The following is a 57,671-nucleotide window of genomic DNA, read 5'->3' as shown; positions in this document are numbered from 1 at the left end:
CTTTTTGTCCGTAGGGTGTTTGTTTGATTTTGAAAGAGAGTAACTCCTGTTCGTATAAACTTTGTAAAAACTGATTGACAAAAAAGGCATTGCCTTGTGTTTTTTCATAAATCAACTTAGCAAGTGGCTCTGTGTATTCCAAAGAACTGCCAAGCGTATCTACTAACAATTCGTTGATATTGGCTTGGGTAAGTGGAAGAATTTGTAACTCGTTGATTGGTACTTGTGCTTTTCTGATTTCTTCTATTCCCATCATGAAAGGGTGCGAAGGCGAAACCTCTTGGCTTCGATAAGCACAAATAAGTAGCAAATAATTGACTTGCTTTTCTTTTAACAGAAGTTCCAATAAGTTCAAAGAAGCAATGTCTGCCCATTGCAAATCATCTAAAAATACCACCAGGGGATGTGCAGGCTGAGCAATAATTTTGACAAAATGTTGGATTACATGATTGAAGCGGCTTTGTGCTTCTGCGGCTTCCAAATCTGCTAATGCCGACTGTTCCCCTATAATTAGTTCTAACTTAGGAATCAAATCAGTCAGCAATTTGGCATTCTCCCCTACTGCGTCTAATATTTTCTGCCTCCAATCTGCCAAAGCTTCCGCCGTTTCAGTAAGCAAAAGGCTAACAAAATCCTCAAAAGCCTGAATCCAAGCCTTATAAGGAATATTTTTCTGAAACTGCTCAAACTTGCCCTCGATAAACCAACCTCTTTTAGCAGTTAAAGCTGGGTGTATTTCATGGATAAGCTGTGATTTTCCCGTTCCCGACGCTCCGCTCACCAACAGTATTTCTGTACTCCCCTCACTTACTCTTTCGTAGGTCAAAAGTAACTCGGCGATTTCTTTTTCCCTTCCATACAATTTTTGTGGAATTTGGAATTTAGCAGAGAAATCTTTTTGACCAAGTTGGAAATCGGCGGGGAGGTCTGCATTAGTTTCTATGGATTTAAGGACTATCTCTAAGTCATTTCTCAGTCCTAAGGCTGATTGATAACGAGCCTCTGTGCTTTTGGCTAAAAGTTTTTGTATGATTTGGGCTACTACTTCTGGAATTTGTATATCCAAATCATTCGCTTTGGGTGGTGTTTTAGCGATGTGGCAATGCACTAATTCTATAGGGTCATCTACTTCAAAAGGCAATCTTCCTGTAAGCATCTCAAAAAAAGTAATTCCCAAAGAGTACAAGTCGCTCCTGTGGTCCACTGTACGATTCATTCTTCCAGTTTGCTCTGGAGAAATATATGCCAGCGTTCCCTCTAACTTGCTTGGGTTGCCTAAGTGCTGAGCTTTGAGGCTCATCTTGGTCGAGATTCCAAAGTCTATAATTTTTACCTCATTGGTTTGTGGGTTATAAATGATATTATTCGAGTTAATATCTTTGTGTATGATATTGTACTGATGAATCTGAGCAAGTGTATCAGCAATTTGGATAGCTACCTTTAAAAAAGTAGCGATAGAGTTTCTACTGCTTGCGAAAAACTCTTTAACAGTTATGCCCTGCACATACTCTAACAGTATGGCAGGATAGCCATTGACGTTTTCTTTCCGAATAGCCTTCCGTACTCCACTTACCTCATGGAGTAACTGAGTCATCATCAACTCATTACTAAGTTGGTTATTTTCTAAGGCATGCGCCTGATTACTCTTAAGTACCTTTATGAGGCAAGGTTTTGTACTCTCAGAGGCTACCTGAAAATACAGAGCAGAATAATTCCCATCGTACAGCAATTGGCTACTTATCGGAAGCATAAGTGTAAATCACTTTGACTTTTTTTATAAAAAAAAATAGCTATATCAAAATAATAAGACAAGATATTTATCTAAGGTATAGGTAAATTTATTTTCCTTTCACGAGTTCTACGAATATATCGTGCATGGTTGGAAGTTCCTCCTTAAATGAAATTATATTGGCATATCGCATAATTTCATTGATGAGTTCGTTATTAGTCCCATGTAAAATTTTGACTCGACTTACAAAGTTACCATTTTCATTTGGTTTTGACTCTATCAATCTGAACTGATTTGATACTTGCGTAAGTTTCTCCACAGTTTCTACTAAAAAAGTATGTGTTTTATAATCTTCTTTGATAAGTCTTTTTTTACCTTCCAATATTTTTTGAGCTTTATTAATCAAAGTAATCTCGTCGCAGAGTTCCTCTACTGTTTCCATACGATGCGTAGAGAAGATAATCGTACTGCCTTTTTTTCTTAGTGCTAAAATTTCATCTCTAATAATATTTTCATTTACAGGGTCTAAGCCTGAAAAAGGTTCGTCTAAAATAATCAGATCTGGCTGATGCAAGACAGTGGCAATAAACTGCACCTTTTGCTGCATACCTTTGGAGAGGTCTTCTACGTTTTTATTCCACCAACTTTCAATATCCAACCGTCTGAGCCAGTCTCTAATCCGATTTTTCGCTTCTGCCAGCCCTACCCCTTTCAAGCGGGCTAAGTATAGCAACTGTTCTCCTACTTTCATTTTGCGATATAGTCCTCTCTCCTCAGGCATATAACCTATGTCTTGGATATGCTTTGGGGTAAGCGGCTCGCCGTGCATAAGTATTTCTCCACTGTCGGCAGCAGTAATCTGAGTAATAATCCGAATTAGGGAAGTTTTACCTGCGCCGTTAGGTCCGAGTAAACCATAAATGCTTCCCTTAGATACATTGATGCTTACATTATTCAATGCGGTATGATTTGCATATTGCTTTACCACATTTTTAACTTGCAAAATATTCACAAAGGTTATTCGTTAGCGTTTAAGTAATTAATAGGCAAAAATACTTAATTTCAAATTTAAGAAAACTATTCAAATCATCGTAATTTTTAGCCTTTTTTTCCAAATTACTGCTATTTTTTTCAAAAGGTGTGTATTTTTGTAGGTCAATTTTTTGCTTAGAACTTTGAGTGCTATTCTCTATTTTGATAAACCTACAATCCATGAAAAATACAATTTTACTTTTTTCTTTCTCATTATGCTTACTGGCTTGCCAAACTGAAGAAAACGCAGAGAAAAAGATAGAAGATGCTTTACTTAGACTTTCTCCCAAAGAATTGGATTTCCAAAGAAAGAACGATTCTTTGATGTTAGTAGTGGCTAATTACTTGGATTCTATTAGTATCTTACAAAATGATTTGAACGAGGAGAAAAGGAAAAAAGTGAGGAACGTAGGCATTACAGAAATGCGTAGGAAACTCATGGAGATGGAAGCTCTCTTAGGACGTACTCAAGAGCAGGTGAACTTATTGGAAGAAAAATTGGTCGTTCAGCAAAATCGTCAGACTACCAACGAAGCCCAATCTGCTGAAACTAATATCCAAAGCCCTCCTATTCCTACTACTAAACTCAACAACTTGGGATTAAAAAAACTAATAGAGCAACTCAAAGTGCAACTCAGAATGAAAGAGCAGGAGATAGCTCTTCTAAGACAGGAGTTAGGAGAACTGAAGATTACAGTAAACATGCTACAAACAGAAACTGCTCATAAAGAGCAAATTATCTCTGTTAAAAGTCAAGAATTAGAAAGTACCCAAGAGCAACTCAGGCAAGCAGAAGTACGCGCTCAAAAGATAGAGGAAGAAAAAGCCCAAGCCCAAGTCAATGAACTGATTGCGAAGGCAAAAATAGAAGAGCAAACAGGCGACAAAACCTCTGGGCTATTCAATGGAAAAAAGAAAAAACAACATTACAAAGAAGCGATTGATTTTTATAAGAAAGCTATTGACATCTGTGAAAAACACAATTTTGATACAAAAGGGCTTCTTGCTCAAATTGAAATGCTGAATAGAAAGGTAAATTGAGGAATATAAAAAAGTATAAAAACGCGATAGCTAAAAAGTAAAAGCTAACTGTCCATTTTTGCTTATTTCTGGCTCATCTAAATTAGACACAGAAAGCCCTAATAGTCTAATACTTACCTCTTGGTCAGTAATAGCATGAATGAGCAGTTCCTCTGCCAACCTATAAATAATTTCTCTGTTGGTAAGTTTATGAGATACAGTTCTGCTACGTGTAATCTGCTCAAAATCAGCAAATTTTATTTTCAAGGTCAAAGTTCTGCCATAAACATTACTCTTTCGCAACCTATCTACAAAAAGGTCTGCAAGCTCGCTAAGTGCCTCGAACATTTCTCTCAAATTGTCCAAGTCTTTATGAAAAGTATGCTCTATGCCCAAAGACTTTCGGGTGCGGTCAGGGCTGACCTGTCTTTCATCTATGCCTCTCACTATATCATAATACATTCCCCCATATTTGCCAAACTGTTTTAAAAGAACATTTTTCTCTATTTTTTTCAAGTCTGCTCCCTTATATATGCCCATCTTTTGCATTTTCTCAGCAGTAACTTTGCCAATGCCATAAAACTTTTCTATGGGCAGTTCCTCTAAAAACTTTTCTGCCTTATCTGGAGTGATTACCGTCAACCCGTCAGGTTTTTGCATATCTGAGGCTACTTTCGCTAAAAACTTGTTGTAAGATACGCCTGCCGAAGCTGTAAGAAAAGTTTGTGCTTTAATTTTTTCTTTGATTTCTTTGGCTATTAAGGTCGCAGAAGGATTATTGAACTTATTGTCAGTAATATCCAAGTAGGCTTCGTCAAGCGAAAGTGGCTCTACTAAGTCAGTATATTCGTAAAAAATAGCCCTAATTTGCTTAGAAACAGAGGCATATACATCAAATCTTGGCTTGGCAAAAATCAGGTGTGGACACTTTCGCAGCGCAATTTTAGATGACATCGCTGATTTGACTCCATATCGACGCGCCTCATAGCTTGCAGCGGCTACTACTCCTCGCTCTCCCGCTCCGCCTACTGCCAAAGGTTTTCCTCTATATTGTGGAAAATCTCTCTGCTCCACGGAAGCAAAAAATGCGTCCATATCTATATGAATGATTTTGCGAAGCATCACTTATGATAGATTCTTAGTTTAAATTTTACCGAATAATAAACCAATTTAAAAAATAAATTCGCAAATTTTGTATATTTTCTCGCATAGATTTTGTCCTTTGTAAGCTAATTTTCCCAATAATTGAACTATGAAAAAATTACATTTTTGTTTTGTTTTTGTACTGTTTAGCATATTGGCTCTTATTGATAGTGCCTTCGCACAAATAGAGTTCAAAAAGGTAACTCATCAATTTGGTGAAGTGCTGGAGTCAGGGGGCGAAGTAAGCATAGACTTTGAATACACCAATGGTTTCAAACCTACCAAAATAGTCATGGTGCAACCCTCTTGTGGCTGTACTACGCCTGACTGGTCAAAAGAAACTATCAATCCTCAGGAAAAAGGCAAGATTACTGTGAAGTTTGCCCCTAAAGGTCGCTGGGGCGAGTTCAGCAAGACAGTTACGGTGATGACAGACCACAACCAGGTATTTTGGCTAAAAATAGAAGGAGAGGTAGTAGAAAAAAAGAGTAAAAAAGAAGGTAGCGGAGAGTAAAAAAAGGGGATAAAAAATTAATTTATGCTTATATATTGCACAATTCAAAGATTTTATTTAAAATTCACATCGAGAACATAAAACTTATGAATTGGCTTCTAATTTTATAGCATAAAATATGGTAATCAACGAAACTGAACCCCTCTTGATAGAAACTGCTTGGGAAGTTTGCAACCAAGTGGGAGGTATTTATACCGTGATTCGCAGCAAAGTCCCAGCAACAGTAGATAAGTGGGGGAGCAGATACTGCCTACTCGGTCCTTATATGTCCCCTAATGTCTTGGCTGAATTTGAGCCTTCCGATGACTATAGCCACCCTCTTGGCAAAGCCGTACTCAAAATGCGCCAAGCAGGTTTTGAGGTGCATTATGGTTCATGGTTAGTAACAGGGAAACCTTTGGTGGCTCTTTTTAATCCTTTTAGCGTTTACAATAGGCTTGGACATATCAAATATGAACTTTGGGAACATCATGGCATTGGTACGCCCAATGACGTAGATTTGATAGACCAAGTAGTCGCTTTTGGCTATTTGGTCAAAGAGTTTTTCCGATTTTTAGCTGACGGCGAAACCACCCAACAGCCTTTAATAGCACACTTTCACGAATGGATGGCAGGAACTCCTATACCCGAGATGCGAAAAATGGGACTACCAGTGCAAATCGTTTTTACTACTCATGCTACACTTTTAGGACGTTACTTGGCAATGAATGACCCCAATTTTTACAACCATCTGCCTTTTTACGATTGGGTCAAAGAATCCAAACATTTTAATATAGAACCTTCGGTAGCCATAGAAAGAGCTGCCGCACACGGCTCTCATGTATTTACCACCGTAAGTGAGGTTACAGACCAAGAATGTACTTACCTCTTAGGACGCAAGTGCGACCTGATTCTTCCTAATGGACTCAACATTGAACGCTTTGTTGCTTTGCATGAGTTTCAGAATCTCCACAAAGAATACAAAGAGCAAATCAATCAGTTTGTCATGGGGCATTTTTTCCATAATTATAAATTTGATTTAGACAAAACGCTGTATTTTTTTACCTCAGGAAGATATGAGTTTAAAAATAAAGGTTTTGACCTGACTCTGGAGGCTTTGGCAAGGCTCAACGGGTTAATGCGACTATATAATATAGATAAAACTGTGGTGATGTTTTTTGTTACTAAAAGACCTTACTATAGTATCAATCCTAATGCCTTGCAATCCAGAGCTTTATTAGAAGAAATTAGACAAACCTGTGAGGCAATTACCAAGCAAGTAGGCGAAAGAATGTTTTATGAGGTAGATGCAGGAGTCGCTCCCAAACTTCCTGCGTTAAACGATTTTATAGATGATTATTGGAAATTGCGTTTGCGTAGAGCAGTACAGTCGTGGCGTACTTCGCAACTTCCTATAGTCGTTACTCATAATTTGGTAGATGATGCCAAAGATGAAATTTTGAACTTCCTTAGGGCGGCACACTTGGTAAATAATGCCTATGATAAAGTAAAAATTGTCTATCACCCCGATTTTATTACTACTTCCAGTCCTCTTTTTGGCATGGACTACGGGCAGTTTGTTCGCGGTTGCCACTTAGGGGTCTTCCCAAGTTACTATGAGCCTTGGGGCTATACACCTTTGGAATGCAATGCAAGTGGCGTACCTTCTATCACCAGCGATTTGTCTGGCTTTGGCGATTATGTACTTAAAAATATTCCCGACCACCAAAATAAAGGAATGTATGTAGTCAAACGCCATAATAAGAGTTTTGATGAAGCAGCTAATGAACTCACAGAACAAATGTTTGCTTTCGTGCAGCAATCAAGGCGCGAGAGAATCAGCCAAAGGAACAGAACCGAAGCTGCCTCAGTAGAATTTGACTGGAAAAATTTGAGTATCTACTATGACAGAGCCTACCGCTTAGCCATGGACAGGAGATAATTTTTTAAGCATAAGCAAGCAAAATAAGGACAGCTATGCTATGTAAGGGGAAGCCTCTTTATTTTGCTTCTTGTTTGCTTTCAACAGTTTTTTCATTTTTTTCATCAAAAACTTTTGGTAAATAGAGCGAATAGACTGATAAGTATTAGCTAAATACTTGTCTGCCTTATAAAGTTTGCCCCATGCGATTGCAGAAATATCTTCTTCTATTTGTGGTTTTAAATTAGTATCATCGACACATTCCATTTCAAACCACACTGTTTTTTTCAAAATATCTTGTCCTCCTTGTAGATACGTATGCCAAGTAGTTCCTATTTTACTTTTTATTACCGTACTTACCCCACATTCTTCTGCTACCTCTCGAACCGCCGCAGTTTCTTCTTCTTCTCCTTTATCTATCTTCCCTTTGGGAAAATCCCATTTCCCTAAGCGTTTAATAAACAATATTTTATCTTTTTTAGTAACTATGCCCCCCGCCGCTTTAATGACTTTGAAATGACTTTTGAAGTCCTGAACAACCTTATCATAGTCTATTACTTCAAAGTGATATTGCCTGCTAAGAGGTGTGATAGCACTCTTAATCTGCTCATAAACCCTAATGATTTCGCTTGCGGTGCTTGCCTTAGCATATACTCCCTCGCTAAACTCCAAAGGCTCATCAAAAATATTGATTAATACTTCGTTAGTAAATATTTGCATGGTGAGGTAAAAATTTTTCTTTTCTAAAAATTAGTGGTCAAAAGCCCCATTATAGTTAGCGATGATGTGCTCAACCGCTATAGACATGGCTTTTTTAGAAGAAAAACTCCCACTTGGAATATTTTTAATTACATTATTATTCTTTTGGAATTTCTGCCAATGTGTACCTACTAAATTGTAAGTAACTGTTCCAGCTTGTAAATCAAAAATACAATCTATGTAGGAAGCGGGATTGGGTTTCCATTCATACTCAGACTTTTTCTCGGCAAATCTGACTTTGACGGTATATTTATCATTAGTCTTATTGGTACTCATAGAAGTTACAAAGGCTGTGTGGTGTCCACCAATGTCTTTGCCTGTAATAGGTTTCTTAATCGTTACATCGTAGAGGTCTGCTCTTCTTAGGTCTTTGGTTATCTGATAAATATAGTTTACTTTTGCCCATGTATAGTTTGTAACAATTTCAGTTTCATCAGTGTTTACAAAAGAAATATTAGGTCTTAAACCTCCGCTATTATCTTCTTTTGTATCAGTCTTGCTTTCTACCACTTTTGCCTCCTCTTTTTTATTTTCTTGCTTAGTGGTATTACTTGTAGTTGTCTTTTTGGCACAGCCCCAGCAGACAATCACACAAACTAATAGGAAACTTATGTTTTTCATGATATTCCAAATTTTAGTCCTATGATTTTTTTAAGCAAAAATAATAATTTGCTATTTATAAAAACGTATAAGGTCAGCAAAACCTTATACGTTTATTTAAGGTTAATTTTTCGCAATCTCTAAGTTTACTCTTTTCCCTTTGATAGTGTTGTTGTCCATGATTTTAATTACTCTACGGACTTCGCTATCAGGCACTTCTACAAAAGAAAACTTTTCCAATATCTCTATTTCTCCTATCATTTTGCCTTTGATGCCTGTTTCTCCTGCGATTGCTCCTAAGATGTCGCCTTTGCTGATGCGTTGCTTTTTACCAATATTGATAAATAAGCGAGTCATTTTTGGCATATTATTGAACTGACTTACCTCTGCCACATTACTTTCCAATTCTTCTAACTGACGCATCTCTCCTAAGTTCATGCGTACCAATGCCGCCGCAATCTGTTGGATTTCAACTCCTTCTTTGGTCAGCTCATTGATGACGGGAAGGAACTTTTCTAATTCTCCTTTGGCGATTTCCTCTTTTAGCTTTCCTGCAAAGCGTTGTTGGCGAACAGTTTGTATTTCCTTTGCACTTGGGATATTGCCTTTCTCAATCGTAGATTTAGTATAACGCTCTATTTCTTTTATTTTGCTGATTTCACGCGGAGTAATCAAAGAAAAAGACATTCCACTTTTTCCTGCTCTGCCTGTTCTTCCTATTCTGTGTACGTAATATTCGTTGTCCATAGGAATATCAAAGTTGAAAACTGCATCTACATTGCTTACATCTATGCCTCTTGCCGCTACGTCAGTAGCAACTAAGATATTTACGGTGCTATTTCTGAACTTTGCCATGACGTTGGTGCGCTGAGATTGCTTCAAATCTCCATGAATCCCCTCTGCTTCTAAGCCTTTCTGCTGGAGCTGGGCAACTAATTCATCTACTTGCTTTTTTGTATTGCAAAATACCAACATCAGTTTCAAGTCGTGCAGTTCTATCAATCTTGCCATGACCTCGATTTTCTGATTGCCTTTGACCACAAAATAGTATTGAGCGATAGAATTAGAAGTTACCTCATTTTTAGCTACTTTGATATTGACGGGATTGTTCAGGTATTTTTTGGTCAAGGCTAAAATGGGGGGGGACATAGTTGCAGAAAACAATAGTGTCTGTCTTTCTTCTGGCAACTGCTCAAAAATATGCTCTATGTCTTCCACAAAGCCCATATTGAGCATCTCATCTGCCTCGTCAAGCACGACAGTATCAATATTTTCTGTACTAAAAGAATTTCTCCCCAAGTGGTCTATCATACGTCCCGGTGTACCTACGATTACCTGCACCCCTCTACGCAACTCTCTCAACTGACGCTCCATAGAATCGCCCCCATAGATAGCTACGATGTGCAAGCCTTTGATGTGTTTAGCAAATTTTTTCAATTCCTCTGCCACTTGTACTGCCAACTCTCTGGTTGGACAAAGCACCATTGCTTGCGGTTTTTTGAGTGTAGGGTCTATTTTTTCTAATAAGGGCAAGCCAAAAGCAGCTGTTTTTCCTGTGCCTGTCTGTGCCTGCCCAAGCACATCGCGTCCTGCAAGAGCGGCGGGGATAGCTTGTGATTGAATAGGTGTTGCCGAAATAAAGCCCATTTCGCTTACGGCAGACATGATTTCGCTTGATAAGCCAAGCTCCTCAAAGGTTAAATTTTCCATGAATGATGTGTCAGTGCTTTTAGTTTATCTAAATTCACGAGCAATAAGCCTTCCTTATATCATGATACCTTTATACAAAGCTTGCTAACCCCTGTTAGCATCAATATTGGCTAAAAGGAAACGCCTATTCGAGGAAACCCAATCAAAACCTAAGCACTAATTTTTGATTTTTTTAAAATAAGAAATTATTAAACTGGCAAATGAGTGAAGGAAGATTCTCGGAGATAATATTTTTTTCACTTCTACCGAGCCAAAAGGTATAAATTGCTGATACAACAGCATACAAAAGTGAGGGAATATTATCGTTGATATTTTTGACAAGTACATTATATTTAATTGATTTTCAAAAATATCCGGCTACCATTTCTATTTGCAGGTGCAAAGTTCTACAAATAAAACGACAAAACCAATATTTGGCAGATATATTTTAAAGACATAACAAAAGGTTAATGTAGCTTATGCTCTTTACCCCTATAAATTTAATTAAAAAAATCGTATTTTTGGCGATTCACCTTGAAAATCAGCAATTTTTAAAATACGCATCCATAAAAAAAACTATTTTTAAGTGTCTGTTAATCAAGTTATTTCTCTTTTTAAATAAAACCTCTTTTGCCCAAAGTGGCAAAATCGTTTATCCTCATCGAGTTTTCTGGTACAAGTTTGAAATCAATCAATTAGACAAAAATAATCGCTTTGGGGTGGGTTTAGATTTCGTATATAGACGCAAAAACGCTCTCAATCAAGGTAATATGTTCCAAGAACGCTTGCGAGAGAGTATTTGCCCCTGGTTTCACTATCAGTTTTCTTCTTATGCTCGTTTTTCTCTTTCTCCCATTGGCTACATGAATACGCATGAATACACTGGGAAAATAGAGGACTTTCAAAGACGACCTTACCACGAATGGCGTACTACTTTTTGTTCTTTCACCACATTAAACAATTGGGAGGGTAAATTATGCACACTTGGCGATACAGGTACGAACTGCGCTGGCAATACAACCCTAACGAAGATAACTACCTCTATTTCAATAGGTTTTGCTTCCGTTATCGCATCAGAATAGGCATCAATAAGGCAGATTTTTACGCCAATAATATTCTCTATGTAGCGATTTCTAATGAAATTGGTTAAATATCGACAAAAATGTAACCTACAATACTTTTAACCAAAACCGACTTTATGTAGGCATTGGCTATCGCTTTTTGAATGCTGCGCGCATAGAAATTCGCTACGTAAATAGGTTCAGAACCAGAGGAGCAGCAGGCATAGAGTTTGACCATGGGCAGGGACTGATGATAGAGGCTTATATAGACCAAATCAGCCTTTTGGGTGTGCGAAAGGGCAAAGCACAACCTGTGAGATTTAGCGATTAGTCAAAAAAATAAAACCAGAAAAATATGTTTGAAAAAATAAAAAAACCAATAGACAGGCATCGTTTCAGCATCATAATATTATTGGTTATCATCTGTCTTGGACTGAGTATCTCAAGCCTGATGCTATACAATTCTTACTCAGCCCTTCTCCAAGATTGGATACAGCTAAAAAATGAGCAAGAGAAAAATAGAGTTGATTTAGCATATTTGAGCAAAAAATCAGAAGCTGATGAAGACTTTATAGAAGGGAATTTTGAGCAAGCCTTGCAAAAATACCAAGCACTCTAAGGAGTATCCAAACTCAAAAATACTTATAGAAAAAAGGCAGGAGGCGCACCAAACTACCCAAGAAAAAGTAGAAAGCCATCATGCTTTGCTTGCTCACTTTAAAAAAGAATTAGCCAATTATCAGAGTTTTATTAGGGTGAATCAGCAAAAAATATGGGAAATGGCAGTATCTCAAAAAATACAAGAAGAGGCAAACCAGCATTTTATTGATTCTTTGCAAATTGCACTCCACCAGATGAACAATGAACTAAAAATAGCAGATAGCCTCATTAATATTCCTGTTCCTCAAAAAGAAGTATTGCGATTCAAAAACTCCAAAGGCAAGCAAGTCATTTATTTAGGAGAGGTCGCTAATGGAAAAGCAAACGGACAAGGTATCGGAATTTTAGAAACAGGTGCGATTTACGAAGGCAGTTGGAAAAATAATTTTAGAGAAGGGAAAGGAATTTACCAATGGGCTGATGGAGAAAAATACGAAGGAGAGTTTGTCAAAGATGAGCGAAATGCCTTTGGCATCTATTTTTGGAAAAATGGAGAAAGGTATGAGGGCTATTGGAGAAATGATAAAAGACACGGAAAAGGAAAGGTACTCGATAAAAATGGAAAGGAGAAACTCAATGGAGAGTGGAAAGATGACCAGATAATAAGATGAAACTCTTGATACAAAATTTTATTTCATTTATTTTTTGTATTTTTACATGAAAAACATACACCCATGCTCATAGCCAATCCTATATACGATGTAGTTTTTAAGTACCTCATGGAGGACAGCAAGGTGGCTAAACTCCTGCTTTCTGCTATTATTGGGCAAGAAATCTTGGAGTTGGATTTCCTGCCCCAAGAAATTTCTGGAGAATTGGATTTGGTAAGAAGAACAAAAGAGGAGTTTATTCCCCAACTTACCGTCTATCGCTTGGATTTCTCTGCCAAAGTACAAACAGAAGAAGGAGAACAAGTCATCATCATAGAAATTCAGAAAGCAAAACTGCTCAACGACATCATGCGTTTTCGCAAGTACTTAGGCAAGCAATACCAAAATCCTGACTATTTTTTCATCAAGAAAACCCAAAGTGGCAAGGAGATAAAGGTAGGGTTTCCTATCGTAAGTATTTATTTTTTAGGAGAAAGACTGGACAAACTGCAAGGCATTCCTATTGTCATGGTCAATAATGAGGCAATAGATTTGTATTCAGGTAAAAAGATAGAGCATAGAGAAGATTTTGTAGAAAGTCTTACCCACAAGAGTTACATTATCAGTATCCCAGATTTGAGTGAGAAAAAACGCAATGAATTGGAAGTCCTCTTGAGTATTTTTGACCAAAGTAGCATAGATGCAAGTCATCATATCTTGAATGTGAGCGAAGAGGATTTTCCTGAGAAATACCGAGCCGTTATCAGGCGTTTGCAGAAGGCGGCAAGCGAGCAGGTGGTAAGAAACAAAATGCAATTGGAAGATGACTTTTTGTCGGAATTGGAAGACTATGAACGTATGATAGAGGAAGCGAAGAAGGAAGTAGAAAAAGCTACACAAAAAGCAGAAGAAGAAAGAAGGCAAAAAGAGGAAGAAAGAAGGCAAAAAGAGGAAATTTGGCAGAAAATGAGGCAGGTCATAGAAAAATGCCACGCCAAAGGAATGAGTGTTGAGGAAACAAGTGAACTCACCGGTCTTTCTTTGGAAGAGGTAATGACTATTTTCAACTCCTTCAAGTAGGTTTATTTTTTAGCATAATACTCATTATCAATTAAATATCTGATTTAACAAGCCAGCTAATCTAACACCTCCTTGTAATAATTTAAGTTTTAAGTCTTCATCAAAATCGTATGCATAGCGATACCCTAAGTTATCGTTATTTTTAGCAGAATTATATACTTTTTGAGCTAAGATTCTTGACTCCTCTACCCAAACTCTATGGTCTGTGCTTTGCCACAGGCGAATCTGCTCTTGAGTAGGAAAGTTGATGGCTTCTGCAAGTTCGGTATAGCTCAAATTAAGATGGTCTATGAGGTCTGAGTCCCATAACCTATGCAAATTGCTGTCCCTCCCAAACCATCTTATCCTAATTCTGTTTCCTCCCAAATCCTCAGCCTTACCTGCATGTAGAGGTTGGTGAAGGTCGCCAATGAGATGCACCAAAAAACGAAGTGCAAATCTCTTTTTTTCTATGCTTAAATTAGGGGCTTTCAAATCCCTTATCATTCTGTCTGTGGCTTCTATCACATCTCCCTGTGGATTCTTTTGCATCTGCTCATAGGTCTGTCCATCGGGAATATTGACATAGTGCCACGCAGAAGTCTGAGCATTGAGTATAGAGTCTGATTTGATGAAATCTGCCCATGTGCTTGACATTGCCAGCGATTCATTGCCAAGAATTTGCTTGACCATTCTGCGTGCTTTCTTGCTCAAATGCTTATCTGCAATATATCCAATGACTCGATGCCCTGTATCTCCCCAATAAGGTTTAACGTTTTTGGCATTGGCTACTGAAATATGTAAAGTCAAAAAAATTAGTAACGCAAAAAATTGCAATAGATATTTCATGGTAAGTATCATTCTATTTTTTAGTTGTATGATTGTTTTTATTTTCTATATCCATCTATAGCTTTTCTTACACTTCCATATTTTTCTAAAAGTTGAGAGGCTTGTTCATAAGGAATCTCTAATGCTTCCATGACCATACGCGTACCTCTATCTACTAACTTGTTGTTAGAGAGCTGCATATCTACCATGCGGTTGCCTTTGACACGTCCTAACTGTACCATTACACTGGTAGAAATCATATTTAGTACCAGTTTTTGAGCAGTCCCCGACTTCATACGTGTACTACCTGTTACAAACTCAGGTCCTACAATAACCTCAACAGGAAACTCTACAGACTCGGCTAACTTGGTGGCTGGATTGCAAGTAATACACCCTGTAAGTAAGCCATTTTTGCGGGCATCTCTCACGCCTCCAATTACATAAGGAGTACGCCCTGAGGCGGCTATGCCTATTACAGTATCGTCTTCATTGACCAAATGTTCCTGCAAATCTTTCCATGCTTGCATTTCATCATCTTCGGCAAACTCTACTGCTTTGCGAATGGCTGTATCTCCACCAGCTATAATGCCTACTACCAAGCCATGAGGTACACCATAGGTTGGTGGACATTCTGAGGCATCAACTATTCCCAACCGCCCACTTGTTCCTGCTCCTATGTAAAAAAGCCTCCCTCCTCTTTTCATTCGCGCCACTATTGCTGTTACTAATTTTTCTATTTGGGGAATAGCTTTTTCTACTGCTATAGGTACTTTTTTATCCTCATTGTTAATATTTGTCAGCAAATCTAAGACTGACATTTTTTCTAAATCTTCGTAGTAAGAACTTGACTCTGTGATAGACATAGCATCAATGTTTTGATTTGAATAGATATACTATTTTCCTTGGGGTTTTAACAGTATTTTTTTCCTAAAGACTGAATCTGGTAAAGCACTAATATTCAGAGGTAAAGATACAATACTATCTTGGGCAAAAGGCTTTTTCCAAATAATATTTTTTAAATTTTTCTGGTAGTAGGTCAAAATTTCTTTGCTATCTTCCCCTGCTTGTTTCATTTTTTGTAAATGCTCATCGGAAAGTTGATTAAACTCTTGCGGGATTAAGTTTCTCATCGTCAAAGGATAGTTTTTTGCTTCTGCTAAAAAAGCAGGAAAAATTTTAAATTGCATTTTTTCGTCAAGTTTGCCTTTAAAAACCCAAGTAGGGACATACTCAACAGAAATAATTTTTATTTTATTGTCTTTGAGATTTTTAGCTAACCGTACAGTAAGCATTACGCCCGCATCAGTATAGCGTTTGTATTGGGCAGAGATAAAATTGCCCAAAGAATAGGCAAGCAGACAACTGTCCAAAGAAGCTCCTGCCCCTGTCTTTAGGAAAGTAATCGGTTGCAGGACATGGGGATGCTCACCAAAAATAATGTCTGCTCCCAAACTTGCTATATAGCTTCCTATTTTCTTTTGATACTCATTAGGAAAATGTTGGTACTCTGCCCCCCAATGCAAATTTATCAGTATTAACTCTGCTCCTTTGGCTCTGGCTTGTTTAATATCTTTGGCGATGAGTGCAGAATCAATATGATTGACCAAGAATTTTTTACTTTCTGGAACGGTAATATTAGAGAACTGAGTGTAAGCCAAAATACCTATTTTAAAGCCCTTGATGTCGAAAACTCTGACAGAGTCTCTGTCTTTTTGAGAATAAAAAGTTCCGATTGCAGGTATATTTCGCGCTTTCAACTCATCTAAAGTTCGTAAAACTCCATTGTCTCCTTGGTCGTAGGAGTGGTTATTGGTAGTAAATAAGGCATCAAAACCAACTCTTTTAAGTGCATCTGCATACTCATTGGGGGTATTGAATTGAGGATAGCCTGAAAAATGCTTGGTTGTGCCTGCTAAAACAGTTTCTAAGTTGGCAATAGTAAAGTCTGCATCGCTTAAATAATCTTTAACTAAATCAAATACAGGCAGGAAATTATAAGTATCATCTTCATTTTTAGCGTAATGGTATTGGCTACTATGACACATCAAATCACCTACAGTAGTGATAGACAGATAAATAAGACTATCCTTGGTTTTTTCTTTTTCCCTTGGGGCTTTCCTATATGGAGTAGGTTCAAAAATCAGGTAAAAAAATAAAATCAGGCTTACAATAGGTAAGGTAGTACGCATCAAGTCAGCAAACATTAAGTTATCTCGTTTATTGTTTTGGTTTCTGGTTATTTTGTGCAAAAGTAATCATAAAATCCTACCTTTCCTAAAAAAATCAAACCCTCAATGTTTTAAGAACATTAAGGGTTTAAGCATCGATTAATTAAAATAAAACTGCTAAAAAATCTTACATTTTCTTTGGCAATACTACCTTGCTAATGATATGAACTACACCATTGCTTGCAGGAGCATCAGCAGTAGTAACTTCTGCCCCGTTAATCATTACTTTACCGTCTTTGATAGATACAGTTAGCTCTTCACCTTGCAAGGTCTTTACTTTCTGACCATCTTTCAAATCAGAAGACTTTACTGCACCCGCTACTACGTGATACTTCAACACATTCTGCAACTTAGACTTGTTCTCTGGCTTCAAAAGCATATCTACATCTTTTTGAATTGTAGCAAAAGCCTTATTAGTAGGGGCAAACACAGTATAGGCATCACTACCTTTAAATACATCTACCAACTCAGCTGCTTGCAAGGCTGATACAAGTGTGCTTAAATCGCTGATTTTCATAGCTTCCTCTGCAATAGTTTTTGGCAATGCCGCTAAAGAATCAGCCACTCTTTTTGCAGCAGCCTCTGCTTTTGCCATAGAATCAGCTACTCTGATAGAGTCTTGGCGTGCTTTTTCTTGGGCTTCTTTTTCGCCTTTTCCGCAACCTGTAAATGCTACCGCAAATACAGTAACTGTAAATAATACTGCTAAAAATCTCATAGTTTTTCTAATGTTTTGATAGGTTAATTAATATTTGTGATGAATGCAAAATTAGTTAATAAAAGAACAGAAAAAAATTAGAATTGTTTAAAAGATTTTAACTTCATATTTGCTTAATAATTCATTAATAATCAATTTTTTAAGTATATATATAATACAAAAACGCATGGCAAAGTTAGAAATAGGAAACTTGAAAACAAATAAATTTTCTTTTTTTTATATAACCGCAAAAAATCCATTTTGTGGCAAACTTTATCTTACTTATTTTGTAAATTTAGGATTTTTAACACCATGTTGAATCTTTTTTGCGTTAAAATAAAAATGCCTTTCTTTTTTCTGAAACAAAGAAAAATTAGTTTACTTTTTATTAGGTTCTGTTATCAATTATGGGGTATCAATGATTAGAAATAACTCATTAATTATGAAAAATATAAAAACGATTTTGTGGTATTTTTGCTTGCTCTTATTTTGGGTAGTAGGGGCTACTTCTGCTAAAGCTCAAGTAGCTAAACTAACCAATGAAGCTACTTTCCTTCAGGATATTAAAGCCGCACTCTCAAAGTCGGCAAGTCGCAGGGCAAACGAAACAGAAAGCAAGTTCGAGGCAACTTGGGGGAAGCTCTCTCCTGAGCAACAGAAAAAAGTATTTGAGATAAGTAAAGCTATCTCTATCAAAGCCTTAGACCCTCTCGTGCATTTGGAGAACTTTTATGGCTGTATTACTGCTTTGGTGGACATCAAGCGGGTGAGTTCGGAGGAAGTGAGCAAGTTTATAGAAACCGCAGGAAAAACGGCAGAGCGTTATAATTACAGTGTGTATATACTTTCAAGATTTTTCACCAACTCTCGCTCATTCTTAGAGGAAGACTTACTCTATAAATCACCTTCCTACAATTTGAGGGTTTCAAAAAATGCCAAATTTACTTTTGAGTATGTAAATGCCGCTACCGAATTGCTCAAAGAAGACATTGCCATAGCCGCTTCGGAAGATACTGTAGCAGTAGAGGCTCCTTCCTCAGAGTTTGATACTTCTGGCTTCTACACCGCAGACGAGGCACTCAAAGGTTTTGAAACCGGACCTGTAGCTGAGCCACCAGTCTTATTAAGCAAGTATATTTTTGAAAAGCCTATTCAAAGACCTGTAACAGGACCCGTTATTAAGTTTGAAAATATTGATTTAGAGATGCTCTCCCTGTACGACACCTTGAAAATCAAAGGGACTACGGGCAAGGTCGAGCTTGCAGCTTATACTTTTCATGGCACGGGAGGTACAGCGGATTGGGAAGGAGAGGGGATTTCGCCTACCGATGCGTTTTGTGAGTTGGACAACTATGAGTTCAATACAAGACTTCCCGAACTCAAGGCATTGTATTGCAAACTTACCTACAAATCAAAAATTGAAGGCACAGTATTAGGGGACTTTGAGTACAAAAGTGAAAGAGTAGCTAAAAGGGAATATGTACGCTATCCTAAATTTACCTCCTATTACGCTGATGCTATAGTAAAAAATATAGCCAAAGAGGTAACTTACAAAGGAGGATGTAGCTTAGTAGGCAGGCGTTTTTCAAGTGTAAATTTGAGTAATTTGCCTTCTAAAATTACAATTAGTCGGAACGGTCAGAAAAAGTTTGAGGCAAGCTCAAGGCAGGAGTTTTTCTTTTCTGATTCTTTGATTCTCAACCCACTTGCCCAAATAAAAATTTTTATGCACAATAACGACAGCCTTTTTATAGAGCATAATGGGGCGCAACTTCGCTATAACTTAAATACAGGGCTGTTGAGAGCAAGGAAAGAAAAACACGAATATCGCTATGCTCCTTTTTTTGACTCCTATCACCGCATGGAAATTTTTGCAGACTACGTAGAGTGGAACGTAACCCAAGACAGCATGACGATTGCGATGCTTACAGGCAATATCCCTGACTCTGCCAAAGTTTCTATGACCGAAGACCCCAATAAGAAAGCCAAACTTAAAGGCTTGCAAGCTATAGACGAAGAGGAGGCAAAAAAACAAGCCGAAAAGGAGGCAAATAAAAGCGAAAAACAAAAAGAAAAAGAGGCAGAAAAAGCAAGGAAAGAAGCCGAAAAACAAAAAGAAAAGCGAGGATTTAATCCTGATGTAATGGAAGTTTCTAACCGCCCACAAGAGGATTACGCATTGTCCAAAAACCCCAAAGCCATCGCCAAAGGAATGACAGGTAGCGGCGATGTAGTCAAAAACTATGCAGAGGATATTTCTATGGACAAAATCAAAGCAGAGGTTCGTTCTATGGACTATTTCAATGAGTATGAATACATTAGACTCAAAGGATTGAATGATTATCACCCTTTGGCGGCAGCTTTGGCATACTCTAAGCAAATCAAATCTACTAAATTTACTATGTCAGGTTTAGCCAACTTTGTCAAGCGTAAACCCGAGCATATTCGTTCCTCAATGAAAAGTTTACAAAGATTAGGTTATGTTACTTTTGACGGCTACACGAGTTTTAGCGATTCGGTAAGACTTACCCGCAAAGGAGTGCTTTACGCCAATGCGTACAATGGGGCTTTGGACTATGATAAATTAGAACTTTTCTCACTTTCAGAGGGCGCGCATACCAATATGAAGTTGGACTTGAATACCAATGATTTGATAGTCAATGATGTGCCTATTTTCCCGCTGCGCCGCCGCCCTAACCTAAGTTTAGAAGACGATGCTAACGATACCTTGCCCAAAGACCGCTTAGACGTTTGGGCGAAACCAAAGAGTAAAAAGGTGATAATCAAGCAAAATCGTAGATTGGTTTTTGATGGAGAAATACAAACCGTAGGGCAGGCAAACTATCGCGCCAAAGGCTTAACTTTTGATTATGATACTTTCCAAGTAGCCATGAAAGAGGCAGAAATTGGTTTTATCGAGAGAGATTCACTCAATAGACCTGTTAAAGATTCACTGGGGAATTTCAAAGAAATGGCAAACAAAGTAAAAAGTGCCAATGGGGTATTGCGTTTAGCTTTACCTAAAAACAAATCTGGAGAATTAAAAAGATATTTTCAGCAATCTAAACCCTATCCCTATTTTGCCGCAGAACCAGGTGCTTATATTGCTTTTGACGGTAAAGAGGTTTTAGATGGCTCATATAGCCAAATAGATAGTACCACAGGGCGAAATAAAGTACGGATAGATTTGGAAAAATTCCGCATGGATAGTTTGACAAGTAGAGGAGTCGAGAAAACTGTCTTAGACGGAATGTTTCATAGTGGAGGTATTTTCCCTGATTTTAAGATTACAGCTCGTATTATGCCAGATAAATCCTTTGGCTTTATGCACGATTTTAAAAATCACAGAGATTCTCTGGACAAAGAACCCACAGGAAAGTACGCAGAGGGCTATCCACTTTATAGGAATATCAAAGGAGAAAATGCGGCAATCTTTACAGACCATGATGATGAAAAACGTTGGGCTTATGATAGGCATGAAAAAGATGGCAAAGAAATCACCAATCAATGGAACATAATGCTTAATAATCAAGGCATTAGAGGTAACGGAAAAATCAATTATCTTACCGCACAGCTAAGTTCCAACGATTATGTATTTTATCCTGACTCTACTACTGCCTTAGGAAAAATGGCAATAAAGAAAAAAATGCTCCTTAAAACTGATTTGACGCTGAGTAAAACCAATTTTGACAAACTTCCTCCCGTTGAGCCACAATCTTGGGGCTTTATCGAGGCAAATCCAAATTTTAATGGCATTAGCTACCCCGATGTGTCTATGCGAAATTTTAGAATGAACTGGGCTGTAAGGGCAGATAGTATGCGACTTACCTCGACTTTCGATGAGGTCAAAGACCCTAATAATCCCAAAAAGACAATCAAAAAACCTATCCCATTTGAGATATATGGCAAACCTGTAGCCTATAAACTCGATGCCAATGATACCTCTTTGGTAAGTACCTTTGAGGGAACTTTGGTCTTGAATCCTAAGCAGTTAGCAGGCGATGGTACTATTCAAAACAAAGGAGCTATTGCTAAATCGGATAATTTTGTTTTCCAAATGAGTAGGTATCATGCCGACAATGCCGAGTACTTTGAAATCAAATCTACTGACCCTAAAAAGCCTGCTTTAAGAGCGGAGAATGTACGCATAGACTATGACTTAGAAGAGAGATTTTCTACCATTGTTACCAATAACCCACGAAGACAAAACTTTAAGTTTCCTTTTGTAGAGTATGCTACCTCGCTGGGGCAGGCTCGCTGGGAGTTTGATGCCAAGAAAGTTATTATGAACGTAGCGGCAGGAAGCGATGCGACTACTTCTATTTTTACCTCTACGCACTATAAAAAGTCAGATAGCTTAAATGTTTCTTTCATAGGTACGACGGCACTTTACGACATCAATAATCATACTTTAAATGTTGGTGGGGTGCCTTTTATTCGTTCGGTAGATGCCGAGATAGTCCCTGATAGTGGTTTAGTTACTGTAAAAGAAGGCGCAAAAATGGAAGAATTAAGAAACTGCAACGTGCGTATTATGATTGGTAAGGACACTGCTCACGTACTCCGCAATGCCAATATTACTATACATAACCGCCAAAAATATACAGGTAACGGCATTTATTACTACACCAATGATGTGCCTCACACATACAAAATCAAGTTTAGCGAGTTCTTATTTAATAAAAAAGATTCCTTAAATCCTGACAAAAAGCATTTTACCTATGCCGAAGCCTATATCACAGAAGAAGATAATTTTGAAAAACAAGGCGGCAAACTTTTTAAAGGAATAGTAAAAATGTATGCCACACGCAAAGAGTTGGAGTTTGACGGCTACATCAAAGACTCCGATGACCCCGAAGGTTTATGGATTAGGACATCAGGAGGTAGTGGGCAGATTCTTACACATAGCGGCAATGAGAAAGATGCTGACGGACAAAAAGTAGAAACAGGCTTGTATCTTTCCCATGACTTGGAGCAGGAAGGCAGTGGACTTTATACAGTAATAAACAAACCACTTAATCATAAACGAGATATTCCGCTTTTCCTTCCTGATAAGGGAGCAGACATCAGACAAGACCCTAAGACTAAAAAATATACCATTGCATACAAAGAACGCCAACCTTTAGAAGGTCAAAAAGAAGCCGAAAACTACATAGGAAATAAACTCACCTACAGCAATGCTACCGGGGAAGTAGAGTTTGAAGGTGAAGTGAATTTATTTAACTATAACAAGCCTAATTTTACTATTAAAACTTCCTGTATAGGCAAGGGCAACATGAAAACTAATATCTACTCCATGAATGCCATGCTTACTCTCGACTTAGGTACACTCTCTGGCGATGCTTTCCGAGAAATGGCAAGCAATATCCTAAGCCAAGCTGATGCAGAAGATTCACCTATTGCCAATAATGACGATTTATTATACAAATTAGGTGCGCAAGTCAGTGAAGCCGAACTCAAAGCTCATATTAGAAGAATGCAAAATGGCAGAGGGGAACTATCAAGATTATTAGACAAAAAAGCCTTAGTGATTTCAGACGTAACCCTCAAATGGAGCAAGGAATATAAAGCCTTTTACAGCGTAGGAAAAATCCAATTGGCAAGTATTTACAACAAAAATATTAGCCAAAGCATTGATGGTTACATAGAAATACCGATGGTGCCAAACGATGAGAAAGTTACTTTGAATATCTACTTAGAAATCAGTCCTAAGCGTTGGTACTATATCTCTTATCGCAAAGATAAGCTATATCTGCTCTCCTCCAATACCAAGTTCAATGACATCGCCGACCCCAAGAAGAAGCAAAGTAAAGATGGCTATGAACTATTGCCAAAAAGTGCGAGAATTGGCTTTGTTAGTCGCTTCCGTAGAGCCTATTTAGGGCTGGACACACCCATAGAGCCTGAGGAGGAAGATGATGACACTAATACGATTGAGGAAGAGAAAGATGATGATGGAGATGGAAGGTAAAAAATGAAAGCATAATAAGATAAAACACAAAAGCATACCTACTAAAATTTCGGTATGCTTTTTTTTGTGCTTACTCTCTTTCAGGCGAAGCCTCTGTACTTCTCCTCCCTCCTCTTTCTCTGGGTGCTTCTATTTTAAAAGTTTGCTTTTCATTTCCAATTTGTACGGTATATTCCCCCGCTTGCAAGTAATATTTGCCGTCTTGAGCTTTTTTCAATTTGACTTCCTTCTTGGCTTTGTCTGAGAGTTCCTTTTGATAGCTTTCTACCACTTTTTCGTCTAAGGTCAAATCGTAATTGACAAAATTTAATCCTTTTTCGCTACTGTCTTTGATTTCTTTCAAAGGCAAGCCGTTGGCTGAGAGAATTTTAACCGTATTTTCCATATTCTTATTAGCATAAAAAGCAATTTCAAAAGAAGGGGTAAAAGGAGTGGAAAACTCACCTCTGGAAGCTCCCCATCTTTCATTGAAATTGGTGTTTTTCAAAGCAAAAATATGTACTTCTTTTGCCAAAATTTCAGGTTTTAGCTGCTGTAAATGAGCCACATTCCCCACATAAAAAGAACGACCGTGAGTAGCTAAAACAATTTCCTTATCTCTGGGGTGGACTACTAAGTCATGCACAGGTACTGCGGGGAAGTCCTTGACAAAAGCGTGGAAAGTCTGCCCCCTGTCCAACGAAGCGTAAGCCCCATGGTCAGTCCCAACGTAAATGATATTCTGATTTTCAGGGTCTTCTTTTACCACATTTACAGGCTCGGCAGGGAGGGCAGTGCCTATTCTTTGCCAAGTTTCTCCATAATTTTCAGAAACATATACATAAGTCTCAAAATGGTCGTTGCGGTAGCCGTTCAAAGATGCGTAAACCCTTGATTCTACATGGTGAGAAGCATAAACTTGGCTCACCCACAAGTTTTGAGGAAGGTTATCAGAAATACGTTTCCAAGTATAGCCACCGTCCTTGCTTACGTGAATTAGTCCGTCATCAGAACCCACATAGAGCAAGCCAAATTTCTTAGGCGATTCATGAATGACAGTCAGTGTCCCGAAAGGTACATTGCCTTCCTTTCCTCCTTTGGTCAAGTCGCCTGACAGGGTTTCAAAGCTATCTCCTTTATTCAGAGAGCGGTGGAAGCGATGCGAACCCATGTATAAAATATCTTGGTTATGACGAGAAAGATGAATAGGCGTTTCCCAATTCCAACGGTAAGGCGTTTCTCCTAATTGGTGTTTAGGCGTAATAAACTTTCTTTCTTGCGTATTTTTATTGATTCTAAAATAGTTACCAAATTGAAAGCCTGTATAAATTGTCGCATTATCTCTGGTATCTATTTCTACTTGCATACCGTCCCCTCCCATTAAGGATTGGAAAGGATAGCGACCTGAGTCGTGCCAATCCTTAGTTGGCTTGTTTTGACTGCTTCCTCCCCAAACACCATTGTCTTGCAAGCCTCCATATACATTGTAAGGGGTAGCCATATCCACATTGACAGAATAAAACTGACCCACAGGAATATTATTCAACTTGAACCAAGAATCTCCATTGTCATAAGAAATATTCAAACCGCCATCATTGCCCAAAATCAGATGCCCTTTACGGTTAGGATTTATCCAAAGGGCATGGTGGTCGGAGTGGGCATTGGTGTCGTCTAAGGCTGTCCAAGTTTTTCCACCGTCATTGGAGCGAATGACAGGTACGCCCATAGTAAAAACCTCCTGTTCATCATTAGGATTTACTCGCACTTGGCTGAAGTAATACCCGTAAGTGTAAACTACCCCTTCCAAGTATTTTTCGTGGGTGCGTTTCCAAGTTCTTCCTGCATCATCAGAGCGATAGACTTCCAATCCTTTGACGGTAATCTCAAACAAATCATCGTTAGCATTGATGTAATCTGCAAGGGCTTTAGGAGTATATTTCCCATTTTTGATGTCCTCTTTGATAGATTTAGCGGAGTAAATAGCAGGGATTCCGTAGCGGTCTAAATAAGCAGTAATATCCTCATCACTTTGCTTCATAAAGTCGTCTGCACTCATGGTTTTCAACATAGAAGGTTTGATTTTAAGCGTATTAGCAGTTTCTTCTGCTTTTTTCTCTTGAGCATCTTGATTGTCCATGACCGCATAAATGATATTAGGATTTTTAGGATAAATATCTAAACCTATGCGCCCTACGCCTGCGGTGGTGGGGAAACCGCTTCCTTCGGTAGTAACTTTTGCCCAAGTATTGCCTCCGTCAGTGCTTTTGTAAATGCCTGAGCCTTTACCATTGCCTACAAAATCCCACGCTTGCCTGCTGCGTTCCCAAGTAGCGGCATACAAAATTTGTGGATTTGTAGGGTCTATTACTAAGTCAATTGCGCCTGTATTGTCATTGACAAACAAGGTCTTAGCCCAAGATTTCCCTCCATCGGTGGTTTTGTAAAGCCCTCTTTCTGGATTGGGTGAGTACAAATGCCCCAAAGCGGCTACCCAAACTGTATTGGGGTCGGTAGGGTGCAAGACGATTCTTCCGATGTGATGGCTTTCTTCTAAGCCCAAATGCGTCCAAGTTTTCCCTCCGTCAGCACTTTTGTAAATTCCTGTCCCTGAGTAAGAAGAACGGCTCGAGTTATTTTCTCCCGTACCTACCCAGATATTGCCTAAGCTACCGTCTTTTTTCCACTCTGCGGCAATATCACCAATGGTCATTACTGCCTCATTGTCAAAAAGTGGCTTAAAAGTGCTTCCATTGTTTTCAGTTATCCAAAGTCCCCCAGAAGCATAGGCTACTAAAAATACACTTGGGTCTTGTGGGTTTACGTCTATATCCACTACTCTACCACTCATCACCGTAGGTCCTATATTATGAAAGGGAATATTAGCTACCAAAGAGTTATTTATCAACTCTTTGCGTTTCTCAAAGCCCTTCATACGGTCTGTCGCAGAGGTTGCTTTGGGCAAAGTAGGCTCGGTAGGTTTACTTGCTTTCTTTTGAGCAAAAGAAACCGAGCAGAACAAACTGAAAATTAGTAAGCAAGGTAAAATAAGTAAAAGTCGCTTTTTCATAATGCTTTCATCAAAGTAAAAATAAATAACACAATAAATTAAATAAGAGGAGTGTTATGTATAAACACATAAAACAAAGATGAGGAAAAAATAAATTTTATTTATCATTATTTCTCATAAAACAAACTACATTTGTGAAATATAATTTGTTTGAATTACGCATGGAAAAAGATTACAATACGCAGAAAACGCCTTTGATTCTGAAAGAGTACGGCAGAAACGTGCAGAAATTAGTAGAATATATCGCTACTTTGTCTTCTAAAGAGGAGAGAACCCGATATGCCCATACGCTTATCTCACTTATGAAGCAGTTAAATCCCTCTGTAAGAGAGCATAACGATAACGCACAACGCATTTGGGACCACTTGTTTCTTATGTCTGACTTTAATCTGGATATAGATAGTCCTTATCCTATACCTGAGCGGTCTATTTTACATAAAAAGCCTAAATCCATGACTTATAGGGTAGGTGAAGTTACTTATAAGCATTATGGAAGAAATATAGAAATCTTAATTACCAAAGCTGCTAAAATCACTGAGCCAGAGGAAAAACAACAGGCTATGTCATTCATATTCAAGCTAATGAAGTCTTTTTATGCTTCTTGGAACAAAGAAACAGTAGATGATATTACCATTGCCAATCAGCTGAGAGAACTTTCCAAAGGGCAACTTTCTATAGACTTGCAAGCCATGCGTAGTGAAGCCCACAGTCATGGAGAAAGAGGCGACAGAGAGCATCACAAAGACAGAAATCGTAATAATAACAATAACAACAGCAGAAAGAAAAATAAAGACAGAAAGAGAAAATAAGGAAAATGAAAGAGCAAGTGAAAAATACACTATCTACTTTTTGGTTTTATTTTACCTTACTTATCTGTTTCCTATTTCTGATACCTTTGCCACTTATCCTTGTTCATAGGGCTAAGTGGCATATTTACATTTATAGACTTACCAAGTTTTGGGTAGGTATTTTCTTAAAAATCAATTTTTTACCTTTAGAAATAGAATATCGCTTCAAGCCCAACCGCAAGCAGGTATATGTATTTACTCCCAATCATACTTCTTACTTAGACATACTTTTGCTTATGTTTGCAGTGAAGCAGTTTTTTATTTTTGTAGGCAAAAGTTCCATCTCCAAAGTGCCTATGGCAGGCTATGTCTATAAAAAAATGCACATTACCGTAGATAGAAGCAAGGTAAGGAGCAAGTACAATGTGTTAGAAAAATCTAAAATTGCAGTCAAAAGGCGTAGAAGCGTAGTTATCTTTCCCGAAGGTGGTATCCTTACCCAAGCCCCCCCTGCTATGACTCCCTTCAAAGAAGGTGCATTTCGCCTTGCGATAGAGGAAAGAGTCCCAATTGTGCCTGTTACTATGCCTTATAACTGGATAGCCATGCCTGACAAGTCATTTCCACCATTTATTCATCACAGACTCAAAGTTATTTTTCATGAACCTATTGAAACAGAAGGTCTTACAGTAGAACATATCCCTTATTTAAAGCAAAAAGTTTTTGAAATCATACAAAAAGAAATCAACCAACACCAGCGAGCATTATAAATACTCAGCGTAAACTATTCTTTGCAAATTTCTGTTAATCTGTTTATCTAATCATACATAATTTGAATAAAATTGAGATTTTCGTATCAGCAAACTCAACCTACAATCAAATATATCTTTGGTAATCAAACATATAAAATTTTTAGCTCAAAATGAACAATACTAAAATCCCCTGTGCAGATGTCAAACAATTCTCTGACATTTTCATAGATTATATTTGTTGTCATCATCAGTTAAGCTCTTTTTACCACTTATTTCCTTCTATTGAAAACTATGCAAAACAAATCCAAATAAAGCAAGATTTTCCCGCTACGCACCGCAAAGTTTTGCACCAAGCTATAGACCAACAATACGCTTCTATTCAACGAAAACCGCAACTTACGATAGACCTGCTCTTACAGCCCAATACTTTTACGCTCACTACAGGACACCAACTCAATATATTTACAGGACCTCTTTACTTTCATTTTAAAATTATTACCGTCATCAATGCCGCCAAACAACTAAGAATGAAATACCCCCAATACAATTTCATTCCTGTATATTGGATGGCAAGCGAAGACCATGATTTTGAGGAAATTAGTAGCTTTAACTTGTTTTGGAAAAAATACACTTGGCAGACAGAGCAAAAAGGTGCAGTAGGTAGATTTGACCCACATTCTTTGAGCGAGGTGATAGCACAAACGCCTGAAATGGACAGCATTTTCAAAGAAGCCTATGCAAATAGTCAAACCTTAGCAGACGCTACTCGCTACATAGTCAATGAGTTATACGGGCATGAAGGCTTGTTAGTCATTGACGGAGATGATAGAGAACTAAAAGGTCTTTTTAAACCTATCATTAAAAAAGAAATTTTTGAGCAACCTACCTACCAAGCTATTACCCAAACGAATAAAGAGTTAGAACGCTTAGGTTATTCGGCTCAGGTTTTCCCAAGAGAAATTAACCTATTTTACTTAGATGAAAACCTAAGAGAAAGAATTGTAAAAGAGGGAAATAGCTATAAAGTACTGAATACCTCTCTCAGTTTTTCAGCAAGCGAAATCAACCAACTCATAGATGCCTCTCCAGAAAAATTTAGCCCCAATGTAACTTTGCGTCCTGTTTATCAGGAAGTTATTTTGCCCAATCTTTCCTATACAGGCGGACCGGGGGAGTTTGCTTATTGGCTACAACTCAAAGAAGTTTTCGCCAATTTTGATGTGCCTTTTCCCATTCTTCTACCGAGAAATTTTGCCCTCATTCTCTCCAAAGCCATTCAAGGGAAAATGGAAAAATTAGCGGTGAGTATCAATGATTTATTTGTAAATGCAGACGATTTTAAAAATACTTGGTTGGCAAAAAATATTGCCGAACCTGTGCATTTGCAAGACGAAATCGCACAAGTAGAACAGATTTTTGAGCAGATAACTGAAAAAGCAGTCATGCAAGACAAATCGTTAAAAGAATTTGTCGGGGCGATGAAGCAGAAAACTTTGGCTTCCTTAGAACAAATAGAAGGGAGAATACAAAAATCTCAGAATCAAAAATTTAGTACAGAAACTAATCAATTATTAGATTTGCACAACAAACTTTTTCCTAATGGAGGTTTGCAGGAACGCACTGACAATTTTTTGAACTTTTATCTCAATGACAAAGAATTTTTGAACAAAATAGCCGATTTACTTGACCCCTTTGATTTTGATTTTAATGTAATAGTGATGTAATAAGTAAAAAATTTTATTTTTGCGACTTTTAAAAAAACTCGCAAATTTTATTTTTATGTATCTAAATAAAAAAGTGGTTATCGTCATGCCTGCTTACAACGCCTCAAAGACAGTAGCCCAAACCTACCAAGAAATCCCTTTTGAGATAGTAGATGAGGTGATTTTGGTGGACGATGCAAGCAAAGACGACACTACAGAAGTATCAAGGCAGTTGGGTATCAATCATGTCATTAAACATGAAAAGAACAAAGGTTATGGTGGTAATCAGAAAACTTGTTATCAAAAAGCCTTAGAAATAGGGGCAGACATTGTAGTTATGCTTCACCCTGATTATCAATACACACCTAAACTTATTACCGCTATGGTTTCGGTGATTGGGCAGGGTCTGTACCCTGTGGTTTTTGGCTCACGTATTTTGGGGAAAGGAGCATTAAAAGGAGGAATGCCTTTGTACAAGTATATTGCTAACCGTTTCTTGACCTTATTCCAAAATATTTTAATGGGACAGAAACTCTCCGAATATCATACAGGCTATCGCGCATATGCTCGCGAGGTCTTGGAAAAAGTCCCTTTTTACAAAAACTCAGATGACTTTGTATTTGATAATCAAATGATTGCTCAAATATTTTATCATGGCTTTGAGATAGCAGAAATCACCTGCCCTACCAAGTACTTTGCAGAGGCTTCCTCTATCAACTTCCGCCGTAGCGTAAAGTATGGCATGGGAGTATTAGGAGTATCCCTGCGTTATGCTTTGGCAAAAGCAGGCATTTGGAGTTGGAAGATTTTGAAGTGAGAGCCAACCAGTAGGGTTCGCAAAACCCTTAGCAAATTTCTTCGGTATTATTTACTATAATCTACTGAATTTGTATTAATTTTGCGTCCAAATTTTAAAATAAAAGGAGATTCTAATGACAGTAGAAACTTATATTCCTTACAAAGTAAAGGACATCAAACTTGCCGAGTGGGGCAGAAAAGAAATCAGATTAGCAGAAGCAGAAATGCCGGGGTTAATGGCTTTGCGTGCCGAGTATGGTGCTTCTAAACCCTTAAAAGGAGCGCGTATTGCAGGTTGCTTGCACATGACTATCCAAACTGCCGTTTTGATAGAAACTTTGGTAGAGTTAGGAGCAGAAGTTACTTGGTCTTCTTGCAATATTTTCTCTACCCAAGACCACGCCGCTGCCGCCATTGCTGCCGCAGGGATTCCCGTGTACGCTTGGAAAGGCATGACCGAGGAGGAGTTTGATTGGTGTATAGAACAAACACTGTTCTTTGGCGAAGACCGCAAACCACTAAATATGATTTTAGATGACGGAGGCGACCTGACAAATATGGTCTTAGACCGCTATCCAGAACTGATTGCGGGCATCAGAGGAATTTCGGAGGAAACAACTACGGGCGTTCACCGCTTATATGAGCGAATGAAAAAAGGGAAACTACCACTTCCTGCTATCAATATCAATGACTCTGTTACTAAATCTAAGTTTGATAACAAGTATGGTTGCAAAGAATCTTGTGTAGATGCGATTCGCAGAGCTACTGATGTAATGATTGCGGGGAAAGTAGCAGTAGTAGCTGGTTACGGAGATGTAGGCAAAGGCTCGGCGGCTTCGCTCAGAGGGGCAGGAGCAAGAGTAATTGTTACTGAAATAGACCCTATCTGTGCTTTACAAGCCGCTATGGACGGATACCAAGTATTGAAAATGGAAAATGCCATTAAAAATGCAGATATTGTGGTCACAGCTACAGGTAATGTGGGCATTGTAAACGAAAAAGTATTCCGCGCTGCCAAAGACAAAACTATTTTTGCCAACATCGGACACTTCGATACAGAAATAGACATGGCTTGGCTGAACAAAAACTACGGACATACCAAGCAAGAAATCAAACCACAGGTAGATTTGTATAATATTGATGGCAAAGACATCATTGTATTGGCTGAGGGCAGATTGGTAAACTTAGGCTGTGCTATGGGGCACCCCTCTTTTGTCATGTCTAACTCCTTCACCAATCAAGTATTAGCACAAATAGAACTTTGGACGAATCACCAAAAATATGAAAACAAAGTCTATATGTTGCCTAAGCACTTGGACGAGAAAGTAGCAAGGTTGCACTTAGCAAAAATAGGTGTAGAGTTAGAAGAACTTTCTCCTGAGCAAGCAGAGTACATCGGTGTAAGCCAAACAGGACCTTTCAAGCCTGATTATTACAGATACTAAATGTAATATAAACTTATTCCACTTTACAAGGAGTAGAGCTGTAAATGCTTTACTCCTTTGTTATTTTTGCCAAACTTAGCTTTCCGTAAAAGTACAAAACACAGCAGCGCTTCTTACCGTCTGAGCATTTTTCACATTGTTTATCAATTTTAAATAAAAAATCAATAAAAATTTTCAAAAGAGTTAAACTTTTTCTCTACTTTTGCGTTTAGGTAATTATTGCATATCATTCCTTTTTATTTCACAGGTAATTTCTTTTGACTATTAGCCCTATTTATCTTTTCTGTTAAGGAAAAAGCAAACCACGTTGATTTTGTATTAATTTTTTTAAACTTTGGAAACATTTTTTTGCTTGATTCGTTTCCTATGTGTAGCTTTGCAAAAATTTTTTGATACAACTCTTATCTAAACTTTTACTTTGTAGAAACATTGGAAACGAAAGACAGAATCTTAGAGGGCGCATGGCAATTATTTTTAACTTATGGGATTCGTAATGTAAGCATGGACGAGATTGCCAAGCATATTGGTATGTCCAAAAAAACAATCTATCAGTACTTTTCTGACAAAGATGATTTGGTATATCAGCTTATGCAAATAGGCATGAGCGAGCAGACCAAGCAAATGCAAGAAATTGCAGAGAGCAGTGAGAATGTGATAGAAGAACTCTACAGGATAATGATAAAAACGAAGGAAATGTTCAGCCAAATGAATCCTTTACTGCTTTTTGAAATGAAGAAGTATCACCCCAAAGCGTGGGAGGTATTTAGCCAATGCAAAGACAGAGAGATGAAAGAGCATTTCATTCAAACTTTGCGAAAAGGAATCAACCAAGGTATGTTCAGGTCAAACATAGATGTAGAAATTTTGGCAAGAGTAAGAATGGAAGTAGTACAGCTTATTTTTGACCCTAAAGTTTTTCCACCTGCGCAGTTTAACTTTTGGGAAGTAAACGAACAGATATTTGAGCATTTTCTCTACGGCATTATTACGCTCAAAGGACTGACCTTGCTCAATCAGTATAAAAAACAAAACCAAGAAACTATTGCATCTGCCCAATATTAAATTTTTAGCAACTAAAAACTTAACTTACAATTACTTATGGAACAAATCTTAAAAGAATTTCAAAAAGTGCTTACACAAAACTTTTTTGTAAAGCCCGATGCAGTAGGTTATACCAAGTCTTTTTACGAGGATTTGAAACTAAGCGAAAGCGAATTTGTAGCGATGATTGCCCATACAGAAAATGCTTTTCACATACAAATCGCTGACAACGAAATCCCTAAAATTAGAAGGGTACGCGACATAGTAAAATACATTAATCAATCTCAAATGCAGTAAAACAAAAGATTTTACTTGAATACTCAAAAACACAACTAATTGAATTTATGAAACTTAAACCGTTTATCTTATCTTTCTTACTTTTTACAGGAACACCTTTCATACTGATAAGTAAAGTACAAGCCCAAGATAAGGTGAAATTAGAAAATGTAGGCTTGAAAGAATGTATTGATTATGGCTTGAAACACAGCATTTCTGCTGTAAATGCTAAGTTAGATGTTGCAAAAGCAAAAGCAGACATTGGGATAATTTTCGCAGATGGTTTGCCACAAGTCAATGCCAACGCCAACTTCACTAATAACTACCTCATTCCTATTTCTATCTTGGCAGGTGATGCCTTTCCGGGTGGGAATCCTAATGAAATTCTAAAATTGAGGTTTGGCATCAGCTATACAAGCTCTTTAGCTTTCAATGTAAATCAATTACTTTTTGATGGTACTTATTTTTTAGGACTAAAAGCCGCAAAGGTCTATAGCGAACTTACCGAAAAATTAGCTGTAAAAACAGAAATAGATGTAGCAAATAATGTCGCTAAGGCTTTTTATACTGCCTTGATTACTAAACAGCGTTTGGAACTGGTAGATGCCAATATGAAACGCATAGAATCTCTTTTGAATGATACAAGAGCTTTGTATAAGCAAGGTTTTGTAGAAAAAATAGATGTGGATAGAATAGAGGTAAACTACAATGCTTTGGTCATTGAAAAGCAAAAAATGCTGAGAATGTTGGAGCTATCTTACACCCTATTAAAATTCCAAATGGGAATGCAAGTTCAAGATGAAATAAGTGTGAAAGGCTCAATCCAAGAATTAGAAAGCCTACAACTAAACGAGCTTCGTGCTGCTTTGGCAGAAAAGGAAGAGGGTTTTGACTATTCTCAGCGCATTGAAACACAGGTACTTAACACACAAATTGTGTTGGAAAAATACAATGTACGTCGTTTTAGAGTAGGTTATTACCCAAGACTAAACCTGAATTTTGGCTACGGAACAAACACAGGGGCTAATCAGTTTAATCAATTATTTGAATTTCACAGCCGCTGGTTTACCAATGGAGCATGGGGACTTACCTTATCTGTTCCCATTTTTGATGGCTTACGCCGACATAATCAAATTCAGAGGGCAAAAGTAGATTTGCTAAAAGCAGAAAATACTTTGAAAGAAACGAAAAGAGGAATAGACTTAGAAATTAAGCAAGCCTTAATTAACCTTCGCAATGCTTTGGAAAGCCTTGATGCTCAGAGAAAAAATATGGATTTGGCAGGTGAAATTGCTCGAATTACCAAAATTAAGTACAAAGAAGGTGTAGGGACAAACAACGAGGTGATAGATGCAGAAAGTGCGTACATTACTGCCCAAACTAACTACTATTCAGCATTTTACGATGCCCTCATTGCCAAAGTAGATTTGGACAAAGCAAAAGGGAACTTGATGAAGTAATGATTAATTGCAAATGGCAAATGTGAAATCTGGAATAAAACATAGGAAACACCAAAATCTCAATAGACTATAAAATCAAAAATTATATAAAAATGAAAACAAAGTTATTTAATATATTTTTCATAGCTCTGCTTGTACTAAGTAGCTTGTACTTAGCAAGTTGTGGAGGGGACAATGCTTCAGTAGAAATAAGCGAAGAGAACAAAGAAAAGCTATTAGAGGCTTATAAAAAACAGTACGCCGACCTCAAAGCCAAAATAGATGCTTTGGAAAATGAGCTAAGAGAGAAAGATGGCATCGCAAACAAGGTAAATCTTAAACTGATTGAAACGCAGCCTGTGGTTCAAAAAGACTTTGCTCACTTCATTGAGGTTCAAGGTAATGTAGAGTCAGATAAGAACGTTTCCGTTGCTCCAGAGATGAACGGAATCATCTTACGCATCAATGTTGAGCGTGGACAAGCGGTAAGTCAAGGGCAGGTAATTGCAGAAATAGATGCAGAACCTATCCGCAAGAATATCAGCGAATTAGAAACTCGCTTAGAATTAGCAAAGACCATGTTTGAACGCCAAGAAAATTTGTGGAAACAGCAAATTGGCTCAGAGATGCAGTATTTGCAAGCTAAAAATAGCAAGGAATCCTTAGAACGTAGCTTGGACGGATTGAAAGCACAACTGAAAAAGGCTTATGTAAAATCCCCTATCAGTGGAGTAGTAGATGAGCTTTTCATGAAACAAGGAGAAATGGCAAATCCAGCTATGCCTTTGGCAAGGGTAGTAAATCTTTCAGAAGTGCAGATAAAAGCTGATGTATCAGAGGCTTATGTACCAAACGTAAGAAAAGGAGATGAAGTAGTAGTATCTTTTCCTTCTTTGCAAAAGGAAATGCCCGTGAGAATATCTAACGTAGGTCAGTTCATAGAGCCAGCCAACCGCACATTCAAGGTGGAGATGAAATTGGCAAATAAAGATGGTTTCTTGAAACCCAATACCTTAGCAGTAGTGAAAATTAAAGATTTTGGGCAAAAAAATGCTATAGTGATTCCCACTTTCTTGATTCAGCAAAGTACTAATGGGCAAGAGTTTGTCTTTGTAGTTCGCCAAAACGAAAAGAAAAATACAGTAGCAAAAGTACTCATCAAAACAGGTAAATCTTACGGCGGGGAAACATTAGTAACGGAAGGTTTGCAAGCAGGAGATATTTTGGTGAGCAAAGGATACAATGAAGTCATTGACGGTGAGGAAGTAAATATCCAAAAGACTGAGCCAAAAATTTCAATGAATCAGTAAGGGGTATAACTTTCTAAGTTGTACAGCCTTTTTACCTAATTCTTTGAGAAAACCAATGAGCTTTTTTTGACTTGAATCACAATGTAGCTTTTAGCATGAAAAGTATTGATTAATACCCTGTTGCACCCAATACTGCTCATTGGGAAAAATGTGTTTTTACTCAAGCACGAGCAATTTGTTTCTTGTATGATACAAGATTACGTTTTTTAGAAAATGGTCAAGATAGCGGTAAGGGTGCACCAATGGCTTGTGCTATGATTTACTGGGGCAGTCATCCTCAGCGTTTTTATGATACATTTATCGAGTTTGGGGCAGTAGTAGATATTTCAAATTTGATAAATGTAGAAATTGGTAAGGAGCGCAATGTCCCCAAATTGGCTCTTAACATCACAAATTATTCTTTGAGTTTTTGAAACAACCAATACAAAACAAATGGAAAATAAAAAATCTAAACTACCTGAATTTGCATTGAGTACGTTTGCCATTAACAACAAAACAAGCGTATTCATCTTATCGGCTATTATTGCTGTCTTTGGCTTGATTTCTTATGGTTCTATGCCCAAAGAGCAGTTCCCCGAAGTAGTGATTCCTACGGTGATTATCAACACGGTGTACCCAGGAAACTCTCCTGTGGACATAGAAAACTTAATAACAAGGCACATTGAGAAAGAAGTAAAATCCGTCAAAGGAGTAAAAAAGATTAACTCTACTTCTTCCCAAGATGTGTCCGTTATTACCGTAGAGTTCAACGAAAACGTACAGATTAGCAAGGCTTTGCAAGATACCAAAGATGCGGTAGATAAGTCTAAGCGCAACTTACCTACTGACTTGGACACTGACCCCCAAGTATTGGAGGTAGATGTTTCCCAAATTCCTATCGTCATGGTTAATATTTCAGGGAACTATGATATGCAAAAGCTACGCTATTATGCAGAGTACTTAGAAGATAGGTTTGAGGAGCTTCCTGAGGTATCGAGTGCTAACTTGATTGGGGCTTTGGAAAGAGAAATTCAAATCAATGCAGACATCTACAAGATGGATGCAAGAAAGGTAACTTTTAGCGACATAGAAAATGCTATTCGTGCAGAAAATATCTCTATGTCTGGGGGAGAAGTCCTTACAGATGGTTACAGACGCTCCATGCGTATCTCAGGCGAGTTTAAATCCGTAGAGGAAATAGCCAATACTATTATTAAGTCAGAGGATTTAACCCCTATTTACCTCAAAGATGTAGCTGAGGTAAAAGATACTTTCGTAGAACGCAAAAGCTACGCACGCTTAGCAACAGGAGATTTTGCAGAAAAGGGCAATTTCCCAGTGATTTCTTTGCGAGTAGTAAAAAAGAATGGAGAAAACCTCATCAATGCTGATGAGAAAATTAAGAAAATAGTAGAAGAAGCTAAAAAGACCATTCTTCCTGCCGATTTGAATATTGTTTATACTGACAATCAGGCAGATAACATGAAAACGCAAATCTTGAACTTAGAGAACAATATCATTTTCAGTACCTTATTGGTTATCAGCGTATTGTTATTTTTCATGGGTTTAAGAAATGCACTTTTTGTGGGGATAGCCATTCCGCTTTCTATGTTTATTTCCTTCATTATCTTGAATGCTATGGGCTATACGGTCAATATTATGGTGCTTTTTGGGTTGATATTGGCTTTGGGTATGTTGGTGGATAATGGGATAGTAGTTATCGAGAATATTTATCGGCAAATGGAAGACGGAGAGGAGCGAGAAAGTGCAGCCAAGCATGGCGTTGGAGAGGTCGCTTGGCCCATCATCAGCTCTACACTGACTACTTTGGCGGCATTCGTACCTCTGATATTTTGGGGAGGTATCATTGGTGAGTTCATGGGTATCCTTCCTGTTACCTTAATTGCTGTATTGAGTTCCTCGCTTTTTGTAGGCTTATTTGTGAATCCTGTATTAGCGGCTGCTTTTATGAAACTCGATGACAAAGACCACAAGCCTAATAGGAAAAGAGTTACCATTACAGGTTTGTCCTTAATTGCCTTATCGCTTCCTTTCTATTTCATGGTCAAGGAAAGCTATACTTTCCCTAACTTATTGATGACGGCTGGTTTGTTTACGCTTCTAAACGCCTACGTACTCAGAGGGGCGGCTATTTGGTTTCAAAACAATGCTTTGGTTTGGTTAGAAAATGTGTATTTGCGTTTCTTGCGTTTTGCTCTTTCAGGGAAAAGACCTATACTATTTTTTGCAGGAATGTTTGTTACTCTAATTTTGTCAATTATAGTTTTCTTTTCCAATAGACCCTTAGTTTTGCTTTTCCCTGATAATGAGCCACTTTATATTTATTTATACAATGAAGCTCCTTTGGGGACAGACATAGAAACCACAGACAAGATTACCAAAGAGTTAGAGAAAAAAGTGTTTGAAACCCTTAAGCCGTATAAGAATATTGTAACCTCTATAGTAACCAATGTAGGCGAAGGCACAGGCAACCCTATGGCAGGACCAGGGGCGGGAATGTCCTCCTCTTTTACTCCACACAAAAGCAAGATTTCTATAGGTTTTATAGACTATGAAAAAAGAAACGGCGTGGAAACAGCGGAAATCCTGAAAAAGTTTAGTGAAATGACAGAATCTATCCCCGGTCTGAAAATTACTACAGGGAAAAATAACTCAGGACCTCCCACAGGTTTCCCTGTAAATATAGAGGTAAAAGGGGTGGACTACGTAACACTCATTAATGAGGCAGAAAAAATTAAGACCATCATAGAAAAAGCAAACATAGAAGGTTTAGACGGATTGACAACTGATTTGGAGATAGGCAAGCCAGAAGTAATGCTCAATATTGATAGAGAAAAAGCTCGTAGATTGGGACTTTCTACTTCCTCTTTGGCAACAAGTATGCGTACTGCTATTTATGGAAAAGAAGTTTCTAAGTTCAAAGACGGCGATGACGACTACCCTATACAGCTGCGTTTGCAAGACCGCTATCGCTACGATTTAGCCTCTTTGAACGACCAGAAAATCTCATTCAGAGATAACAAGGGCAAATTCCACCAAATCCCTATTTCTGCGGTGGCGGATATGCGCTATACTTCTTCTTATGGCTCTGTAAAACGCAAGGATTTGGACAAAGTAATTGTAATAAGGTCAGGAGTAGCTGAGGGTTACAACCCTAACCAAATCGTAGAACAAGTAAGGGCTTTGTTAGCAAATCATAAAATGCCAGAAGGTTATACCTTCAAGTTTACAGGGGAACAAGAAGAACAAGCAGAGTCTATGGCATTTTTGATGAAAGCCATGCTCATAGCCGTAGCCACTATATTCTTGATTTTGGTTTCTCAGTTTAACTCTGTTATCAAGCCATTTATCATTATGACTTCGGTGCTATTCAGCTTGCAAGGGGTATTCTTAGGCATGGCTATTTTCAACGACCCTTTCATTATCATTATGACAGGTATTGGGATAATTTCTTTGGCAGGGGTAGTAGTAAACAATGCAATAGTATTGGTGGACTATGCGGGACAGTTGGAAAGAAGAAAATTAGCTTCCTTAGGGTTAAGCCCTAAAGATAAACTCGACAAAGAGGATTTGATAGAAGTCTTGGTAGAGGCAGGTTATACTCGTCTGCGTCCCGTATTACTCACGGCTATTACAACCGTCTTAGGCTTGATTCCTATGGCAGTGGGCTTAAACTTAGACTTTTTCTCGCTTTACAGAAATTTTGACCCTAATATCTACACAGGTGGCGACAATGCGGCTTTCTGGGGGCCTATGGCTTGGACAGTGGTATATGGTCTGACCTTTGCTACATTTTTGACTCTGATAGTTGTGCCTGTTATGTTCCTCTTGGCTGAGAGAGCAGCAGGAAAAATTAAGAACAAGGTGAAAAAAGCTAAGCAAAACGAAATAATTTTAGAGCCTGAAAAAGAAGAAGCCGTAACTATATAAATTTTTGTGTGCAAATAAGTGATTGCAATTGAAATGTTCCGTTTTGAAAAAAAATGGAACATTTTTTTTAAATATAGAATAAGTTTTATCAAATTGACATGAAATTTGATAAACGAAAACATACAAATTGGTTTATATTTTGTAACTTGCATTTCTATTTGGTTGCGTTGAGGTTTCTCAAGCTAAATTCCACCCCCACAATATTATTGGATAGGAAATAGATATAGTTATAAGGGTGTTTCTTGTTTTGATAGTGTGAAATGAATATTTCTATAAAACTCACGCTATTCTGCCTTTTTTTAGTTCTTTTTAGTTGCTTGGCAATGCTTTATGTAGCTAATTATGAAACTCAAAGTTCACTAAGAGAGGAGGTAAGAGTAAAGTTAGAGCGCGAGTCAAATTTTGCCATGGAAAATATTGACCGTTTTATTTACGAACGGCTCAATGACATACGTACTTTTGCCAAAGATGCAATAATTAGTAAAGGGACTTATAGCAAAAATGCTTCAAAACCTGAGGAAATTAATGAAAGATTACATCTTTTCAAACAGTCTAATAATTTATATCTTAGCCTTTCCTTTTATGATACTGCCCGCTTACGCATTGCAGATACGGATAGTATGCAGATTGGCAAGCGAAGCACACGTAACAGATTTTGGAAAAGATTGCCCAAAGAAGAGCTTGTTGTAGATGTTTATACTTATGAAAATCAGCCTGTTATGCACTTTGCCTCTGCTGTGTATGACGGAAGCGGTATCTACGTAGGGGTAATTGTATCAAGAGTATTAGTAACAGAACTCAAAGAAGTTTTTAAAAGTGTAGTAGAAGATGAAAGGCAAAGTAAAGGTTTGCGAGTAGCATTGCTGGACAGCACTGGTTATATTCTGTATTCCAACGACCCCAAAGTAAATATCCTCAAAGACCCATATCCGGATATAGATGTACTCAAACAGCATATTTCTAAACAGATAAAACAAAAACGCTGGGTGCCTAACTTTTTTGAAAATAAGGAAAAAGTATTTTTCTATATTAGAGAAAATGGCTATTCAGTATATCATGGGCAAGGCTGGATATTCATTATGAGCCTTCCTAAGACAGAGGCATTCAAAACAGCAGAAAGTCTTAGTAATAGGCTGTTCCTATCTTCTATTCCCATACTTTTTGTAGCTTTGTGTTTAGCCTTATTTTTAGGTTATTATTTTTCTCAGCCCATCATAGCACTTACAGAAGCCGCAGAAGAATTGGGGAAAGGCAACTTAAATGCACGATTTGAGTACAAAAAAGAATTTGGACATAAACACGATGAGATAGGCAAGTTGTGGAACAACTTTATCTTTATGGCAGAGCGACTTAAGTTTAAAGTATTGGAGCAGGAGGACATGAATCACGAACTCATCAACATCAATGACCAACTAAAAATAAAATTTGATGAAGTCCAAATGAAAAATGAGGAAATCCAAGCCTATAATGAAAAAATTGGCTACCAAAAACGAGAATTGGAATTGGCGTTAAAAGAAATAGAGAAAAAAAATAAAAATATTACCTCAAGTATTAATTATGCAGAACGTATCCAATCTGCTATTTTGCCAGATAGAGAATATATTAGAAGTCTTTTTAGAGAATCTTTCGTACTTTTTAAACCCCGAGATATTGTAAGTGGAGATTTTTACTGGTTTCGCAAACTTAGTTCGCCAGATGGAGATGAACTCATCGTAGTAGCAGCTGTAGATTGTACGGGGCATGGGGTACCGGGAGCATTGATGTCGGTGATTGGGGACACTTTGATGTACCAAGTGATTGTGGTAGAGCGTACATTCCAGCCTGCCCAAATCCTGAGAAAACTCAATAACGGAGTAAAGAAAATCCTTAAACAAGAAGACGTACAGCATCACCATAATAAACATGACGGCATGGACATGGCTCTATGTGTGATGAATATGACGCGTATGAAATTAGATTTCGTAGGGGCGCATCGTCCACTTTGGTATTTTCAGCATGGAGAATTTAGAGAAATAGAAGGCGACCGAATTACTATCGGGGGTATCAGCAAAAAGAAGTATGAACTTAACCAATACGAAGTACACTTCCAAAAAGGAGATACTTTCTACATGTTTTCCGATGGTTATGCAGACCAATTTGGTGGATACAGAGATATGCCTTCGCGAAAATACTCCCCTAATCGCCTCCGCAAACTTTTGGCAGACATACAGCCACATGATATGCAAACCCAGCATTTTATTTTAGATAATGAGTTTGAGCTTTGGAAAGGAAATGAGAGCCAATTAGATGACGTAATGGTAATAGGCATAAGAATTACTTGATAAATTGAAAAACTAACACACCCAAATTTTCATTTTTTAAGCATATCTTTGCGGCTCTTAACTTTCAAACAAATACATCATGTTCCGCAAAAGTAATAAGTTAGACCACGTTTTTTATGATATACGAGGTCCCGTCTATGAGAAAGCCCAAGAATTAGAAATGCAAGGGTATAAAATCATTAAGCTAAATATCGGTAATCCTGCCCCCCATGGACTTGACGCACCTGACGAGATTATTCACGATGTAATTATTAATTTACGCAATGCACAAGGCTACTGCGACTCTAAGGGGCTTTTTGCCGCTCGTAAGGCAGTCATGCACTATACCCAACTCAAATCTATCAAAGATGTAACTATTGACGATATTTACATAGGTAACGGGGTAAGTGAACTCATCATGATGAGCATGCAAGCCCTACTCAATAATGGAGATGAGATTTTAGTTCCCTCTCCCGATTATCCACTTTGGACTTGCTCTATTAACCTTTCAGGTGGGAAAGCCGTGCATTATGTATGTGATGAGGAATCCAACTGGTATCCTGATTTGGCAGATATAGAAAAAAAGATTACTTCCAAAACGAAGGGAATCGTCGTCATTAATCCCAATAACCCTACAGGAGCGGTTTATCCTTCTGATTTGCTCCACAAAATAGCAGAAATAGCGGTAAAACACAAGCTAATCGTATTTTCCGATGAGATATACGACAAAATTTTGTATGACGATACCTCGCATACTTCCATTGCTGCCCTCAATGACGATACGCTTTTCGTTACTATGGGAGGCATGTCCAAAAACTATCGTGCCGCAGGATTTCGCGCAGGGTGGCTTATTTTGAGTGGGGATAAAAAACATGCAGGCTCATACATAGAAGGGCTAAACTTACTATCAAGCATGCGCCTTTGTAGCAATGTGCCTTCGCAATTTGCTATTCAGACAGCCTTAGGAGGTTATCAGAGTATCAATGAGTTAGTCTTGCCTAACGGTCGCTTGCGCAAGCAAAGAGATTACGTTTGGCAAAGACTCAACGAGATAGAAGGAATCTCCTGCGTGAAGCCCAAAGGAGCATTTTATGCCTTTCCTAAGATTGATGTAAAAAAGTTTAACATCAAAAGTGATGAAAAGTTCGTATTGGACTTTCTGGCTCAGCAAAGAGTCCTTTTGGTACATGGAACAGGATTTAACTTAGCCACCCCTGACCATTTTAGGATTGTATTTTTGCCTATTGTAGAGGAACTAACCCTTGCTTTAGACCGTTTAGAGCTATTTTTAAAAGAATACCAAGGAGAAAATGGGGATTGAAAAAATCAATTTTCTATCCATTGCATTGCTTGGTCAAAAGTTTGAAAAAATCGAGTTTGAAGCTGTTGGGCTTGGGTTTCGTCAAAGGCTTGTTCTAACGAAATAGAGGCAAAATAGTCTTTTTCAGGCAGAACAAAAGCAATTTTTTCTATTTTCTGTGCTATGTACTGAGGGGCAATTTCTTTATCATGCCATTCTTGAGTTTCTATGTCCATGATAATATGTCCTTTAAGACTATTCACTAAAAATCGCTTGATATTGTATTCTTTGACCTTAGCTACAAATTGGCTGACATGCTTTTTAAATTCTTCTTTGGAGATTTTCTCTGCCTTTTCTGACCATTCTACAAGGAACAGGTGGGCAGACGTGCTGTGATGAATCGTGTAATAAGGTGTAGATAAGATAAGTTCCATATTTACTAATAGTTGTGAAAAGTTATGAAAGATAAAATAAATGTAACTTTGTATTAGATACAAATACTTGTTACAATAGCATTTTAGTATTAATTACGAAGATTAATAAAAATACTATAAAACTAAAACTATCCAAAAGTAACTCATTTTTATTTTTCATAGAATTTTTTATTAACAAAATTTTGCTTTTTTCAATTTGTTTTATTACGTTTGTACTAAGATAGTAAATGTTTAGGGTTTTGCCTTAAATATTCTTTTCATAGCTGGTTGAAAGAAGATAAAAAAGCCATTCTTTTTAAGAGTGGCTTTTTTTATTTGACTACTTGAAAGTATTTAAGTACTGCATTGTAATATGCTTCTGCCACCTGCTTGATTCGCCTCTCTTTGTTCTCAAAAAGTCTTAGTGCTTCCTGTTCATTGTCTTGATAAAGACTTTCACCATAACATAGCGGACTGTTTATTTGACGACAAAGTTTGAGATTGCGGCAGTAAACCCCCTCACTTACCAAATTGCTGATTTTCTGGAGATAGGAGATTTTATTGTTTACAGGTATAGGCGGAACGTCCAGTTGTTGGATAAATTCTTTGATGAGATGCCCTGCTAACTTAGCAGATTTGTCAAAGTTGGCTAAGATAAGCAGGTTCAAAAACTCCAAGCGTTCTGTTGGATTGCTTAAATCGTCAGATAAAAAAGCACCTGGCATAAAAACCATGTTGTAATTCTCTTTGACTGCCATGTTCCAACGCTCTTTTTGGGGAGCGGCGTTAAAATGTATGACTATGGTAATGTCAGGATTAAAAGCATTTATCAAAGAGGCTCGCATTTCTAAATCTCTTGGAAGGAAGTAGTCATGAAAAATCTCAGTGTCTTTGGCACGAAAAAGCAAGCGATTTCTTTCCCATTTGCTCATACGTTTTCTTGCTAAGGCATTATCAAGAATCTCAGGGAGGTAAGTTTTTCGCCAATGTTTAAAAGAGTTGCCGTAAGCAGTAGTATTAGGGCGAGAGCGCGTCAGAAATACTGTAGCTCCTTGTTTTTCTAATTTCTCTTTGAGTATCAAGGCAGTTCGCAGGGTCAAGTCTCCTTCAAAGAAACTCACTTTTTTTCCTTTGATTTCCATTTCTATAAAGCGATGCTCTACTTTGGCAATATCCAATGTGCCTGCAATGTGTCCGGGGTCTATAGCTATCTTGTAGCCTTGAAGTTTTTTGCCACTTGCTTTCCCAAAACTTGCTTGAGGAGGTAATTGGGTGGTAGTCAGTCGTTTTTTTTCCGATAAGGAAAAACGTTTGTCCTTTTTGCTCTCATAATATTCCAACTGTTCTTTTTTGTCTTTGGAACGGACTAAGTTTTTATAAGTTTCTATCTCGTCCCAATAAATGAGGCACTCAGGGGTGTTTTTTTTCTTGTCTGCGGCTGAGGCATACATGGCTATCCCTCGTGCATCTATGGAAAAAAAATTCTCTACCTGCTTAGATTTGACCAAGTACTTGCTGGCAATGTGTTGATAATACTTATACAGGTCATCTACGGTCTGGCAATAGACTGATGAACTTACTTGGACAATAAGCAGCAAAGAGCAAAATATGTATATTTTTTTCAGTATATTATGAATCAGTTAGTTTTAGGTAAATATTTTTAGAACTACAAATAGCTAATTTTCAAACCCAAGATTGCAAAATCTCAGCTTGGAAAAGTTGGTCAAAAAGTTGGAGTTGCATATCTCTTGCTTTCAAAAACCATTCTTTTCTGCTAAGAGCCTCTACCTTTTTACCCTTGATAGAACACTCTACCACTAACAACTGCTCGCCCTGCTCCGAAGAGGCTGTGCTGATAGTAATAGTACTAAACCCCACTTGGTCAGGCATCGGAATAGTAAATTTAGAAAAAATATTATTAGGTGCATATATCCCTCCATTCAGGTTGGGCATAAAAGGAATTCGGATTTTGAGAATCTTATCTATTTCAGATAGGTCTGTGATGTATTGTTGCCAGTTTAGGCGGTCTTGGTAATGCAGTTCATAATATTTGACATAATTATCTACTTCCATATCTGGTAGCAATTTGGCAAACTTTTTCACAATACTTTCATATCCATTGGAGAAAAGATTGTATAGCTTAGTAAAGCCGGGATACTCCCCTACAGACTGATTGTCCTTACGTACCCAATTGAAAAAGAATTTATTGTGCTGCAATTGGATAAGTCTTTTCTCGCTTTCATTCTGCAAGCGATAAACTGCTTGCCCTGTTTGGTGTAGATTTAGATTGGTGAGTAAGCGAAAATCCTGCAATTCTTCATCAAATAAGGGGTTTTGAGCATAAACAATCGGGTAGTTATCTTTGAAATCAGTAATCAGGTCAAAAATGAGGTTATTGATTCCTAAAATTCCTCTACTGAAAGTAACGCCAAAAATTACTTCTGAGATGGGTGCATTTTTGTAATACTTATCTTTTTTCACCGTAATAGGTGCATTTTCCATGAGGTTCAATTTTTTTTAATAGTTGTCAATCAAGTGATTAAACAAGTTTTGCAGGTGTCGGGTTCGCTTCCCTACCTCTCCATTGCCTATCAGCAAGTCATCTATCTGAACTATGGGCATTACTTTTTTGGTAGTGCCTGTGGTAAAAGCTTCGTCTGCTTGTTTTAATTCTGCCAATGATACTGTTCTTTCTTCTATCTTGAAATAAGGCTTCGCCAACTCTAATATCAGCCTTCGCGTAATTCCTTTCAGGATATTTTTATCTGGGGTAATCAGGGTATCTCCTTTAAAAATAAAAAAATTACTGCGACTTAGTTCTGAAATTTCATTATTTTTATAGTACAATACATCATACGCATTGCTTGCTTTGATTTGCTTAGCCATCAGTATTGGCTTGATGTAGTTAGTAGATTTGACTTCGGGTAGCTCTCTAAGATGCTCTGTACTAATAATTTTTACTCCCCTATCAAATCGCTCTTGGGGCTGCACAGGCAGAGGCTCAGTCATAATCACAAAATTAGGCTGCCTAACGGTCATGCTGTCCATAGAATAACCTCCTGTAAGCAAAAAGCGAAAAGCACAATCAGGTTGTTTAGCTAAATTAAACAGTTCTTCTACATAATACAAAATTTCTGTTTCATTGGTAGGTATCTCTAAGTCCATTGCTTGAGCAGAGTTAAAAAGTCTTTCCATGTACCATTGAGGCATGAAAGGTTTACCATTGTAGGTACGCATATAGTCAAAAAGCCCAAATCCCCTCAACAAGCCCAAGTCATTAATTTTTAGGCTTGCCTGCTCAGCAAGGAGAAGTTGCCCATTGATGTAACAATAAAAGCTCATAATTGTGTTTGTTAGTAATTTGATTGCTTGCAAAAATAGCAAAGATTTTGAGATGAATCAGTCAATTTATGCTCACATTTTTCTCTGTAAAGAGGCTTGATAAGATGAATAATCGCTTTTTCTTATGTTTCAAAAGAAATTTTATTTACTTTTATAAAAAGTTTTTATCGCAAAATGAGTATTAGAAACAGGCTTACTTTGTTGTTTACAGCCATTGTGGCAGTAATTTTTACTGCTATTCTCTCAGCTATTTACTTGCTAAGCGTCAATTACTCCGAATCAAGCTTTTATGATAGACTCAGAGAACGAGCTTTCATTGCCTATAGGATTTACTTGGAGAAAAACCAGCTAAGCAAACAACTATTAGTGGAGTTTGAACAAGAAGACTTAGAAAAGCTAAGCCGCGAAGTATTACAGATTTATGATAAGCAAAATAATGTAACTTTTATCAGTACAGAAGATAATTGGAAACTTACCCAAGTGGAATTAAATCAAATTAAAAAATTAAAAAAACTAAATTTTAAAAAAGAAAACCGCTATGTAGTTGGTGTTTATCATCAAGAAAACAATCAAGAATTTATCGTAGTTGCTTCTGCAATAGACAAAGTAGGCAGTAGCAAAATCAAACAATTGCAGTTAGTCATTATTATTTCTTTTTCTATAGGCTTAATTATCATTTACTTATCAGGTCATTTTTTTGCTAATAATGCCCTCAACCCTATGAATGATGTAATGACTCAAGTAAAGCAAATCACTGACTCTAACCTCAGTATGCGAGTCTCAGCAGGAAATGAAAATGATGAAATAGGAAGGCTTACGCGCACTTTTAATGAAATGTTAGACCGCATAGAAGGAGCTTTTGAAGCACAGCGCAGTTTTGCCAGCCTTGCTTCCCACGAATTGCGAACTCCCCTTACAGCAATTATTGGGGAGTTGCAAGTATTAAATACAAGAGATAGAAGTACGCAAGATTATAAAAAAGGAATAGAAAAAGCATTGGAAGAGGCAAAGCTACTAAAAAATATCATCGATGATTTGCTGGTTTTTACACGCACACACCTCCAAGACGGAGAAGGTATGAAAGAGATATTTAGAATAGACGAATTGCTGTGGGAAATTCAAGATACAATTTTTTTGCGTAATAAAACTGCAAAACTTAAATTAATACTTAATCAAATGCCTGAAAATCAAGATTTACTAAAAATTCAAGGCAATATAGACCTCATGAGAGTTGCCCTGAACAATGTAGTAGAAAACGCACTCAAATACTCAAATAACCAAGAAGTAATTTGCGAAATGAATTGGTATGAAAGTCATATCAAAATCAACATTATAGATACAGGCATAGGCATTCCAGCAGAAGATTTAAAACGTATTACTGAACCTTTTTACAGAGCCGAGAATGCACGAACCTATACAGGAAGCGGCATAGGTTTGGCTCTTACACAGAAAATTATACAAAAGCATCAAGGAGAAATGCGTATTCGCTCCAATGAAAATCAAGGGACGACGGTAAGTATTAGCTTGCCTACTCAAAAACACAGTCCAAAAGAGCATGTACTAACATTCGAAAAATCACTAAATCCTATTTAATACTTTGCTTTTCAAGGAAGAACATATATCAGAAGAAACATTATCCGCAGAAAAAAATATAAAAGAAGGGAAAAAAAATACTTTTTTTGCCGATGTAATTCTGCCTGTACCTGTCGAAGGCAGATTTACTTACCGTATTCCTGCCGAACTTAGCGAAAAAGTCCAAGAAGGGGCAAGAGTAGTGGTAAATTTTGGCAAAAGGCGTGTATTGACGGGAATAGTCATGCGGGTTCACCAAGAAGCCCCTCAAAATCGCCAAGCCAAATATATATTGGAATTGTTGGACGAGCAACCTTTGGTCAATGCCTCTCAACTGCGTTTTTGGGAGTGGATAGCCGATTACTATATGTGCTATCTGGGAGAAGTAATGAACGTAGCCTTGCCCTCAGGGCTGAAGCTGAGCAGCCTTTCCAAAGTCCAATTTAACCCCAGCTTTGTTGCTTTACAAGCCCAATACCAAATTCCCCTCTCTGCCAAAGAGCAAATATTGATAGACAACTTAGTAGGAGATAATGCCTTGACTTTTGAGCAAATAGCGAACTTATTGAATGTCAAAAATGTCTATCCTATCATCAAATCTTTGCTATTCAAAGAAGCAATCATCGTTTTTGAGGAACTCAAAGAAAAATATAAACCCAAAATAGTCAAAAAAATTCGCCTAACAAAGCATTATCTTATTGATATAGATAAACTTACAGAACTTTTAGATGCTTTGGCACTTCAAAAACGCAATTTTTCTAAGCAGCAAGATGTCATTCTAAAATATTTGGCAGAAATCCCTGCTGATGCACCCATCGCTACTCATCAGCAAGGTTTGCCCAAGTCTGCCTTTGTTAAAGTAGGCATTTCAGAATCTTCGCTACATGCTTTAATCAAGAAAGGAGTTTTTGAGGAGTTTGAAGAAATAGTTTCTCGCTTTGAAGAATACGATACCTTGCCTTTGAAAAGTATTACATTGACAGATTATCAACAAGAGATTGTCAGTCAGATAGAAAAATCTTTTCAAGAAAAACAAACTGTTTTACTGCATGGAATTACAGGTAGCGGCAAAACAGAGATGTATATTGACTTGATAAACAAAACCTTAGATAGAGGTCAGCAGGTTTTATTTTTACTGCCTGAAATTGCACTTACTACGCAGATAGTCAGTCGCTTGAAAAAGGTATTTGGAGCAAAATTAGGGGTTTATCATTCTCGCTTTTCTGACAATGAAAGGGTAGAAATCTGGAAAGGAGTTTGGGAAAATAGATTTCCGATAGTGGCAGGGGTTCGCTCCTCTATCTTTTTGCCTTTCAACAATTTAGGGCTAATCATTGTAGATGAAGAACACGACCCCTCTTACAAGCAGTACGACCCCGCTCCTCGCTACAATGCAAGAGATACCGCCTTGATTTTAGCACATATTCACCAAGCCAAAGTCCTGCTTGGCTCGGCGACTCCTTCTTTGGAGAGCTATTACCAAGCCCAACAAGGAAAATACGGCTTTATCAAAGCAGATAAACGCTTTGGAGATGCCCAACTTCCTGAAATTCAGTTGGTCAATATGAGTATAGAGCGGAAACAAAAAACCTTAAAATACAATTTTTCCTCTTTGATGCTCCAAGCCATTGAGGAAAATGTGCAAAAAAAGGAGCAGACTATTTTATTCCAAAACCGAAGAGGTTTTGCTCCTCACTTAACCTGCCAAGAGTGTAGCTGGATTCCTACTTGTATCAACTGTGCCGTAAGTTTGACTTTTCACCTTGCTTCCAATGAGTTGCGTTGTCATTATTGCGGGTATAGAGAGTCGCCTCCTGCCTCTTGCCTGAACTGCGGTTCTACCAAAATCAAAACTGTAGGATTTGGTACAGAAAAAATAGAAGATGAACTCAAACTTATCTATCCTGAAATTGTCGTTCAACGCATGGATTTAGACACTACCCGCTCCAAGTACAGCTATCAGACTATTATTGACGACTTTGCCAATCAGAGCATAGATGTTCTGGTCGGTACGCAAATGGTAACAAAGGGCTTGGATTTTGACCATGTAAGTCTGGTAGGTATTTTTGATATAGACAGACTTATTCATTTTCCTGACTTTCGCTCCCATGAGCGTACTTTTCAGCTACTTACCCAAGTAAGCGGGCGAGCAGGTAGGAAGGACAAAAAAGGCATCGTACTTATCCAGACAGCTAAGCCTCAACACCCTCTTTTGCAAAGAGTCATTAGCCATGATTACGAAGGCTTCTACCAAGACGAGATAGCAGAGCGAGAAAAACACTTTTATCCTCCTTTTTCCAGAGTAATAAACATTACGGTCAAAGCAGATGAGCAGAGCCTGTCCATAGAAGCAGCAACGGAACTCACCCAAAAATTAAAAGCAGTATTAGGCGAGGGACGGGTTTTAGGTCCTGTACCTGCCCTGATTGAAAAAATCCGCAATCAATACTTACAAAATGTAATGATAAAATTAGAAAGAGATAAGATTAACTTAAAGGCAGTCAAACAGTTAATTAAGGAACAGACCATAGGGCTGACCAGTAATAGGAGATATAAAACCTTGCACATCGTTCCTGATGTCGACCCTATGTAAATGTAGGTAATTGAGCAAAAATAATCACCTCAACCTCAGCCCTTCAGTTGTACTACGCACCCAAGTGAGGAAAGGGGTCAAGTCTTTGATTATCAAGAAGTCTATCTTCTTTGGGGAAAGATTTAGATAGGGGCAGAAATGTGTTTTAATTTGCTCATGTACTTACTTACTGCTAAGAAAATAAATAAAAAATATCTATAACTTGCTTTTTTTCAGAAAGTTTACGACTTTTACTTGAAGCAAGGCTTTAATTTGCTAATTTTATATCATTCAATTACTTCATTTTGAGTATGGTCAAAGAAGATAATGACATAGAAAAAAAATATTACAGCATCGGGGAGGTAGCTCAGATTTTTGACGTTGCTCCTTCGCTCATTCGTTTTTGGGAAAGTCATTTTGAAGTAATTAAACCTCGCAAAACCAAAAATGGTACTCGCCAATATACCAAAGAAGATATAGATAACTTAAATACTATTTACTTTTTAGTAAAAAAGAAAGGCTATACGCTCCAAGGGGCAAAGGAAGTTTTACAAAAAAAGCAACAAATTGCAGACAATACAGTACAGATTATCAACACTTTGGAGAAAGTAAAGGCTTTTTTAGAAGAGTTAAAAAGTAAGTTAAAGTAGATAGAGTAAAAGAAATTTTCTTATCTGAATCTGGTATTTTTCCCTACTCTTATTTTGCGCTATCTAAGTTCTTTACCCCGTTTCTCCCCCCTCAAACCATAATTGATACAAAGTATTTGATGTTAAAAACAGCCTACGATACGGGAAAAACCAACATTTTACTTATTTTTGGATAAAACCTATTTCCCTATGAAAATACTTCGTTTGCTTTTACTTTTCCTCTTTTCTGTCGTTCATTTTTCTACCGCTCAGAAAAATGAAAGTCTATTTAGGCTCTCTGCTGTTGTAGGCATCAACGGTGAGGATAACTTTATTTACCAAAAAAATGTCAAGCATGGCTTAGCTTATGGCATAGACTTATATGCCTCACTTTCAAAGCGAAAGTTTTTGTCTATCTATCTCAGTCATGGTCAATATCATTTTTTTAGCGATATTTCTAATAGTTTCAAATACCCTTATCTTTCCCCAGAAGATGGCAAGGCATTAGATTATGGCAGACAGAGCAACACCTCTGTTTCACTTATTTACAATTACAAAATACTGGACAGAAAGCGATGGGAAGCCTCTATTGGTACGGGCTTTGGCTTGATGCGTCATCAAACTTCTTCATTCCAAGTTACTTATCAAACATCTCCTGATAGGTTATCCTATCAGATACAAAAATTTTACCCTGTAGATGAGTATATTCTGCTCGCTTTGCGTACTGAGGTCAATTATCAGTTTGCTGAGCATTGGATAGTGGGCATTATGAGCCATGCTTCTGTTCCTGCCCCTAACGGGCTGGGCTTTTATCAAATTACACCAAAGATTACCTATATCTTTGATTAGCCTCCTTTTTTAATTTTAAAAGTTTTAAAGCAATGCTTATCAAAGATTTTATAGACATGATTTTCCCTTCTCATTGTATTTCTTGCCACGGACTTATGGAAAGAAATGAGGAACTCATTTGTACGCACTGCCGATATGACCTACCCAAAACCAATTTTCATCTCCAGCCAGATAACGAGTTAGCACGCAAATTTTGGGGAAGGATTCCTCTGAGGTATGCTTTTGCTTATTTACGATTTGTCAAATCAGGAAAAGTGCAAATACTTTTACATCATTTGAAATATTACGGCAAGCAAGAAATAGGTGAAACCTTAGGCAAATGGTACGGGAATGAATTAAAAAAGGCTGCGTTAGACCAAGCATTTGACTTGGTACTCCCTGTACCTTTGCACCCGAGTAAGTTAGCGAAAAGAGGTTATAACCAATGCGATAGCATAGCCAAGGGCTTAGCAGAGGGGTTGGGTATCGCTTGGGACAGTACTATTTTGAGGAGAAATAAAGCCAATATCTCTCAAACTAAGCAAGAGCGTATGAATCGCTTTGAGAATGTAGAAGCCATTTTCTCCATACAAAAGCCTGAAAAAGTTAAAGATAAACATATTTTACTTATCGATGATGTCATCACCACAGGTGCAACCACAGAGGCTTGTGGCTTACCTATCATAGAGGCTAATTGTAAATCACTGAGTATAGCAAGTTTAGCAGTAGCTTATTCTCTGTAAGCAGAGGCGTTTTTTTTACAAAAAATAGAAATACATATAAAATGTAAGGTATGATTTTTAATTTAACTAAAATTTTATCAATTTTAGGGTTCAATTAGTCTTACCCCGATTTTTTCAAGATAAACATATAAATAAGACCTATTTCATATAAAATTACAGATGGGAAAGAGTAAAAAAAAGCACGAAGTTGCCCTTACAGAATACTCCAATGCAGTGATTATCACGGACTATACGCTTCGCTGGCTTTCGTTGGGTCTGTATAGAATCACCAGTAGAGAAGAAGAGGGTAGCTATGGACTGTTTCTTTTTTTTCAGCTATTGATTACTTTTTTTACCTTAGGCTACGGTTGGTATAGGGAGTACCGTTACCGCAAGAGCATAGACCCAGAAGCTAAACAGGACGAAAGTACAGATGATATTATCAATTTCTTTGTAAAAGGTTTTACAGAGCCTCCTTTATACGAAACTTTGGGTTCTTCCATTTCCGTCATCATTCGCATTGGGCTTTTATTGACTTTTTGCATTATGGTAGTACAGGTGGTTTCCAATATCCCCTCTTTTGACCTCAAAACGCTGATGAGTTATAGCGACCGACCCTCAAGTATGGGCATTACTTTCACTTTAACTTTTTTCTTGTACGGAGCATTTATGCTTTATATCTCCTCTATAAGCGTTCCTGCGGTAAGCAATGAGAAAATTAAGGCAAACTATGCTAAAAATATTAGCAAAGCTCCCCAGACCGTAGAGCAGATGCTTGAGAGCCAAGTACATGGCTCTGAGGTTATTCCCTCTGAAACTATTGTAGATGCCAATGATATTGCCATAGTAGAAATGGAAGGGGAAATCAGAAATCTACAAAATAGAGTAGAGGCATATATATTGGAAAGTGTTATGTTTGGTGCTTTGACCTTCTCTGGCTTTTTGACCTTATTAGCTTCAGACAAAGATAGGCTTGATTATGAACTAATGATTGTCTTTGGGGATAGCATTAAACGCATCATGGCAGACGTATTACTGCTGAAATTTGATTTTTCTAACTCTGCTTACCAGATTTTCATGGACTCAAGCGATGACAGACGTTTTTTGGTAGTGTGGATTATGTTTGTTACTTTGCTGAGTTCTATGTTTTTCCTTTTGGTGATTGCCTCGCGCTTAAAATTTAGCCAAATTATTGAAAATGTGGACAACGCTATCCGATTAGCCAGAGCCTACAACGATAAGGAGGAGGAAGTTTTTATGCTGCATTTGGAGTTTGAAAACAAAACAAGGCTAAAAAATCGCTTAGACTTTCTGAGCAAGAAAATTGCTCAACAAATTACTATTGCAAGTGACTTACTCAAAGAAGTAAAGCCCATAGTGTATTACATGAGTATTTTTAGAAACTTAGGGGTTATTTTTTTCTTACTGATTATCATTATAGGTTTATTATTTTATAGTCAAGTGCTGGCAGTCATGGTAGGCTTTTTAGCATTTTTAGTGTATGTGTATAAGCGAATAGATGATTGGTACAGAAGAAATAGGCTGAGAAACATTATACAGCGCAATCGCGAAGTACAATTCTTAGAAGAAAGATAAAATATTGAAATAAGAAAGAATGAGGCAATTCCTAACAAAATGGTGGTATAGACTCTCTTGCATTGGAATAAATGAGCAACTGAAGATAGAACAAAAACAACAAATTAGCTTAGTAAATAGAACAGCTTTTGTATCATTCTTCTTGAACTTATTGCTATGTATTGCCTTAAAAGATGTTTTTTTCGCATTGGGATACACCCACTATGGTCTTCTTTTTAGCTGTTTTTACTTAGCTGTTTTACTTTTTAATTACGTTCAATGGTATTTGATAGCTGCTCTTTATCTGTTTTTCCTTTATGCTATCAGTATTTTTATTGTCTCTTCTATCTTTGGCTATGATAGCAATGCGCATCTATTGTTTATTATTTTGTTTTTTGCTATCGTAATGGGGTTTGGGGCTTCTAATAAAAAAAACCTCTCCATAGCACTCAGTATACCTATTTTGCTACTTACTATACTATTTTTAACAGATTTTGCACCTTTATTTAATCCAAAACTCTCCTCAAATTATATAGAACAGGTGAAAATGGTGGTTTCTTTTGCGATTATCATTGGAGCGATTTTTCTTTCTTATATGTACGTAAATATCACCGAGAGAAACAAGGAGCGCCTTAAAGCAGAAATCAGCGAGAAAGAAAAAAATGCTACACTTTTAGAGCAATCAGAAGCCAAACTCAAAACACTGATAGAGCATACCAAAGACCATATCTGGGCAGTAGATACACAGCACCGCCTTATTGCTATGAACAATGCCTTTTTAAAAACTTGTAAAAACGTATTTGGGCTTACTTTCAAAGAAGGTGATAATATTCTTGCTGGTTTTCCCCAAGAAATGGTGCAATATTGGCAACCTATATACGAAAGAGCATTCAAAGGTGAAACTTTTAAAATAGAATGGCACTATTTCAATACCTACCTAAAAAAGCGTATAGAAGTAGAAACACAAGTTTCCCCTATCCTCGATTCCAACCAACAAGTCCAAGGTGCTACCTTTTTTAGCAGAGACATAACGCAAAGACGGCAAGCAGAGCGACTCATCAAGCAAAAAGATGAGATGCTTAGGGCAATTAATCAGAATATCAAAGAGGGCATATTCAGGAGTACAGTCAGAGATGGTGGGCTATACGTCAATGAGGCTTATGTCAGAATGTTTGGCTTCGACTCGGTAGAGGAGGCTTTGCAAACCCATCCTAATGAAATTTATGTATATGCAGAAGACAGAATAAGGCTCATCAACAAAATGCTCCAAGAAAAGCAAGTTACTAATGAGGAAGTCCTTTACAAACGCAAAGACGGTACTTCTTTCTGGGCGTTGGTGTCTGCCATAGTTACGCAAGGTGAAAATGGAGAAATATATTTTGACGGAACTATCAAAGATATTACAGAACTTAAAAATATTCAAGTACAGCTAAAAAAAGCCAAAGAAGTCGCAGAACAACTTGCCGCAAGCAAGACTCAGTTCCTTTCTGCTATGAGTCATGAAATACGTACTCCTCTAAATGCTATCATAGGCATTTCTCACCTATTATTGGAGGAGAAACCTAAACCTGAGCAGATTGAGAACCTCACTACATTGAGATTCTCCGCTCAAAACCTCCTTGTACTCATCAATGATATATTAGATTTTAACAAAATAGAAGCGGGAAAGGTAGTGTTAGAATCCATAGACTTTAATTTGAAAGAATTAGTAAAGAACCTTAAAAATGGATTTCAAATAGCCGCAGATAACAACAAAAACCTACTCTTGTTAGAAATTGACGAGCAGATACCCAGTTTTCTTAAAGGCGACCCTACCCGTCTAAGTCAAATCCTTACTAATCTGATAGGTAACGCTCTCAAATTTACGCAAAGAGGGAAAGTTACAGTCAATCTCAGAGTAATTGAAAAAACAGAAGGAGAAGCCAAGATAATATTTACGGTAACTGATACAGGAATAGGTATCCCTAAGGAAAAACAAGAAAGCATCTTTGAAGGGTTTACCCAAGCTACTACCGAAACTACACGCAAATACGGAGGTACAGGTTTGGGCTTAGCCATTACTAAAAACGTGAATTATTTTACATTTTCTTGAATAAATACAATTTGTTTGTCCTCTAATTTTTGTGGATATGCTTTTATGTTTGGTGTTTTTTCCAAAAATGTATAAGCAATTAAGCCTGCCAGCAAATTAATAAGAAAATTTTTAGGGCTTCTGTGCCTTGAATGTTCTATATTTAGTTGATTTTTAAGTACATCGAAAGCAGTTTCTATCAATCCTCTATGCCTTAAATAATAGGCTTGTGGTTCTGTTAATACTTGATTTTTCTTCATATTAGCTCTTAACTTAGTGATTAAGTGCAAGTTTCTTTCTGCAAATTCTTCTTTTAGTGCAGTAATATAACCCTTATCT

45 protein-coding genes (1 of these 45 running past the window's edge) are annotated in these 57,671 nt (G+C 37.5%); 29 read left to right on the top strand and 16 right to left on the bottom strand.

Going from position 1 to position 57,671, the window contains the following annotated elements; translation table 11 throughout:
* On the bottom strand, positions 1-1,750 hold the 5' end (the start) of the coding sequence (locus BM141_RS07745) for an AAA family ATPase (protein WP_091542806.1). 3,584 nt of this gene lie to the left of the window's left edge; 1,750 of the gene's 5,334 nt are visible here — the first part of the coding sequence; the start codon lies at positions 1,748-1,750; its stop codon lies off the left edge, out of view.
* 88 nt (positions 1,751-1,838) lie between these two features.
* On the bottom strand, positions 1,839-2,717 hold the full coding sequence (locus tag BM141_RS07740; protein WP_245764013.1) for an ABC transporter ATP-binding protein: 879 nt from the start codon (positions 2,715-2,717) through the stop codon (positions 1,839-1,841).
* A gap of 224 nt (positions 2,718-2,941) precedes the next feature.
* Here BM141_RS07740 and BM141_RS07730 point away from each other — a divergent pair, with 224 nt between their 5' ends.
* The gene (locus tag BM141_RS07730) at positions 2,942-3,802 is read left to right on the top strand and encodes a hypothetical protein (protein WP_091542796.1); all 861 of its coding nucleotides are present in this window, start codon (positions 2,942-2,944) and stop codon (positions 3,800-3,802) included.
* Between the two features lie 30 nt (positions 3,803-3,832).
* Here the strand turns inward: BM141_RS07730 and dinB are convergent, their stop codons facing one another.
* Positions 3,833-4,903 carry a DNA polymerase IV gene (gene dinB, locus BM141_RS07725; RefSeq protein WP_091542793.1) on the bottom strand — a complete coding sequence of 357 codons (1,071 nt, stop codon included), beginning with the start codon at positions 4,901-4,903 and terminating at the stop codon, positions 3,833-3,835.
* A 130-nt stretch (positions 4,904-5,033) separates the two neighbouring features.
* Between dinB and BM141_RS07720 the strand changes: the two genes are divergently transcribed.
* Together BM141_RS07720 and BM141_RS07715 are read left to right on the top strand one after the other, a co-directional pair.
* Complete coding sequence (locus BM141_RS07720; protein WP_091542790.1) at positions 5,034-5,438, top strand: DUF1573 domain-containing protein; 405 nt, start codon at positions 5,034-5,036, stop codon at positions 5,436-5,438.
* Positions 5,439-5,556: 118 nt separating this feature from the next.
* Positions 5,557-7,359: a glycosyltransferase gene (locus BM141_RS07715; protein ID WP_091542787.1), complete on the top strand. Its 1,803-nt coding sequence runs from the start codon at positions 5,557-5,559 to the stop codon at positions 7,357-7,359.
* A 33-nt stretch (positions 7,360-7,392) separates the two neighbouring features.
* Here BM141_RS07715 and BM141_RS07710 read toward each other — a convergent pair whose 3' ends face one another.
* The 3 genes from BM141_RS07710 to BM141_RS07700 form a co-directional block, all read right to left on the bottom strand.
* Entirely contained in the window at positions 7,393-8,058 is a 666-nt protein-coding gene (locus BM141_RS07710) for an NUDIX hydrolase (protein ID WP_091542784.1), read from the bottom strand.
* A 30-nt stretch (positions 8,059-8,088) separates the two neighbouring features.
* Complete coding sequence (locus tag BM141_RS07705; protein WP_091542781.1) at positions 8,089-8,718, bottom strand: hypothetical protein; 630 nt, start codon at positions 8,716-8,718, stop codon at positions 8,089-8,091.
* A 102-nt stretch (positions 8,719-8,820) separates the two neighbouring features.
* Complete coding sequence (locus tag BM141_RS07700) at positions 8,821-10,407, bottom strand: DEAD/DEAH box helicase (protein ID WP_091542778.1); 1,587 nt, start codon at positions 10,405-10,407, stop codon at positions 8,821-8,823.
* 500 nt (positions 10,408-10,907) lie between these two features.
* On the opposite strand from BM141_RS07700, the gene BM141_RS07695 reads away from it, so the two are divergent.
* The 5 genes from BM141_RS07695 (at position 10,908) to BM141_RS07685 (ending at position 13,777) form a co-directional block, all read left to right on the top strand.
* Positions 10,908-11,468, top strand: coding sequence for a hypothetical protein (locus tag BM141_RS07695; RefSeq protein WP_143090846.1), 561 nt, complete (start codon positions 10,908-10,910; stop codon positions 11,466-11,468).
* A gap of 70 nt (positions 11,469-11,538) precedes the next feature.
* Complete coding sequence (locus BM141_RS22555; RefSeq protein WP_143090845.1) at positions 11,539-11,778, top strand: porin family protein; 240 nt, start codon at positions 11,539-11,541, stop codon at positions 11,776-11,778.
* Between the two features lie 24 nt (positions 11,779-11,802).
* Positions 11,803-12,066, top strand: a complete 264-nt coding sequence (locus BM141_RS22550; protein ID WP_143090844.1) for a hypothetical protein — start codon at positions 11,803-11,805, stop codon at positions 12,064-12,066.
* Complete coding sequence (locus BM141_RS07690) at positions 12,032-12,718, top strand: MORN repeat-containing protein (protein ID WP_091542773.1); 687 nt, start codon at positions 12,032-12,034, stop codon at positions 12,716-12,718. Before BM141_RS22550 ends, BM141_RS07690 begins: the two co-directional genes overlap by 35 nt.
* A 63-nt stretch (positions 12,719-12,781) precedes the next feature.
* Positions 12,782-13,777: a hypothetical protein gene (locus tag BM141_RS07685; RefSeq protein WP_091542770.1), complete on the top strand. Its 996-nt coding sequence runs from the start codon at positions 12,782-12,784 to the stop codon at positions 13,775-13,777.
* Positions 13,778-13,804: 27 nt separating this feature from the next.
* Here the strand turns inward: BM141_RS07685 and BM141_RS07680 are convergent, their stop codons facing one another.
* From BM141_RS07680 to BM141_RS07665, 4 genes are all read right to left on the bottom strand, one after another.
* Entirely contained in the window at positions 13,805-14,566 is a 762-nt protein-coding gene (locus BM141_RS07680) for a S1/P1 nuclease (RefSeq protein ID WP_245764011.1), read from the bottom strand.
* A gap of 77 nt (positions 14,567-14,643) precedes the next feature.
* Entirely contained in the window at positions 14,644-15,447 is an 804-nt protein-coding gene (gene murQ / locus BM141_RS07675; RefSeq protein ID WP_091542764.1) for an N-acetylmuramic acid 6-phosphate etherase, read from the bottom strand.
* 30 nt (positions 15,448-15,477) lie between these two features.
* Complete coding sequence (locus tag BM141_RS07670; protein ID WP_091542761.1) at positions 15,478-16,833, bottom strand: CapA family protein; 1,356 nt, start codon at positions 16,831-16,833, stop codon at positions 15,478-15,480.
* Positions 16,834-16,939: 106 nt separating this feature from the next.
* A complete protein-coding gene (locus tag BM141_RS07665) occupies positions 16,940-17,530 on the bottom strand; it encodes a fasciclin domain-containing protein (protein WP_245764010.1) in 591 nt (196 codons plus the stop codon).
* 421 nt (positions 17,531-17,951) lie between these two features.
* Between BM141_RS07665 and BM141_RS07660 the strand changes: the two genes are divergently transcribed.
* Entirely contained in the window at positions 17,952-23,480 is a 5,529-nt protein-coding gene (locus BM141_RS07660; protein ID WP_143090842.1) for a hypothetical protein, read from the top strand.
* A 70-nt stretch (positions 23,481-23,550) separates the two neighbouring features.
* On the opposite strand, the gene BM141_RS07655 is transcribed toward BM141_RS07660, so the two are convergent.
* Positions 23,551-26,526 carry a WD40/YVTN/BNR-like repeat-containing protein gene (locus BM141_RS07655; RefSeq protein ID WP_091542755.1) on the bottom strand — a complete coding sequence of 992 codons (2,976 nt, stop codon included), beginning with the start codon at positions 26,524-26,526 and terminating at the stop codon, positions 23,551-23,553.
* Positions 26,527-26,660: 134 nt separating this feature from the next.
* Between BM141_RS07655 and BM141_RS07650 the strand changes: the two genes are divergently transcribed.
* The 13 genes from BM141_RS07650 to BM141_RS07590 all read left to right on the top strand — a co-directional run bounded on the left by BM141_RS07650 (position 26,661) and on the right by BM141_RS07590 (position 43,629).
* Positions 26,661-27,335 carry a DUF4290 domain-containing protein gene (locus BM141_RS07650; RefSeq protein WP_245764009.1) on the top strand — a complete coding sequence of 225 codons (675 nt, stop codon included), beginning with the start codon at positions 26,661-26,663 and terminating at the stop codon, positions 27,333-27,335.
* A gap of 17 nt (positions 27,336-27,352) precedes the next feature.
* Positions 27,353-28,084 (top strand): lysophospholipid acyltransferase family protein, encoded by a 732-nt coding sequence (locus tag BM141_RS07645; protein ID WP_221407643.1) that lies wholly within the window; start codon positions 27,353-27,355, stop codon positions 28,082-28,084.
* A gap of 152 nt (positions 28,085-28,236) precedes the next feature.
* On the top strand, positions 28,237-29,790 hold the full coding sequence (gene bshC, locus BM141_RS07640; RefSeq protein ID WP_091542748.1) for a bacillithiol biosynthesis cysteine-adding enzyme BshC: 1,554 nt from the start codon (positions 28,237-28,239) through the stop codon (positions 29,788-29,790).
* A gap of 55 nt (positions 29,791-29,845) precedes the next feature.
* Positions 29,846-30,586 (top strand): glycosyltransferase family 2 protein, encoded by a 741-nt coding sequence (locus BM141_RS07635; RefSeq protein ID WP_091542746.1) that lies wholly within the window; start codon positions 29,846-29,848, stop codon positions 30,584-30,586.
* Positions 30,587-30,701: 115 nt separating this feature from the next.
* The gene (gene ahcY, locus BM141_RS07630) at positions 30,702-32,012 is read left to right on the top strand and encodes an adenosylhomocysteinase (RefSeq protein ID WP_091542745.1); all 1,311 of its coding nucleotides are present in this window, start codon (positions 30,702-30,704) and stop codon (positions 32,010-32,012) included.
* Positions 32,013-32,441: 429 nt separating this feature from the next.
* Positions 32,442-33,074: a TetR/AcrR family transcriptional regulator gene (locus BM141_RS07625; RefSeq protein WP_091542742.1), complete on the top strand. Its 633-nt coding sequence runs from the start codon at positions 32,442-32,444 to the stop codon at positions 33,072-33,074.
* Between the two features lie 36 nt (positions 33,075-33,110).
* Positions 33,111-33,350 carry an acyl carrier protein gene (locus BM141_RS07620; RefSeq protein WP_091542740.1) on the top strand — a complete coding sequence of 80 codons (240 nt, stop codon included), beginning with the start codon at positions 33,111-33,113 and terminating at the stop codon, positions 33,348-33,350.
* A 47-nt stretch (positions 33,351-33,397) separates the two neighbouring features.
* Positions 33,398-34,789 carry a TolC family protein gene (locus BM141_RS07615; RefSeq protein ID WP_091542737.1) on the top strand — a complete coding sequence of 464 codons (1,392 nt, stop codon included), beginning with the start codon at positions 33,398-33,400 and terminating at the stop codon, positions 34,787-34,789.
* Positions 34,790-34,881: 92 nt separating this feature from the next.
* A complete protein-coding gene (locus BM141_RS07610) occupies positions 34,882-36,078 on the top strand; it encodes an efflux RND transporter periplasmic adaptor subunit (RefSeq protein ID WP_091542735.1) in 1,197 nt (398 codons plus the stop codon).
* Positions 36,079-36,260: 182 nt separating this feature from the next.
* On the top strand, positions 36,261-36,491 hold the full coding sequence (locus BM141_RS07605) for a hypothetical protein (RefSeq protein ID WP_091542732.1): 231 nt from the start codon (positions 36,261-36,263) through the stop codon (positions 36,489-36,491).
* A 19-nt stretch (positions 36,492-36,510) separates the two neighbouring features.
* Positions 36,511-40,008 (top strand): efflux RND transporter permease subunit, encoded by a 3,498-nt coding sequence (locus BM141_RS07600; RefSeq protein WP_091542729.1) that lies wholly within the window; start codon positions 36,511-36,513, stop codon positions 40,006-40,008.
* Between the two features lie 260 nt (positions 40,009-40,268).
* A complete protein-coding gene (locus BM141_RS07595; protein WP_091542726.1) occupies positions 40,269-42,329 on the top strand; it encodes a SpoIIE family protein phosphatase in 2,061 nt (686 codons plus the stop codon).
* Between the two features lie 79 nt (positions 42,330-42,408).
* Positions 42,409-43,629 (top strand): pyridoxal phosphate-dependent aminotransferase, encoded by a 1,221-nt coding sequence (locus tag BM141_RS07590; RefSeq protein WP_091542723.1) that lies wholly within the window; start codon positions 42,409-42,411, stop codon positions 43,627-43,629.
* A 5-nt stretch (positions 43,630-43,634) separates the two neighbouring features.
* On the opposite strand, the gene BM141_RS07585 is transcribed toward BM141_RS07590, so the two are convergent.
* The 4 genes from BM141_RS07585 to BM141_RS07570 all read right to left on the bottom strand — a co-directional run bounded on the left by BM141_RS07585 (position 43,635) and on the right by BM141_RS07570 (position 47,363).
* On the bottom strand, positions 43,635-44,042 hold the full coding sequence (locus BM141_RS07585; RefSeq protein ID WP_091542719.1) for a hypothetical protein: 408 nt from the start codon (positions 44,040-44,042) through the stop codon (positions 43,635-43,637).
* Between the two features lie 311 nt (positions 44,043-44,353).
* Complete coding sequence (locus BM141_RS07580; protein WP_091542716.1) at positions 44,354-45,619, bottom strand: N-acetylmuramoyl-L-alanine amidase family protein; 1,266 nt, start codon at positions 45,617-45,619, stop codon at positions 44,354-44,356.
* An 85-nt stretch (positions 45,620-45,704) separates the two neighbouring features.
* Positions 45,705-46,523: a TIGR04255 family protein gene (locus BM141_RS07575; protein ID WP_143090841.1), complete on the bottom strand. Its 819-nt coding sequence runs from the start codon at positions 46,521-46,523 to the stop codon at positions 45,705-45,707.
* Between the two features lie 15 nt (positions 46,524-46,538).
* Complete coding sequence (locus BM141_RS07570) at positions 46,539-47,363, bottom strand: aminotransferase class IV (protein ID WP_091542706.1); 825 nt, start codon at positions 47,361-47,363, stop codon at positions 46,539-46,541.
* 174 nt (positions 47,364-47,537) lie between these two features.
* Here BM141_RS07570 and BM141_RS07565 point away from each other — a divergent pair, with 174 nt between their 5' ends.
* From BM141_RS07565 to BM141_RS07535, 7 genes are all read left to right on the top strand, one after another.
* On the top strand, positions 47,538-48,956 hold the full coding sequence (locus BM141_RS07565; protein ID WP_091542698.1) for a sensor histidine kinase: 1,419 nt from the start codon (positions 47,538-47,540) through the stop codon (positions 48,954-48,956).
* Between the two features lie 4 nt (positions 48,957-48,960).
* The gene (gene priA / locus BM141_RS07560) at positions 48,961-51,528 is read left to right on the top strand and encodes a replication restart helicase PriA (protein WP_317039438.1); all 2,568 of its coding nucleotides are present in this window, start codon (positions 48,961-48,963) and stop codon (positions 51,526-51,528) included.
* Positions 51,529-51,818: 290 nt separating this feature from the next.
* Positions 51,819-52,157 (top strand): MerR family transcriptional regulator, encoded by a 339-nt coding sequence (locus tag BM141_RS07555; RefSeq protein ID WP_091542695.1) that lies wholly within the window; start codon positions 51,819-51,821, stop codon positions 52,155-52,157.
* Positions 52,158-52,346: 189 nt separating this feature from the next.
* Positions 52,347-52,985: a hypothetical protein gene (locus tag BM141_RS07550; RefSeq protein WP_091542692.1), complete on the top strand. Its 639-nt coding sequence runs from the start codon at positions 52,347-52,349 to the stop codon at positions 52,983-52,985.
* 32 nt (positions 52,986-53,017) lie between these two features.
* On the top strand, positions 53,018-53,707 hold the full coding sequence (locus tag BM141_RS07545; RefSeq protein WP_245764008.1) for a ComF family protein: 690 nt from the start codon (positions 53,018-53,020) through the stop codon (positions 53,705-53,707).
* A 159-nt stretch (positions 53,708-53,866) separates the two neighbouring features.
* A complete protein-coding gene (locus BM141_RS07540; protein ID WP_091542689.1) occupies positions 53,867-55,282 on the top strand; it encodes a hypothetical protein in 1,416 nt (471 codons plus the stop codon).
* Between the two features lie 19 nt (positions 55,283-55,301).
* On the top strand, positions 55,302-57,353 hold the full coding sequence (locus tag BM141_RS07535; RefSeq protein ID WP_091542686.1) for a PAS domain-containing sensor histidine kinase: 2,052 nt from the start codon (positions 55,302-55,304) through the stop codon (positions 57,351-57,353).
* Here the strand turns inward: BM141_RS07535 and BM141_RS07530 are convergent.
* Positions 57,335-57,671 (bottom strand): transposase (locus BM141_RS07530; protein ID WP_143090840.1); only part of this gene is annotated, 337 nt, incomplete at its 5' end. The genes BM141_RS07535 and BM141_RS07530 overlap by 19 nt on opposite strands.

This window comes from Thermoflexibacter ruber (genome assembly GCF_900113045.1).
In the GTDB taxonomy this organism is placed as follows: Bacteria; Bacteroidota; Bacteroidia; order Cytophagales; family Thermoflexibacteraceae; genus Thermoflexibacter; species Thermoflexibacter ruber.
Note: the sequence above shows the minus strand (reverse complement) of the source record. Positions and strands in the feature narration are given on the sequence as shown.

Coding starts and splice junctions, on each gene's coding strand:
- BM141_RS07730 (WP_091542796.1), top strand. CDS start 2,942: ATGAAAAATACAATTTTACTTTTTTCTTTCTCATTATGCTTACTGGCT.
- dinB (WP_091542793.1), bottom strand. CDS start 4,903: ATGCTTCGCAAAATCATTCATATAGATATGGACGCATTTTTTGCTTCC.
- BM141_RS07720 (WP_091542790.1), top strand. CDS start 5,034: ATGAAAAAATTACATTTTTGTTTTGTTTTTGTACTGTTTAGCATATTG.
- BM141_RS07715 (WP_091542787.1), top strand. CDS start 5,557: ATGGTAATCAACGAAACTGAACCCCTCTTGATAGAAACTGCTTGGGAA.
- BM141_RS07710 (WP_091542784.1), bottom strand. CDS start 8,058: ATGCAAATATTTACTAACGAAGTATTAATCAATATTTTTGATGAGCCT.
- BM141_RS07705 (WP_091542781.1), bottom strand. CDS start 8,718: ATGAAAAACATAAGTTTCCTATTAGTTTGTGTGATTGTCTGCTGGGGC.
- BM141_RS07700 (WP_091542778.1), bottom strand. CDS start 10,407: ATGGAAAATTTAACCTTTGAGGAGCTTGGCTTATCAAGCGAAATCATG.
- BM141_RS22550 (WP_143090844.1), top strand. CDS start 11,803: ATGTTTGAAAAAATAAAAAAACCAATAGACAGGCATCGTTTCAGCATC.
- BM141_RS07685 (WP_091542770.1), top strand. CDS start 12,782: ATGCTCATAGCCAATCCTATATACGATGTAGTTTTTAAGTACCTCATG.
- murQ (WP_091542764.1), bottom strand. CDS start 15,447: ATGTCTATCACAGAGTCAAGTTCTTACTACGAAGATTTAGAAAAAATG.
- BM141_RS07665 (WP_245764010.1), bottom strand. CDS start 17,530: ATGAGATTTTTAGCAGTATTATTTACAGTTACTGTATTTGCGGTAGCA.
- BM141_RS07660 (WP_143090842.1), top strand. CDS start 17,952: ATGAAAAATATAAAAACGATTTTGTGGTATTTTTGCTTGCTCTTATTT.
- BM141_RS07655 (WP_091542755.1), bottom strand. CDS start 26,526: ATGAAAAAGCGACTTTTACTTATTTTACCTTGCTTACTAATTTTCAGT.
- bshC (WP_091542748.1), top strand. CDS start 28,237: ATGAACAATACTAAAATCCCCTGTGCAGATGTCAAACAATTCTCTGAC.
- BM141_RS07635 (WP_091542746.1), top strand. CDS start 29,846: ATGTATCTAAATAAAAAAGTGGTTATCGTCATGCCTGCTTACAACGCC.
- ahcY (WP_091542745.1), top strand. CDS start 30,702: ATGACAGTAGAAACTTATATTCCTTACAAAGTAAAGGACATCAAACTT.
- BM141_RS07620 (WP_091542740.1), top strand. CDS start 33,111: ATGGAACAAATCTTAAAAGAATTTCAAAAAGTGCTTACACAAAACTTT.
- BM141_RS07615 (WP_091542737.1), top strand. CDS start 33,398: ATGAAACTTAAACCGTTTATCTTATCTTTCTTACTTTTTACAGGAACA.
- BM141_RS07610 (WP_091542735.1), top strand. CDS start 34,882: ATGAAAACAAAGTTATTTAATATATTTTTCATAGCTCTGCTTGTACTA.
- BM141_RS07600 (WP_091542729.1), top strand. CDS start 36,511: ATGGAAAATAAAAAATCTAAACTACCTGAATTTGCATTGAGTACGTTT.
- BM141_RS07595 (WP_091542726.1), top strand. CDS start 40,269: ATGAATATTTCTATAAAACTCACGCTATTCTGCCTTTTTTTAGTTCTT.
- BM141_RS07590 (WP_091542723.1), top strand. CDS start 42,409: ATGTTCCGCAAAAGTAATAAGTTAGACCACGTTTTTTATGATATACGA.
- BM141_RS07585 (WP_091542719.1), bottom strand. CDS start 44,042: ATGGAACTTATCTTATCTACACCTTATTACACGATTCATCACAGCACG.
- BM141_RS07575 (WP_143090841.1), bottom strand. CDS start 46,523: ATGGAAAATGCACCTATTACGGTGAAAAAAGATAAGTATTACAAAAAT.
- BM141_RS07570 (WP_091542706.1), bottom strand. CDS start 47,363: ATGAGCTTTTATTGTTACATCAATGGGCAACTTCTCCTTGCTGAGCAG.
- BM141_RS07565 (WP_091542698.1), top strand. CDS start 47,538: ATGAGTATTAGAAACAGGCTTACTTTGTTGTTTACAGCCATTGTGGCA.
- BM141_RS07555 (WP_091542695.1), top strand. CDS start 51,819: ATGGTCAAAGAAGATAATGACATAGAAAAAAAATATTACAGCATCGGG.
- BM141_RS07550 (WP_091542692.1), top strand. CDS start 52,347: ATGAAAATACTTCGTTTGCTTTTACTTTTCCTCTTTTCTGTCGTTCAT.
- BM141_RS07545 (WP_245764008.1), top strand. CDS start 53,018: ATGCTTATCAAAGATTTTATAGACATGATTTTCCCTTCTCATTGTATT.
- BM141_RS07540 (WP_091542689.1), top strand. CDS start 53,867: ATGGGAAAGAGTAAAAAAAAGCACGAAGTTGCCCTTACAGAATACTCC.
- BM141_RS07535 (WP_091542686.1), top strand. CDS start 55,302: ATGAGGCAATTCCTAACAAAATGGTGGTATAGACTCTCTTGCATTGGA.